This is a genomic window from Pseudomonas frederiksbergensis, assembly GCF_017114915.1.
Lineage (GTDB): Bacteria > Pseudomonadota > Gammaproteobacteria > Pseudomonadales > Pseudomonadaceae > Aquipseudomonas > Aquipseudomonas frederiksbergensis_I.
In genome coordinates this window covers 57,672-113,480 of record NZ_JAAUOE010000012.1, presented here as the reverse complement: position 1 = coordinate 113,480, position 55,809 = coordinate 57,672, and the positions used below count along the sequence as shown (strand labels likewise).

General features: G+C 60.4%; 53 protein-coding genes and 2 pseudogenes (1 of these 55 cut by a window edge). 22 read left to right on the top strand and 33 right to left on the bottom strand.

Going from position 1 to position 55,809, the window contains the following annotated elements; translation table 11 throughout:
• Positions 1–1,496, top strand: partial view of a KUP/HAK/KT family potassium transporter gene (locus HCU66_RS11810; protein WP_205888655.1) — the 3' portion only. The gene continues 406 nt to the left of window position 1, outside the view; the window shows 1,496 of its 1,902 coding nt (coding positions 407–1,902); its start codon lies beyond the left edge, outside the window; it ends in the stop codon at positions 1,494–1,496.
• Positions 1,497–1,576: 80 nt separating this feature from the next.
• Here HCU66_RS11810 and HCU66_RS11805 read toward each other — a convergent pair whose 3' ends face one another.
• From HCU66_RS11805 to HCU66_RS11790, 4 genes are read right to left on the bottom strand one after another with little or no spacing between them, the layout of a single operon-like run.
• A complete protein-coding gene (locus tag HCU66_RS11805; RefSeq protein WP_205888654.1) occupies positions 1,577–2,764 on the bottom strand; it encodes an MFS transporter in 1,188 nt (395 codons plus the stop codon).
• A 60-nt stretch (positions 2,765–2,824) separates the two neighbouring features.
• On the bottom strand, positions 2,825–3,523 hold the full coding sequence (locus tag HCU66_RS11800) for a dienelactone hydrolase family protein (RefSeq protein ID WP_205888653.1): 699 nt from the start codon (positions 3,521–3,523) through the stop codon (positions 2,825–2,827).
• A 49-nt stretch (positions 3,524–3,572) separates the two neighbouring features.
• Entirely contained in the window at positions 3,573–4,088 is a 516-nt protein-coding gene (locus HCU66_RS11795; RefSeq protein WP_205888652.1) for an HvfX family Cu-binding RiPP maturation protein, read from the bottom strand.
• 48 nt (positions 4,089–4,136) lie between these two features.
• Positions 4,137–4,760, bottom strand: coding sequence for a ferric reductase-like transmembrane domain-containing protein (locus HCU66_RS11790; RefSeq protein ID WP_205888651.1), 624 nt, complete (start codon positions 4,758–4,760; stop codon positions 4,137–4,139).
• Between the two features lie 227 nt (positions 4,761–4,987).
• Between HCU66_RS11790 and glsB the strand changes: the two genes are divergently transcribed.
• The 3 genes from glsB to HCU66_RS11775 all read left to right on the top strand — a co-directional run bounded on the left by glsB (position 4,988) and on the right by HCU66_RS11775 (position 8,032).
• On the top strand, positions 4,988–5,896 hold the full coding sequence (gene glsB / locus HCU66_RS11785; protein WP_105345665.1) for a glutaminase B: 909 nt from the start codon (positions 4,988–4,990) through the stop codon (positions 5,894–5,896).
• A gap of 85 nt (positions 5,897–5,981) precedes the next feature.
• Positions 5,982–7,484: an aldehyde dehydrogenase family protein gene (locus HCU66_RS11780; RefSeq protein WP_205888650.1), complete on the top strand. Its 1,503-nt coding sequence runs from the start codon at positions 5,982–5,984 to the stop codon at positions 7,482–7,484.
• A gap of 197 nt (positions 7,485–7,681) precedes the next feature.
• Positions 7,682–8,032: a BON domain-containing protein gene (locus HCU66_RS11775; protein ID WP_205888649.1), complete on the top strand. Its 351-nt coding sequence runs from the start codon at positions 7,682–7,684 to the stop codon at positions 8,030–8,032.
• 23 nt (positions 8,033–8,055) lie between these two features.
• Here HCU66_RS11775 and HCU66_RS11770 read toward each other — a convergent pair whose 3' ends face one another.
• From HCU66_RS11770 to HCU66_RS11755, 4 genes are all read right to left on the bottom strand, one after another.
• Entirely contained in the window at positions 8,056–8,358 is a 303-nt protein-coding gene (locus tag HCU66_RS11770; RefSeq protein WP_205888648.1) for a hypothetical protein, read from the bottom strand.
• A 164-nt stretch (positions 8,359–8,522) separates the two neighbouring features.
• The gene (locus HCU66_RS11765) at positions 8,523–8,852 is read right to left on the bottom strand and encodes a hypothetical protein (protein ID WP_205888647.1); all 330 of its coding nucleotides are present in this window, start codon (positions 8,850–8,852) and stop codon (positions 8,523–8,525) included.
• Positions 8,853–9,398: 546 nt separating this feature from the next.
• Entirely contained in the window at positions 9,399–9,908 is a 510-nt protein-coding gene (locus HCU66_RS11760) for a GNAT family N-acetyltransferase (protein ID WP_205888679.1), read from the bottom strand.
• Positions 9,909–10,033: 125 nt separating this feature from the next.
• Complete coding sequence (locus tag HCU66_RS11755; protein ID WP_205888646.1) at positions 10,034–11,980, bottom strand: DNA topoisomerase III; 1,947 nt, start codon at positions 11,978–11,980, stop codon at positions 10,034–10,036.
• 232 nt (positions 11,981–12,212) lie between these two features.
• Here HCU66_RS11755 and HCU66_RS11750 point away from each other — a divergent pair, with 232 nt between their 5' ends.
• The gene (locus HCU66_RS11750) at positions 12,213–12,575 is read left to right on the top strand and encodes a DUF427 domain-containing protein (protein WP_205888645.1); all 363 of its coding nucleotides are present in this window, start codon (positions 12,213–12,215) and stop codon (positions 12,573–12,575) included.
• Between the two features lie 66 nt (positions 12,576–12,641).
• Here the strand turns inward: HCU66_RS11750 and HCU66_RS11745 are convergent, their stop codons facing one another.
• Positions 12,642–14,264, bottom strand: a complete 1,623-nt coding sequence (locus tag HCU66_RS11745) for an MFS transporter (protein WP_205888644.1) — start codon at positions 14,262–14,264, stop codon at positions 12,642–12,644.
• Between the two features lie 200 nt (positions 14,265–14,464).
• On the bottom strand, positions 14,465–16,111 hold the full coding sequence (locus tag HCU66_RS11740) for a GMC family oxidoreductase (protein WP_205888643.1): 1,647 nt from the start codon (positions 16,109–16,111) through the stop codon (positions 14,465–14,467).
• A 133-nt stretch (positions 16,112–16,244) separates the two neighbouring features.
• Here HCU66_RS11740 and HCU66_RS11735 point away from each other — a divergent pair, with 133 nt between their 5' ends.
• The gene (locus HCU66_RS11735) at positions 16,245–17,138 is read left to right on the top strand and encodes a LysR family transcriptional regulator (protein ID WP_205888642.1); all 894 of its coding nucleotides are present in this window, start codon (positions 16,245–16,247) and stop codon (positions 17,136–17,138) included.
• A gap of 354 nt (positions 17,139–17,492) precedes the next feature.
• Positions 17,493–17,852, top strand: coding sequence for a DUF6124 family protein (locus HCU66_RS11730; RefSeq protein ID WP_205888641.1), 360 nt, complete (start codon positions 17,493–17,495; stop codon positions 17,850–17,852).
• Positions 17,853–17,959: 107 nt separating this feature from the next.
• On the opposite strand, the gene HCU66_RS11725 is transcribed toward HCU66_RS11730, so the two are convergent.
• Genes HCU66_RS11725 through HCU66_RS11695 form a run of 7 tightly spaced genes read right to left on the bottom strand, consistent with a single transcriptional unit; the run spans position 17,960 to position 24,263 of the window.
• Positions 17,960–19,336 (bottom strand): sensor histidine kinase, encoded by a 1,377-nt coding sequence (locus HCU66_RS11725; RefSeq protein WP_205888640.1) that lies wholly within the window; start codon positions 19,334–19,336, stop codon positions 17,960–17,962.
• Complete coding sequence (locus HCU66_RS11720) at positions 19,333–19,995, bottom strand: response regulator (protein WP_205888639.1); 663 nt, start codon at positions 19,993–19,995, stop codon at positions 19,333–19,335. The genes HCU66_RS11725 and HCU66_RS11720 overlap by 4 nt, the downstream gene beginning before the upstream one ends.
• A gap of 11 nt (positions 19,996–20,006) precedes the next feature.
• The gene (locus HCU66_RS11715; protein WP_205888638.1) at positions 20,007–20,651 is read right to left on the bottom strand and encodes a tetratricopeptide repeat protein; all 645 of its coding nucleotides are present in this window, start codon (positions 20,649–20,651) and stop codon (positions 20,007–20,009) included.
• Positions 20,648–21,457: an SDR family oxidoreductase gene (locus tag HCU66_RS11710; RefSeq protein WP_205888637.1), complete on the bottom strand. Its 810-nt coding sequence runs from the start codon at positions 21,455–21,457 to the stop codon at positions 20,648–20,650. Before HCU66_RS11710 ends, HCU66_RS11715 begins: the two co-directional genes overlap by 4 nt.
• Positions 21,444–22,118: an iron-containing redox enzyme family protein gene (locus HCU66_RS11705; protein WP_205888636.1), complete on the bottom strand. Its 675-nt coding sequence runs from the start codon at positions 22,116–22,118 to the stop codon at positions 21,444–21,446. Before HCU66_RS11705 ends, HCU66_RS11710 begins: the two co-directional genes overlap by 14 nt.
• The gene (locus HCU66_RS11700) at positions 22,115–23,596 is read right to left on the bottom strand and encodes an AMP-binding protein (RefSeq protein ID WP_205888635.1); all 1,482 of its coding nucleotides are present in this window, start codon (positions 23,594–23,596) and stop codon (positions 22,115–22,117) included. The genes HCU66_RS11705 and HCU66_RS11700 overlap by 4 nt, the downstream gene beginning before the upstream one ends.
• Complete coding sequence (locus HCU66_RS11695; RefSeq protein WP_205888634.1) at positions 23,586–24,263, bottom strand: thermostable hemolysin; 678 nt, start codon at positions 24,261–24,263, stop codon at positions 23,586–23,588. The genes HCU66_RS11700 and HCU66_RS11695 overlap by 11 nt, the downstream gene beginning before the upstream one ends.
• Positions 24,264–24,450: 187 nt before the next feature.
• Between HCU66_RS11695 and HCU66_RS11690 the strand changes: the two genes are divergently transcribed.
• On the top strand, positions 24,451–25,023 hold the full coding sequence (locus HCU66_RS11690) for a cytochrome b (RefSeq protein WP_205888633.1): 573 nt from the start codon (positions 24,451–24,453) through the stop codon (positions 25,021–25,023).
• Here HCU66_RS11690 and HCU66_RS11685 read toward each other — a convergent pair.
• From HCU66_RS11685 to HCU66_RS11675, 3 genes are all read right to left on the bottom strand, one after another.
• Positions 25,004–26,110, bottom strand: a complete 1,107-nt coding sequence (locus tag HCU66_RS11685) for a DNA alkylation repair protein (protein WP_205888632.1) — start codon at positions 26,108–26,110, stop codon at positions 25,004–25,006. The two genes, HCU66_RS11690 and HCU66_RS11685, sit on opposite strands and share 20 nt — an antisense overlap.
• 135 nt (positions 26,111–26,245) lie before the next feature.
• On the bottom strand, positions 26,246–28,054 hold the full coding sequence (locus HCU66_RS11680; protein WP_205888631.1) for a monovalent cation:proton antiporter-2 (CPA2) family protein: 1,809 nt from the start codon (positions 28,052–28,054) through the stop codon (positions 26,246–26,248).
• A 115-nt stretch (positions 28,055–28,169) separates the two neighbouring features.
• Positions 28,170–29,060, bottom strand: a complete 891-nt coding sequence (locus tag HCU66_RS11675; protein WP_007895093.1) for a LysR family transcriptional regulator — start codon at positions 29,058–29,060, stop codon at positions 28,170–28,172.
• 167 nt (positions 29,061–29,227) lie between these two features.
• Here HCU66_RS11675 and HCU66_RS11670 point away from each other — a divergent pair, with 167 nt between their 5' ends.
• The 6 genes and pseudogenes from HCU66_RS11670 to HCU66_RS27490 all read left to right on the top strand — a co-directional run bounded on the left by HCU66_RS11670 (position 29,228) and on the right by HCU66_RS27490 (position 36,221).
• Positions 29,228–30,310, top strand: coding sequence for a 4-oxalomesaconate tautomerase (locus HCU66_RS11670; protein WP_205888630.1), 1,083 nt, complete (start codon positions 29,228–29,230; stop codon positions 30,308–30,310).
• Positions 30,311–30,357: 47 nt separating this feature from the next.
• Entirely contained in the window at positions 30,358–31,677 is a 1,320-nt protein-coding gene (gene dctA / locus HCU66_RS11665) for a C4-dicarboxylate transporter DctA (RefSeq protein ID WP_205888629.1), read from the top strand.
• Positions 31,678–31,813: 136 nt separating this feature from the next.
• Positions 31,814–33,118, top strand: a complete 1,305-nt coding sequence (locus HCU66_RS11660; protein ID WP_205888628.1) for a CitMHS family transporter — start codon at positions 31,814–31,816, stop codon at positions 33,116–33,118.
• Positions 33,119–33,213: 95 nt separating this feature from the next.
• The gene (locus tag HCU66_RS11655; RefSeq protein ID WP_205888627.1) at positions 33,214–34,467 is read left to right on the top strand and encodes an OprD family porin; all 1,254 of its coding nucleotides are present in this window, start codon (positions 33,214–33,216) and stop codon (positions 34,465–34,467) included.
• A gap of 80 nt (positions 34,468–34,547) precedes the next feature.
• A pseudogene (locus tag HCU66_RS27495) lies at positions 34,548–35,363 on the top strand (cache domain-containing protein); the annotation flags it as partial.
• A gap of 36 nt (positions 35,364–35,399) precedes the next feature.
• Complete coding sequence (locus tag HCU66_RS27490) at positions 35,400–36,221, top strand: methyl-accepting chemotaxis protein (protein WP_420908056.1); 822 nt, start codon at positions 35,400–35,402, stop codon at positions 36,219–36,221.
• Positions 36,222–36,231: 10 nt separating this feature from the next.
• Here HCU66_RS27490 and HCU66_RS11645 read toward each other — a convergent pair whose 3' ends face one another.
• On the bottom strand, positions 36,232–37,296 hold the full coding sequence (locus HCU66_RS11645) for a sensor domain-containing diguanylate cyclase (protein ID WP_205888625.1): 1,065 nt from the start codon (positions 37,294–37,296) through the stop codon (positions 36,232–36,234).
• A 165-nt stretch (positions 37,297–37,461) separates the two neighbouring features.
• Between HCU66_RS11645 and HCU66_RS11640 the strand changes: the two genes are divergently transcribed.
• The gene (locus HCU66_RS11640; RefSeq protein ID WP_205888624.1) at positions 37,462–37,800 is read left to right on the top strand and encodes an FKBP-type peptidyl-prolyl cis-trans isomerase; all 339 of its coding nucleotides are present in this window, start codon (positions 37,462–37,464) and stop codon (positions 37,798–37,800) included.
• Positions 37,801–38,074: 274 nt separating this feature from the next.
• Here the strand turns inward: HCU66_RS11640 and HCU66_RS11635 are convergent, their stop codons facing one another.
• The 3 genes and pseudogenes from HCU66_RS11635 to HCU66_RS11625 all read right to left on the bottom strand — a co-directional run bounded on the left by HCU66_RS11635 (position 38,075) and on the right by HCU66_RS11625 (position 39,915).
• Positions 38,075–38,410 carry a hypothetical protein gene (locus tag HCU66_RS11635; protein WP_338136421.1) on the bottom strand — a complete coding sequence of 112 codons (336 nt, stop codon included), beginning with the start codon at positions 38,408–38,410 and terminating at the stop codon, positions 38,075–38,077.
• A 25-nt stretch (positions 38,411–38,435) separates the two neighbouring features.
• Positions 38,436–38,675 carry a pyocin S6 family toxin immunity protein gene (locus tag HCU66_RS11630; protein ID WP_205888623.1) on the bottom strand — a complete coding sequence of 80 codons (240 nt, stop codon included), beginning with the start codon at positions 38,673–38,675 and terminating at the stop codon, positions 38,436–38,438.
• Positions 38,676–38,690: 15 nt separating this feature from the next.
• Positions 38,691–39,915, bottom strand: a pseudogene (locus HCU66_RS11625) (S-type pyocin domain-containing protein).
• A gap of 266 nt (positions 39,916–40,181) precedes the next feature.
• Here HCU66_RS11625 and HCU66_RS11620 point away from each other — a divergent pair.
• Positions 40,182–40,457 (top strand): metal/formaldehyde-sensitive transcriptional repressor, encoded by a 276-nt coding sequence (locus tag HCU66_RS11620; RefSeq protein ID WP_019648873.1) that lies wholly within the window; start codon positions 40,182–40,184, stop codon positions 40,455–40,457.
• Positions 40,458–40,468: 11 nt separating this feature from the next.
• Positions 40,469–41,395 carry a CDF family Co(II)/Ni(II) efflux transporter DmeF gene (gene dmeF / locus HCU66_RS11615; protein ID WP_205888622.1) on the top strand — a complete coding sequence of 309 codons (927 nt, stop codon included), beginning with the start codon at positions 40,469–40,471 and terminating at the stop codon, positions 41,393–41,395.
• Here the strand turns inward: dmeF and HCU66_RS11610 are convergent.
• A complete protein-coding gene (locus HCU66_RS11610) occupies positions 41,365–42,510 on the bottom strand; it encodes a cytochrome P450 (RefSeq protein WP_205888621.1) in 1,146 nt (381 codons plus the stop codon). The two genes, dmeF and HCU66_RS11610, sit on opposite strands and share 31 nt — an antisense overlap.
• An 81-nt stretch (positions 42,511–42,591) precedes the next feature.
• Between HCU66_RS11610 and HCU66_RS11605 the strand changes: the two genes are divergently transcribed.
• On the top strand, positions 42,592–43,356 hold the full coding sequence (locus HCU66_RS11605) for an ArsR/SmtB family transcription factor (RefSeq protein WP_205888620.1): 765 nt from the start codon (positions 42,592–42,594) through the stop codon (positions 43,354–43,356).
• Here the strand turns inward: HCU66_RS11605 and HCU66_RS11600 are convergent.
• The gene (locus HCU66_RS11600; RefSeq protein ID WP_205888619.1) at positions 43,353–43,961 is read right to left on the bottom strand and encodes a LysE family translocator; all 609 of its coding nucleotides are present in this window, start codon (positions 43,959–43,961) and stop codon (positions 43,353–43,355) included. The genes HCU66_RS11605 and HCU66_RS11600 overlap by 4 nt on opposite strands.
• Positions 43,962–44,065: 104 nt before the next feature.
• On the opposite strand from HCU66_RS11600, the gene HCU66_RS11595 reads away from it, so the two are divergent.
• Positions 44,066–44,992, top strand: coding sequence for a LysR substrate-binding domain-containing protein (locus HCU66_RS11595; protein WP_205888618.1), 927 nt, complete (start codon positions 44,066–44,068; stop codon positions 44,990–44,992).
• Here HCU66_RS11595 and HCU66_RS11590 read toward each other — a convergent pair.
• The 6 genes from HCU66_RS11590 to HCU66_RS11565 form a co-directional block, all read right to left on the bottom strand.
• The gene (locus HCU66_RS11590) at positions 44,982–45,323 is read right to left on the bottom strand and encodes a hypothetical protein (RefSeq protein ID WP_205888617.1); all 342 of its coding nucleotides are present in this window, start codon (positions 45,321–45,323) and stop codon (positions 44,982–44,984) included. The genes HCU66_RS11595 and HCU66_RS11590 overlap by 11 nt on opposite strands.
• 135 nt (positions 45,324–45,458) lie before the next feature.
• On the bottom strand, positions 45,459–46,478 hold the full coding sequence (locus HCU66_RS11585) for a branched-chain amino acid aminotransferase (RefSeq protein WP_205888616.1): 1,020 nt from the start codon (positions 46,476–46,478) through the stop codon (positions 45,459–45,461).
• 212 nt (positions 46,479–46,690) lie between these two features.
• Positions 46,691–48,076 carry a dihydrolipoyl dehydrogenase gene (lpdA, locus tag HCU66_RS11580; RefSeq protein ID WP_205888615.1) on the bottom strand — a complete coding sequence of 462 codons (1,386 nt, stop codon included), beginning with the start codon at positions 48,074–48,076 and terminating at the stop codon, positions 46,691–46,693.
• 3 nt (positions 48,077–48,079) lie between these two features.
• On the bottom strand, positions 48,080–49,348 hold the full coding sequence (locus HCU66_RS11575; protein WP_205888614.1) for a dihydrolipoamide acetyltransferase family protein: 1,269 nt from the start codon (positions 49,346–49,348) through the stop codon (positions 48,080–48,082).
• Positions 49,349–50,407: an alpha-ketoacid dehydrogenase subunit beta gene (locus tag HCU66_RS11570; protein ID WP_205888613.1), complete on the bottom strand. Its 1,059-nt coding sequence runs from the start codon at positions 50,405–50,407 to the stop codon at positions 49,349–49,351.
• A 1-nt stretch (position 50,408) separates the two neighbouring features.
• Positions 50,409–51,644, bottom strand: coding sequence for a 3-methyl-2-oxobutanoate dehydrogenase (2-methylpropanoyl-transferring) subunit alpha (locus HCU66_RS11565; protein WP_205888612.1), 1,236 nt, complete (start codon positions 51,642–51,644; stop codon positions 50,409–50,411).
• A 185-nt stretch (positions 51,645–51,829) separates the two neighbouring features.
• Between HCU66_RS11565 and bkdR the strand changes: the two genes are divergently transcribed.
• Positions 51,830–52,318, top strand: a complete 489-nt coding sequence (gene bkdR, locus HCU66_RS11560; protein ID WP_017339472.1) for a Bkd operon transcriptional regulator BkdR — start codon at positions 51,830–51,832, stop codon at positions 52,316–52,318.
• Positions 52,319–52,458: 140 nt separating this feature from the next.
• Here bkdR and HCU66_RS11555 read toward each other — a convergent pair whose 3' ends face one another.
• Positions 52,459–53,322, bottom strand: coding sequence for an MBL fold metallo-hydrolase (locus HCU66_RS11555; protein WP_205888611.1), 864 nt, complete (start codon positions 53,320–53,322; stop codon positions 52,459–52,461).
• A gap of 163 nt (positions 53,323–53,485) precedes the next feature.
• Here HCU66_RS11555 and HCU66_RS11550 point away from each other — a divergent pair, with 163 nt between their 5' ends.
• Both HCU66_RS11550 and HCU66_RS11545 read left to right on the top strand, forming a co-directional pair.
• The gene (locus tag HCU66_RS11550) at positions 53,486–54,292 is read left to right on the top strand and encodes a sulfite exporter TauE/SafE family protein (RefSeq protein WP_205888610.1); all 807 of its coding nucleotides are present in this window, start codon (positions 53,486–53,488) and stop codon (positions 54,290–54,292) included.
• 210 nt (positions 54,293–54,502) lie between these two features.
• Positions 54,503–55,687 (top strand): porin, encoded by a 1,185-nt coding sequence (locus HCU66_RS11545; RefSeq protein WP_205888609.1) that lies wholly within the window; start codon positions 54,503–54,505, stop codon positions 55,685–55,687.
• Positions 55,688–55,809 lie beyond the last annotated feature (122 nt).

Below are 55,809 nucleotides of genomic sequence, written 5' to 3'. Positions count from 1 at the left end.
TGCTCTCAGCGGTTGAAGGGTTGCAGCTTGCTTTTGATGGCATCGGGCATTGGGTCGTTCCGCTGTCCGTTATCGTTCTGGTAGCCCTTTTCCTGATCCAGAAACATGGCACGGCGCGTATCGGCATCCTGTTCGGCCCGGTCATGGTGTTGTGGTTCGTGGTGTTGGGCATTCTCGGTATTTACGGCATTCTGCAACGCCCGGAAGTGCTGCAAGCACTCAATCCTGCATGGGCCGTGCAATTTTTCGTGGTGCATCCGGGCATTGGCGTCGCCATTTTGGGTGCCGTGGTGTTGGCATTGACCGGTGCTGAAGCACTGTATGCCGACATGGGCCATTTTGGTCGCAAACCGATTGCCCGTGCCTGGTTCATCCTCGTGCTACCGGGCCTGGTACTCAACTATTTTGGCCAGGGCGCGTTGATCCTCGGAAACCCGGAAGCAGTACGTAACCCGTTCTATCTGTTGGCGCCAGGTTGGGCGTTGCTGCCGATGGTCGCGCTGTCGACGCTGGCCACCATCATCGCCTCCCAAGCGGTGATTTCCGGGGCGTTCTCCCTGACTCGCCAGGCCATTCAGCTGGGTTACGTGCCACGTATGTTTATCCAGCACACCTCCAGTCAGGAGCAGGGGCAGATTTACATCGGCATCGTGAACTGGGCGCTGATGGTCGGCGTCGTGTTGCTGGTCATCGGCTTTGAGTCGTCCAGTGCGCTGGCGGCGGCTTATGGCGTGGCGGTGACGGGCACCATGTTGATTACGACCCTTCTGTCTTCGGCCGTGGCATTGCTGCTTTGGAAAACACCTCGTTGGTTGGCCATTCCGATGCTGCTGGGTTTTCTCCTGGTAGACAGTCTGTACTTCGCCGCCAACGCACCGAAGATCTTCCAGGGCGGTGCGTTCCCGGTGATTGCCGGTACTGCCCTGTTCATTTTGATGACCACCTGGAAACGCGGCCGAAAGATCATCGTCGAGCGACTGGACGAAACGGCTCTGCCGCTGCCGTTGTTCATCAGCAGCATCGGCGCGCAACCGCCCCATCGCGTGCAGGGTACCGCGGTATTTCTGACAGCCAGATCCGATGCTGTCCCCCATGCCCTGTTGCATAACCTGTTGCATAACCAGGTGCTGCACGAGCAGGTGGTTTTGCTCACCGTTGTAGCTGAAGACCGCCCGCGTGTGCCTGCGGATCAGCGATTCGAGGTCGAGGCTTACGGTGAAGGGTTCTTCCGGGTCAGTCTGCACTTTGGTTTTATAGAAGAGCCCGATGTGCCACTGGCGTTGAGTCTGTGCCATTTGAAAGAGCTGGATTTCAGCCCGATGCGCACCACGTATTTCCTCAGCCGCGAGACGGTCATCCCGACCAAGCGTATCGGCATGGCCCGTTGGCGCGAGACCCTGTTCGCGTTCTTGCTGAAGAACGCCAACAGCAACCTCAAATACTTCAAGTTGCCGCTCAATCGTGTGATCGAGTTGGGCACGCAGGTTGAGATGTAGCGACTCATCCCCTGTGGGGGATTCTATTTTGCAGGGCAACCCTGCGACTTCCCCTCGGCCGGGCTTGCGGCCGCCGGGGCCTAGGGCTTGCGTAACACAAGCAACAGCAACGCCGCGGCCGCCAGCACCGCCCCGGCGATGAAGGTGCTGGCCGGGCCAGAGGTTTCCCACAGGGCGCCGGCCAGCACGCTGGCGATCAACAGGCACACGCCGCTGATCAGATTGAACAGGCCGAACGCCGTGCCCCTGAGATGTTCGGGGGCGGTGTCGGCGATCAGCGTCGCGAGAATGCCCTGGCTGAAGCCCATGTGCAGACCCCACAGGGCCACGCCCGCCAGCATGCTCATGATCGAATCCGCTTGCGCCAGCAGCAGGTCCGCCAGAATCAGCAACCCCATGCCGACACACAACAGTCTGGTGCGGCTGATCCGGTCGGACAGCCAGCCGGCCGGGTAGGCAGACACCGCATACAGCAGGGACATGACCACCATCACCATCGGCACCCAAGTGGCCGACAAGCCTGTCTGTTGCGCTTTCAAGACCAGAAAGGCCTCGCTGAAACGGGCCAGTGTGAACAGCCCGCCGACGATCACCGCCCACCAGTAACCACGGGAAAAGTCCCGCAGAACCTTCCAGTGGATCGGCGAGCGAAAGGCGTGTTCGCCCGCGACAGCGGTTGGCTCTTTGACGCCACCGACAATCAGCGCCACCGAGATCACCGCCGGAATCACCGCAAACCACAACACCAGATGAATCTGCCCGAGCCAGAGCATCAGCACGATCGCCAGCACCGGGCCAAAAATGGCGCCCACGGTGTCCATCGACTGACGCAAGCCAAAGCAGGCGCCACGGATTTCGGCGGGTGCGACATCGGCGACCAGCGCATCGCGCGGCGCGCCACGAATGCCTTTGCCGATGCGGTCCAGAAAACGTGCGGTGAATACCAGATCTACCGATTGTGCGAGGGGAAACAGCGGTTTCGACAATGCCGCCAGTCCGTAGCCCATCAGCAGCAGGCCTTTGCGCCGGCCGATAAAGTCGCTGATGGCGCCGGAGAATATCTTGGCCAGCATCGCGGTCGCCTCGGCGATGCCCTCGATCACCCCGACGGTCAATGCGCTGGCGCCCAAGGTGGTGACCAGAAACACCGGCAGCAGGCTGTGCACCAGTTCGGATGACAGGTCCATGAACAGACTGACAAAACCCAGGGCCCAGACCGTGGAGGGGATACGCAGTGTGGCCGGCCTGGGTTTTGAAAGGTTGTCCATGCGGGGTTCCGGGGTTGAATGCTTACCGATTGTTCATATCGTCAACCCGGCGATCAGCCCTTAAAGGTTCTGACTCAAGAAGAGCAACGTATTGCCATGCGCCTCGACCGCCGCCCGCTGGTTGTAGCTGTCACGGTGCGAGCAGTTGAAGCCGTGTTCGGCCCCCGGATACACCTCGATATCGACATCGTCGTTGAACTCGAAACGTTCGGCGATTTGCTTCACGGCGTCGATGGGAATGTGGCTGTCCTGTTCGCCGAAGTGCATCAGCAGCGGCACCTTGATTTCCCCGGCTCGATCCAGTTGATTCTGAATGCCGCCACCGTAGTAGGCGATCGCCACGTCGACGAAACCGTTGGCCGCCGTGTTGTACGACAGCATGCCGCCGAAGCAGAAACCGATCGAAGCGATCCGCCCGTCCAGCTCCGGCTGCGCCTTCAGGGCGTCGATGGCCAGTTTGATGTCGGCCTGGGCCTTGGTGGTGTCGGTGGCATTCATCAATTCGACGGCACGTTTCCAGCCGGCTTCGTCGTAGCCCAGTTCGATACGGTGGCCGTGGCGCCAGAACAGATCCGGCGCGATAACCAGGTAGCCATCGGCGGCGTATTGTTCGGCGACCGAACGGATGTGTTCGTTGACGCCGAAGATTTCCTGGATCAGCACGATCCCCGGACCTTTACGGGTGTGGGGGATGGCCAGGTAAGCACCGAAGGTGCCTTCAGGGCTGCTGATCTCGATCCATTGGGTGGTTACGCTCATGATGGCTCCTTTACACAAGTTGGGTGGTTGTTATCCAGATGCTGGCGTCTCAGCGGTGACTGCGCCGCCAGAAGCATCGAGCCAACAACGCGTCCATGCTGAGTTTGCCGGCCCCCGAGAACAACAACGGCATGAGGGCTGCGAGGTAGATCAGCGGCAGTTTGAAGTTGCCGTGGCCTTGGTTGCTGATGGCATAACCCTGGGCAAGTTCACTCAATGTAGACCAATCGGCCGGCCAGTGAACGGCAGCGGTCGCGACGATCGTGATCACGATCAGAATAATTGCCGAGAGCCGCGTCCCAAGGCCTGCCAGCAAGGTGAGGGCACAGATCAGCTCGGCCCACATCGCCAGTTCCCAGTTCAGCGTGGCGGGAACGTGGTTGAAGGGAAACGGGAAGCGGTCCTGGATGTCGGCGAACCAGTTCTGACCATTCCATTTTTCCAGGCCTGATTCAAAAAATTCCCAGGCCAGAAACAGCCGCAGGGTAAGGGGCGCGATCCAGCTGCCGGCGCGGTCGAGGGTCAGGTGCAGGCCTTTGACGGCCGTCGAGAGAGAGGTGTTCATGGGCGTGAGCTCCGGGGATTCATCGTGGACGGTGTTTTCATCCGAGGGTTAAACGTAGGCGCGGGCCTGGCTTCGCTTGTACTTCAACGCAATCTTGCCCAGCAGCCGAATGACGATTGCCGAAAACATCAGGCCGAACGGCAGGACGTACCAGGCGCTCAGGGGGATGCGTTTGAAGTTGGAGTAGGTGAACACCGCCGCGATCACCCACATGCCGCTGACGTGCAGGGTTTTCCAGGCTTTGGGGCCGATCAGGCGTGCGGTGGTTTTGAACGAGGTCAGCGCCATCAACAAAATGAACAGGTAACCGACCGAACCCGGAATATTGCCGAGGGTGGTGCGACCGGGCCAGAACTCGGGGTTCAATTGGCCGTAGCTATAAATCAAAATGGCGTGGACCAGGTGGGAAAACGCGAAGGCCAGGCCGATGAAGCGTCGTTCGCGCACCAGCGATCGGCTGAAAGGCGAGGGCACCAGCACGGCCAGGGCAGAGGCGGTGAATGCGGCAAGAAACAGTGCAAACGATGTGCGTGCGGTGGCGCGAATGGCGCTGCGGGTGGCTTCCACCAGATCGGGGTTGAGCAGCAGAATCAGACTGGTCATCAACAGCACCAGCATGGACAGCAGGCCAAACAGCGACCAGCCGTGGTAACGGCGGACTTGGGTCATCATGACAACACTCCTGAGCAAGGCCGACCCGGTTTGCCGGTGGTCAGCGGACGGCAGGAGTTTTTCAATCGGGTGTGTTGGCGGTATGTCCGAAAGCTCGTCTGGTGCAAGTTGCTGTATCCCGGGCCGCGCCAGATACATTGCTGTACAAAACTGTGATTCGGCGCCGATCAGCGGCGTCTAGCGACAGTGTCCCCGCAATCCCATGGGGCGAGACTTCGGAACCCGGCATGCAAGCGCTGTTGAACGAGATCCTTGACGCAGTCCGACCGTTGATCGGTCAGGGCAAAGTGGCTGACTACATTCCCGCCCTCGGTACGGTGCCGGCCAATCAATTGGGCATTGCCGTGTATGGCAATGACGGCGAGCTGTTTTGCGCGGGGGACGCCGACACGCCGTTCTCGGTGCAGAGTATTTCCAAGGTATTTAGCCTGGTGCAGGCCATCGAACACTCCGGCGAAGCGATTTGGGAGCGCTTGGGTCACGAGCCGTCCGGCCAGCCGTTCAACTCGCTGGTGCAGCTGGAATTCGAGCGCGGACGCCCGCGCAATCCCTTCATCAACGCCGGTGCGCTGGTGATCTGCGATATCAACCAGTCACGTTTTGCCGCGCCGGCGTTGTCGATGCGCGATTTTGTCCGGCGCTTGTCCGGTAACCCGAACATCATGGTGGACGGCAAGGTCGCCGAGTCGGAATACCAGCATCGTGCGCGCAACGCGGCCATGGCGTATCTGATGCAGTCGTTCGGCAACTTTCATAACGATGTCGAAGCGGTGCTGCGCAGCTACTTCAGCCATTGCGCGCTGCGCATGAGTTGCGTGGACCTGGCCCGGGCGTTCTGTTTCCTGGCCAACGACGGTTTCTGCAAACACAGCGGCGCGCAGATCCTCAGCGCCCGCCAGACCCAGCAAGTCAACTCGATCATGGCCACCAGCGGGCTGTACGACGAAGCGGGCAACTTTGCCTATCGCGTCGGTCTGCCGGGCAAGAGCGGCGTGGGCGGGGGCATCGTCGCGGTGGTGCCGGGGCAATTCACGGTGTGCGTCTGGTCCCCGGAATTGAACGCCGCCGGCAACTCCCTCGCTGGCATGGCGGCGCTGGAGTTGTTGAGTCAGCGGATTGGCTGGTCGGTGTTCTAGAGCGGTGGGGCGGGCGTCGATAATGACGCTGCGGATAATTTGCTATACATTTTCCGACCGCCCCCCTGCATGGTGAAACCGCTTCATGTCTCTTGCGCTCGAACGTCTAGTCGCTGGCACGCCGATCCCTTTTGCCGGTAATCGTGTCACGGTCGTCAGCCCCGAACTGGCGGCGCGTTTTCAGCCCGGCGACCATCTGCTGGTGGAGCAGGTCAGCGGCGAGTTGTTGCTGATCCCGGTGGTGGATCAGCACGCGGCGGCGGTCGCCATCGAGCGCGCCGAAGCGGCGTTCGCTGCGATGTCCAGCGTCTCGGATCAAGCCATCAGCGAATTCTTCGATCGCTTCGCACAACGCCTGGAAACCCCGGAATGCTGGGCCTTGATTGCGGCCGCCAATTTGGCCGACATCGAGCGAGCCAAGGCGCGCGGGCGCTCTACCACGCGGTTGCTGGCCGACGAACGCATGCGCCGCGACATGATTGCTGGCCTGCGGGCCTGGCGTGATGCACCGGCCACCCGCGGTCAGGTCGTGAGTTGCGTCGAGCACGACGGTTGGAAAGTCGAGCAAGTGGTCTCGCCGCTGGGCATCGTCGCTTTCGTGTTCGAAGGCCGGCCGAATGTCTTTGCCGACGCCGCCGGGGTATTGCGCACCGGTAACACTGCGGTGCTGCGCATTGGCAGTGACGCGCTGGGCACCGCCCAAGCCATCGTCACCCATGCCTTGAATCCGGCGCTGGCCGACGCCGGGTTGCCGAGCGGTGCGGTGTCGTTGGTCGAAAGCGTCAATCACGCCGCCGGTTGGGCGATGTTTGCCGACCGGCGCCTGTCGCTGGCCGTGGCCCGTGGTTCGGGGCGTGCGGTCAGCCAGTTGGGCAGCATCGCGCAACAGGCCGGCACCGCCGTCAGCCTGCACGGCACCGGTGGCGCCTGGTTGATCGCGAACCAAGACGCCGAAGCCCAGCGCTTCGCCGCCGTGGTGCGCAATTCGCTGGACCGCAAAGTCTGCAACACCCTGAACGTCTGCCTGATCCACCGCGACCGCGCCGCCGAACTGGTGCCGCTGTTTCTCGACGCCCTGCAACAGGCCGGCACCGCACGGGGCCAGGGCTGCAAGTTGCATATCGTCGAGGGCAGCGAGCCGCATTTGCCGAGCGATTGGCGCACCGCGAGCGTCGAGGTGTACCGCGCCGAAGGCTATCAGACCGAAGCGTTGGCCGAACCGCTGCCCGAGGACCAATTGGGCCGCGAGTGGGAGTGGGAAGAAACCCCGGAAGTCAGCCTGAAGATTGTTGACGACCTGGACCAGGCCATCGCCTTGTTCAACCGCTACAGCCCGCAATTCACCGTGTCGCTGATCAGTGAAGATGCCCAGGCGCAGGAACGTTTCTACAACGCGGTCAACGCGCCTTTCGTCGGCAACGGGATCACCCGCTGGGTCGACGGGCAGTACGCGCTGAACAAGCCGGAACTGGGGCTTTCGAACTGGGAGAGCGGCCGCCTGTTTGCGCGCAGCGCGATTCTCTCGGGCGATGGCGTGTTCACGATCCGTAGTCGCATGACCCAGACGGATCTGTCGGTCAAACGCTGAGACGCGCAAAACCTGTAGGAGCGAGGCTTGCCCGCGAAGAACGATGACGCGTAATACCTGAAAAAACGCGGTGCATTCTTCGCGGGCAAGCCTCGCTCCTACAGGATCTTCGTCGGCTCTCCGGGCTATACTTAATGTGTGTCCGTGCCTGCGTGGGGACGGACAGCGCCTCTGATTACGTGTGAGAGGATTGCGCCATGAAACTTCATTCCTTCCAACATTACTCCCATGGTCTGGAAACGGTTGTTCACGACACGTGGATTACCACCCGGGTGAAGTCGGCCCTGGCATTGGCCGATACCACCCTTGGCCTGAATGTCCATGTCAAAACCCATGCGGGCACGGTGGCATTGAGCGGCCGCGTCAACACCCATAGACAGTGTGAGCAGGCTGTGGCTCTGGCCCGCACGGTTCCTGGTGTCGTGAACATCGATGCCAGCGAATTGCTCACTCACGTGTTCACGCCAGGGCATCTTCCAGAAGCGCCCAATGCTGAAGAGACCACTGAGCGTCGGTCACAATCGTCAGGAAAGACGGACGACAAATGACAGTGGCAGCGCCAGTCCGTAGATCAATCATCTACGGACTGGCAGATGCCATTGCCGCCTTTCTTGCTGGTATAGGTCACGGCTACCGAGTCGTCATCCGCGATGCTGATCGAGATCGTCACGTCAGGCCCCTTGGCCTCGAAAAGGCGATCGTTGATCATTTTTGTCTGGGCTTCTTTGCTGTTGATCATCACTGGGCCATCCTGGTCGGCATGGACCATGACTTTCCCGGGGCAGTCCACATCGAAGGCGGGAACGCCGGGGACGGTGTTCCCATGGGCTGCACTCGCCAATGCCAGTAGCATGTATGTCAGGGTTCTTTTCATCGCAGACCTCCAACGGATAAACCGATGTCCAGCGCTGTGTTAACCATAGCTCTGTTCTTTTGACCCGGTGTGAAGTTGGAGGTGCAGGCGCAACAAACAAAAAAGGCCCCGCTCGATTAAGACGAGCGGGGCCTTTTTGTTAATGGATATCCCTCTGGGAAATATCAGTACAACCGATCAATCACCCGAACTTCGTTCTGGTTCTGCAGCGAGGCCCACGCCTGTTTCAGCGTTTGCAGCACATTGCCGATGTAGTCCTTGTCGGCCGCGGCTTTCTTTCCGACATAACCCTGGCCGCGACGGTACATCTTCAGTCGGGCCAGCAGGTTTTGGTTGTTCCGGTCGAACTCTTCTTCGTGGGCATGGGGCGACAGGCAGTCGATATGAACCTGGCCCGATTTGCTGATCCACAGAATATGGCTGTCATGGCTGTCTTTTTGCGCAGCGAACAAGCGAGCCAGTTCATCGATAGTAGGTTGATTGTTCAGATTCATTGTAAGCCCCTTGACCATTTGGTGATCTTTCAAAGTTGATTCGCTAATACAGGTAGCCCATCGGTTAGTTGATCCCTGGCACCGAAACCAGGACGTCAGCGGTCGACCGTCAATACGACGGGGTTACGCGTCTGTTGCATGTAGTCGTGTTGAATAACTGCTACGCAATAGCGTCACAACGAAGAGAAGCCGCGAAAAACCTGGAGGCCACTGCCGACGTTTTCAGGGTCGGCCACAAGCTTCATGAGGATTGATCGCCAGCGTTTCTCGCCCTTGTACTGGACGTTCAGGCCAGGTCAGCTTCTTCAATCTGCCTTGTGGGCAGCGTGTATCCGGGAAAAACAGCTCGGCGGTCAGACGAACTTGCTCAAACGTGTTGCCTGTACTCCCGATCGGGGAGACGTCTGCATCATGCAAGGCCAAATCGGAGGCGTCAACGGTTTTGTAGTGATTATTTTTGTTCACTACATATTGTCGGACAAAGTGGTTTTGGAATTAGAAAATCAGCGGGGCTAGGGCTTGAAGGGGTGTGGCGTTGCCAAAAGGCTACGATCTTGCAAAGCGGTAAACGGTGCATGGATAACCGTCGATCGGCAGCTGATGCACGGTGAACGCTGTACCCATGAGATCGGGCATCACCCTGGCCCAGAACAGCCGCGCAGGCTGGTTGGCATCAATGTGGAAAATCTGCCATTGACCGGGGAACCGGCTCAAGAGGGCAGAGACGACAAACTTCGCGACGCCTTGGCCACGAAAGCGTCGACTGACAAAAAAGTAGCCGATGTTGTACTCGGCACCGACGATATGGGTTTCGTCATCCACGGTCACGAACCCCGCCAGCTCCCCATCGACCCTGATCAGGAACGGCCTGGTTGCCGGATTGCGCCAGTAGTCCAGTTTGGGCTGAATGTTGAAAAATCCCTGTTCACCGAGTTTCAGCGGCAGCCATTCGCTGAAATCGTACACGTAGAACTGCATCAGGTTTTCGATGGTTTCCAGTTCGTCGCGCTGGGCGGCGTGCAGTTCTATCGAGGGCTGGCTCCTGATTGTCGCCATGATCGTACCTTCTGAAAAAGCGGCGCTGTTGCCAGAATCTGTAGGAGCGAGGCTTGCCCGCGAAGGCGGTGTGCCAGCCGATATCAATGTTGACTGTGCTGCCGCCTTCGCGGGCAAGCCCGCTCCTACAGTTTCGCCGGTTTTGCCGCGCGTTTGGTGCCGGTCGAAGGCTTTCGTTTAGCGGGTTTGCGTTTGTTTTTCCACGGTGTGGCGCCACGCCCGGCCGGGCTTGCTGGCCCGCTGATGGTCAGGTTCAGGCCGGCGCAACGTGCCACTTGCTTGCTCATCCACGCGGCCTGTTTGGTGACGAATTCCTCCAGGCTCATTTCACCGCTCTGCACCATGTCCAGCGCCTGTTCCCAGATCGCTGTGGTCCCGGGGTCGGCAATCGCGCGCGGCACGGCATCGATCAGGCTGAAAGCCGCCGGGGTCGCGGCCAGCGCCTTGCCGTTCTTGATCAGATAACCGCGGTCGAGCAGGCCCTGGATGATCGAGGCGCGTGTGGCTTCGGTGCCGATGCCGGTGGTGTCCTTGAGCTTTTGTTTGAGCAGCGGATCTTCCACCAGTTTGGCAACGTTCTTCATCGCCTTGATCAGATCGCCTTCGGTGAACGGCTTGGGCGGCTGGGTCCAGAGATCCTTGAGTTTCACGTCGGCCACCGCACAGTCACGCCCTTCGGCCAATGCCGGCAGTGTTTGTGGTGCGGGTGCTTCGCGGCCCTTGGCAGGCGCGAGGGCTTCGGGCAGGGCGCGCTTCCAGCCGGGTTCGATAATCTGCTTGCCCACGGCGCGCAAGGCCTCACCGGCACAGTCGAAGTCGGCCTGGGTGCGGTCGTATTCATGGTTGGGCAGAAACTGCGCCAGGTAACGCGCACGAATCAGAGTGTAGACCGCCCGTTGCTTGCCCACCAGCCGGTCGAGATTCTTCGCCGCGGCCGTCGGAATGATGCCGTGGTGAGCGCTGACCTTGGCATCGTTCCAGGCCCGAGAGCGGCGTTGCGGCTCCAGATAATCGTGCAGGGCGTTCAGGGCCGGATCGGCTTGCCTGAGCGCGGCAAGGATACCCGGCGCTTCGCTGTGCTGACTCAGGGGCAGGTAGCCGCAGTCGCTGCGCGGGTAGGTGATGACTTTATGGGTTTCATACAGAGCCTGGGCGATATCGAGGGTTTCCTGAGCGCCGAGCCCGAGCTTTTTCGAGCAGACTTCCTGCAAGGTGCCCAGGTCGAACGGCAACGGCGCGACTTCGCGCATGCGTTCGGTGCGCAGCTTGATCACCCGAGCGCTCGCCGCGTTGCCAATGGCCGCAGCCGCCTGCCGGGCCAACGCCTGATTCAGGCAGCGATCCTGATCGTCGCAAGCATCGGAGGCCGCACGCCATTGAGCCATGAATGCCGTGCCATCGTGCAGCAGTTGCACATCAATGGCCCAGTAGGCCACCGGGACGAAATCGGCGATGCTGCGGTCGCGATCCACCACCAGTCGCAAAGTCGGCGTCTGCACCCGACCGACCGGCAACACACCCTGATAGCCGGACTGGCGCCCCAGCAGGGTGAACAGCCGACTCATGTTCATCCCGATCAACCAGTCTGCCCGGGAGCGCCCCAGCGCCGAATGATAGAGGCTGAACGTCTCGGCCCCCGGTTTGAGCGCCGCGAGGGCCTTGCGGATCGACGCATCGTCCAGCGCCGACAGCCACAGCCGCCGGATCGGCCCGCGATAACGGCAATGCTCCACCAGTTCCCGGGCGATCATCTCGCCCTCGCGGTCGGCATCGGTGGCAATCACCAGTTCACTCGCTTCGCCCAGCAGGCGCTTGACCGCCTTGTACTGGCTGGCCGTGCGCGGCTTGACGGTCATCTTCCATTTTTCCGGAATGATCGGCAGATCCGCCAGCACCCAGCGTTTGTAGCGCGCGTCATAGGCATCCGGTGGCGCGGTTTCAAGCAGGTGGCCGATGCACCAGGTCACCGTGACGTCCGTTCCCAACCAGCAGCCGTCGCCCCGGCGCCTGGCACCGAGCACGGCCGCGATGTCTTTGGCCTGGGAAGGTTTTTCACAGAGGTACAGCCGCATAACCACCATCGTCGATCAGTGTTCGAGAGGTGCACAGAATGGCGGGTGATGAGCGATGGAGCAATCTTTATCTGTATGGATGTACAGCCTGAGCTGTTGCGGTTGATGACAGCGGTCAATCTGAAGTCATTGAAGCCGGCTCCGTTCAGCTGCGAAGTGCTCGCGATGCTGAAACATGGGGTATACCTGATAGGTCACGGATACAGCGCAACAGCAGCAGAGGATCCTATCCATGAAAGCCCCTGGTCCCGGTAAACCCATCACCATCGAGCCCCAACCCGGCTGCGTGGTAGTGAAGTTCCATGGCATTCAAGTGGCGTCGTCCACTCGCGCGCTGGTCATGCATGAGACCAATTATCCTCCGGTGTACTACATCCCGCGGGAGGACATCGCTGAACAGTATTTCGCCCGCACCGACCACACCAGCTACTGCCCGTACAAGGGCGATGCCAGCTATTACAGCCTGCAAATCCCCGGACATGAAAGTGCCAATGCGGTATGGAGCTATGAGCACCCCAAGGTGTCGGTTGCGCAGATTGGCGGGTATGTGGCGTTCTATCCTGAGGAAGTGACGTTTGAGGTGCTCAAAACCTGATGTGCAGAAAGCATTTTGTAGCGAGGGAACTTAATCCCTCGCCACAAACCAACCTCCCGTTAGCTTTCAGTTTTTATCCAGATCCACGTTCTTCGTCTCCCGCAAACACATCATCCCCACCACCAGGCTCACCCCGGTGATCACCACCGGGTACCACAGCCCATAGAAGATATCCCCGGTGTACACCACCAGGGCAAACGACACTGTCGGCAGGAAACCACCGAACCAGCCGTTGCCGATGTGGTAGGGCAGGGACATGGACGTGTAGCGAATACGGGTTGGGAACAGTTCGACCATCAGCGCCGCCAGCGGGCCGTAGCACATGGCGGAGATGATGATCAGCGCAACGATCAACGCCACGATCATCGGTTTATTGATCAGCTGGGTGTCGGCTTTTGACGGATACCCGGCCAGGGTCACTGCGCCGCGCAGGGCCGCTTCGTCATAGCCTTCGATTTGCACTTCGCCGATGCTCACCTGTACGCCGCTGCCGGCCGGGGCCGCTTCGCTGTTGTAGGGCAGGCCCTGTTTGACCAGGAAGGTTTTGACCTTGTCGCACGGGCTATCAAATTTCGCCTTGCCCACCGGGTCGAACTGGAAAGTGCAGGTGGCCGGGTCGGCCAGCACGGTGATCGGTGCCTGGCGGCTGGCCTGGTCGATGGCCGGGTTGGCGTAGTGGGCCAGGGTCTTGAAGATTGGAAAGTACAGCGCAGTGGCCAGCAGCAGGCCGATCATCAGCACCGGTTTGCGCCCGACCTTGTCCGACAGCCAGCCGAAAAAGATGAAGAACGGCGCGCCGATGATCACGCTGACGATCAGCAGACTGTTGGCCAGGGCCGGGTCCATTTTCAGGAACTGGGTGAGGAAGAACAGCACATAGAACTGCGCCGCGTAGAAGGTCACCGCTTGCCCGGCGTTGATGCTGAACAGGGCGATCAGCACCACTTTGAGGTTTTCCCATTTGCCGAAGGACTCGCGGATCGGCGCCTTGCTGCATTTGCCTTCTTCTTTCATTTTCAGATACGCCGGCGACTCGTGCAGGCTCAGGCGAATCCAGGTGGAAATGCCCAGCAGCACGATCGACAGCAGGAACGGAATGCGCCAGCCCCAGACTTCGAACTGATCGCCGGTGAAGTAACGGCAGCCGAGCACCACCAGCAGCGACAGCAGCAGGCCGAGGGTGGCGGTGGACTGAATCCAGCTGGTGTGGAAACCGCGTTTGCCGATCGGCGCGTGTTCGGCGACGTAAGTGGCGGCGCCGCCATACTCACCACCCAGCGCCAGGCCTTGAAGCATGCGCAGCACCACGAGGATGATCGGCGCGGCGATGCCGATACTCGCGTAGGTCGGCAACAAACCCACGCAGAAGGTTGCCAGGCCCATGAGGACGATGGTCGCGAGGAACGTGTATTTACGCCCGATCATGTCCCCCAAGCGTCCGAACACCAGTGCACCGAACGGCCGCACGATGAAGCCGGCGGCGAAGGCCATGAGGGCGAAGATGAACGCCGTGGTGTCGTTGACTCCGGCGAAGAACTGTTTGCTGATGACCGCCGCGAGGGCGCCGTAGAGGAAAAAGTCGTACCACTCGAACACCGTCCCCAGGGACGAGGCGAAAATGACTTTCTGGGTTTCCTGACTGGTGCCGACGCTGCGCACGGCTTCCAGGGGCTGAACATGTTCTGACATATCGGTATCCCTCACAGTGATTGTTTTTGTTGTTCCACTGTCGGCGCCAGCCTTGTGGGCGGGTGCCGCTACTGTCGATGTATCGGGTATAGACATCCTGTAGGAGCTGGCTTGCCAGCGAAGGCGGTATCAGGTGACATCAATGTTGAACGATCCGCTGCTTTCGCTGGCAAGCCAGCTCCTACAAGGGGTGTTCGTGTTCAGGCATTCGTGACCAGTTCCATTGGTGAGGTCAGGCTCCTTGTAGATGGGTTGAGGATCAATTGCGCGGCTTTCTCGGCGATCATCAGCGTCGGCGAGCAAGTGTTGCCCGAGGTGATGCGCGGCATGATCGAGGCGTCGGCGATGCGCAGGCCGGGGATGCCGTGCACGCGCAGCTCAGCGTCGACTACCGACTCTGCATCGTTGCCCATCCGGCAGGTGCCCACCGGGTGGAAAATCGTCGTACCGATCCGGGCGGCGGCTTCGTGCAATTGCTCTTCGCTCTGCAAGCTGTCGCCGGGCAGGTATTCCACCGGGTTGAACGCTTGCAAGGCGGGCGCGGCGACGATGCGGCGGGTCAGGCGGATGGCGTCGGCTGCCACTCGCAGGTCTTCGGGATGGCTCAGGTAGTTGGGCTGAATCAGCGGCGCTTCCCGCGGGTCGGCGGAGCGAATGTCTATGCGGCCACGGCTTTGCGGGCGCAGATCGCAGACCGACGCGGTGAAGGCGGGGAAGGCGTGCAGCGGCTCGCCGAAACGCTCCAGCGACAACGGTTGCACATGGTATTCGAGGTTCGCCGAGGTCTGCTCCGGTCCCGAACGGGCGAAGGCGCCGAGTTGGCTTGGCGCCATGGACAGCGGGCCGCTGCGGTCATACAGATAACGCAGGCCCATGCCCATCTTGCCCCACAGCGTGCCGGCGATCTGGTTCAGGGTGCGGGCGTTTTCCAGTTTGTAGATCAACCGCAGTTGCAGGTGATCCTGCAGGTTGCCGCCCACGCCGGGCAGTTCATGGGCAACACCGATGCCGAGTTTTTGCAGCAACGGGCGAGGGCCAATGCCGGAACGCTGCAGGATCCCCGGTGAGCCGACGGAGCCGGCACACAGGATAATTTCCTTGCGCGCCTTGAAGGTTTTCGCCTGACCTTGCCAACGGGCGCTGACCGCCGAGGCACGGCCGTTTTCCAGCAGCACGCGGTCCACTTCAACATCGGTCAGCACCGTGAGATTGGCGCGGTGGCGGACCGGTTTGAGAAACGCCTTGGCCGCGTTCCAGCGTACCCCGGCTTTCTGGTTGACCTGGAAGTAGCCGCAGCCTTCGTTGTCGCCCTGGTTGAAGTCATCGATGCTGGCGATGCCGCTTTGTTCGGCAGCGGTGCGGAAAGCATCGAGAATCGGCCACGACAGCCGCTGACGCTCGATCCGCCATTCGCCGGCGGCACCGTGAAATTCCGAGTCGCCGGCAAAATGGTTTTCGCTCTGTTTGAACAGCGGCAGCACGTCATTCCAGCCCCAGCCGGGGTTGCCCTCGGCCGCCCAGCCATCGTAGTCGCCAGCCTGGCCGCGCATGTAGATCATGCCGTTGATCGAGGAACAGCCGCCAAGCACCTTGCCCCGCGGGTAGCTCAGGGCGCGGCCTTGCAGGCCCGGTTGCGTTTCGGTCTTGAAGCACCAGTCGGTGCGCGGGTTGCCGATGCAGAACAGGTAACCCACGGGGATGTGAATCCACGGGTAGTTGTCGCGACCGCCAGCTTCGAGCAGCAACACGCGGTGTTGCGGGTTGGCTGACAGTCGATTGGCCAGCAAACACCCGGCAGGGCCGGCGCCGACCACGATGTAGTCGTACTCATCAAGGGAAGTCTGCATCCCTGACCTCGTATTGTTGTTCTTGTTGTCGGTCATCCTAGTTGTTAGCTTTCGTTAAAAGAATGTTAGTTTTTGCGCAGCTGCTGTGCGTTTTTAGACAGTTTGGTTAACGACATCGCCTCAAGGATGGTTCATGTTCGACTGGAATGACCTGCGGTTTTTTCTCGAATTGCAGCGCAGCGGCCGCTTGCTGACCGCCGCCCGCCGCTTGAACACCACCCACGCCACTGTGGCCCGGCACATCGAAGCCATTGAAAAAAGCCTCGGCACTGCGCTGTTCGTTCAGCATGCCCAAGGCTACGAACTGACCCCGGCGGGCGAAGCGCTGCTCAAGCATGCCGAGGCCATGGAAAACGTCGCGTTGCTGGCCCAGGAGGAAATCACCCAATCCACCGCGCCACTGGGCAAGATCCGCGTCGGGGTGACGGAAGGGCTGGGCATCATGTTCCTCGCCAGCCGCATGAACGGCTTGTTCGAACGCTATCCGGGGCTGGAAGTGGAACTGGTGGCGGTGCCGCGTTTCGTCAGCATCCTCAACCGTGAAGCAGAGATCAGCATTCACCTGGAACGCCCGGCCGCCGACATGCTGGTCACCCGCAAACTCACCGACTATCGACTGGCGCTCTACGCCAGCCAGGCCTATCTGGACCGCTCGCCACCGCTGCGCAGCCGCGAAGACCTCGGCCGCCATGCGTGGATCGGCTACGTCGACGATTTGCTGTTCAGCCAGGAACTGATGTTCCTCAACAGCTTCTGCCGCAACCCCCAGGTGGTGTTTCACAGCACCAGCGTCATCGCCCAACAACAGGCCGCGCGCTCGGGCCTGGGAATCGCCGTGCTGCCGTGCTACATGGCCAGCGCCGATCCCGAACTGGTGTCGTTGCTGCCGGATGAAAGCATCCAGCGCAGTTATTGGATCAGCACGCGGCGCGAGCTGCACAAGTCGGTGCGGCTGCGGGTGTTGTGGGATTACGTGGTGGAGTTGTGTGAGCGCGAGCAGGGGTTGTTGCTGGGAAGGCCTATTTAAACAAGAAAAATCGCGATCGTTTAAATGAAGCTTGCCGTTACCATCCAAAGGCTACGACGCCTTGCGCCACCCCCTACACGTAAGACAGAATCCGCCGGCTTGTGCGCCTTGGGCCCGCTCGGTAACTTGATTCCCGTCACTGCCCATCAGTGATCGGGTTTAGTCGCCCGCGTTAACTCAGTTGTGCGTGCATCTGTCATGCAGGTCTTTCATTCCTGTACTTGATGGTAGCTGTACGTAGGGCGCCTTCGGGCGCGCCGGATTTCTGAGTTTCCCGGTCGACTAACCTGCGTGCAGCTGCCTCCCCTCTCGTTTAGTCGCAAGAGGGGTGGCACCCAATAGGAAACTCAGAATATGTTCAAGGTCACACCCAATCCACCGGACACCGATCCGGTCTCCCCGTACGAACCCGATTCAAAGAAGCTCAACGAGGCCGCCGAGCGGGCTCTGAACTTCCACTTTCCGTCGAATGCCGACATCAAAGCCACCGCGCGTAAACCCAGCAGGCTGTTTGCCGTGGCCCCGGAGGCCACGGCCGAAACCCTGGCGGTTTTTCTAGTCGAGACACTGGCCTCGGTCGATGTGATGGTCCATCAGTTGGTGGATCATCTGGAGGGTGAGTCGCGCTACGCCCTGCTGGGCATTTCAAACAGCATCATGGTGGCGGAGATCACCGCAAACCGAGTGTTGGATAAAATTGATCTACCCAAGTAGGCGCGGTCTGCTGGGGTGAGTGAGTGACCGACGTTGGGCTGTGCAGCAGTCCCTTTTTGGGGCCGCTGTGCGGTCCAGCGGGAGCAAGCTCCCTCGCCACAGAGTGTTCAATGGTGCTGATCAACAGGAATCGACAGGGTCGCCCGCAACCCGCCTTCCGGCGGATTGACCAGGGTAATCCGCCCGCCCAGCCGCGTTGCGATGGTGTTGACGATGGCCAGTCCCAAGCCCGCGCCGCCGGTGTTTCCACGGCTGTAAAAGCGTTCGAACAACCGTGCGCGATCCGCTTCGTTGATGCCCGGTCCCTGGTCCTGGACGCTCAAGTTGTAGAACCCGTCGTCCCGGCTCAACTGCACGGTGATGACGCCATGCTCCGGCGAAAAATTCGCCGCGTTGGTGACCAGGTTGTTCAGGGCGATGTCGATGGCGCCAGCATCGGCGAGGACTTTGAAAGGCCGGTCCTCGGCGTCGAAAGCCAGCTCCAGGTTCCTGCTCAATAACCAGGGCGTGAGTTGGGCCAGGCTGGCGCGCACGGTTTCACTCAAGTCGATGCTGTGCAGCACCGGGGCCGCGGCCTTGGGTTCGAGACGGGCCATGGTCAGCAACTGATTGACCAGACGGCTGGTGCGGTCGACCCCGGCAATCAGAAACGCCAGGGACTCACGACGTTCCTGTTCCGTGCCGGCCTCCTGCAGATTTTGCGCATGCACCCGCAACACGGCCAGTGGCGTGCGTAATTCGTGGGCAGCGTCGGCGATGAAGCGCCGCTCACGGCCGAGCACCTCTTGAATTTGCGCGAGCATGCGATTGAGCGCTGCTTGCATCGGTTCCAGTTCGCTGGGCAACGGGGTCAGTTGCAACGGCTCCAGAGAACCGCTGTGCCGTGCCCGCAACGTCGCCGCCATATCGGCCAGGGGTTTGAGCCCCCAGCCAATGGCCAGCCAGACCATGGCCGCCAGAATCAGGCTGCCCAACACATTGGGCCACAGGGTGTGACGCACGATCCGGTCTACCAGGTCCGTACGCACGTCGTTCCGTTCACCGACCCAGATGCGCAGGTCATTCTGCTTGTCTTCGAGCATGAACGCCCGCCAATGGCGGTTGTGCAGATCCACCACATCGCTGAAACCGTGTGTCGTCGGTGGCACGGTGAAGGAGGGGGCGCTGGCGGTGTGCACCAGCACTTCGCCCTTGCGATTCCACACCTGAAAGGCAATTTTGCTTTCATAGGGGTGACCATCGACTCCCGGCACCGCTTCACTCAAGGCCTTGTTGAACGCTTGGTACAGTTCGGCGTGTTCATGGCTGGCCAGCGGCATGCGCATCACACCCTGCAGCAGCCGGGCATTCTGCGCCAGCTGGGCGTCATAGACTTCGGCAATTTCGTGATTGCTGTCGTGCAGGTTGAACACGCTGATGATCGCCAACCCCGTCAGCATCAGGCCGATGATCAGCGTCAGGGTGCGACGCCGGATCGAGGTCATCGACGCTCCTCCACCAGATAACCCACCCCACGAATGGTGCGGATCAGGTCGCTGGAGAACTTCTTGCGCAGGTGATGGATGTGCACTTCCAGGGTGTTGCTTTCGGCTTCTTCATTCCAGCCATAAAGCAGTTGCATCAGATGATCGCGGGTCATGACCCGACCTGGAGGCGAGAGCAATTCATGGAGCAGTTGATATTCCTTGGGCGTCAGGGCTACTGGCTCGCCCTGATAACTGACTTGCTGGGTACCGGGGTTCAGACTGATGCCTGCGTGTTCGATCAGCACTTGGGAGCGACCGGCACTGCGGCGTAACAAGGCCCGCAGGCGAGCCTTGAGTTCGGCCAGGTCGAAGGGTTTGATCAGGTAATCGTCGGCGCCGGCGTCCAGCCCGGCGATGCGATCTTCGGTGGCATCCCGGGCGGTGAGGATCAGTACCGGCAGGTTCGAACCGCTGGCACGCAAACGGCGCAACACTTCCAGACCATCCATGCGCGGCAGGCCCAGGTCGAGCACGGCCACATCAAACGTTTCGCTGAGCAGTGAATGCAAGGCGTTGCTGCCGTCCTGCAGCCAATCGACGGTGTAACCCTCACGGCCCAGGGCCTGATGAATGCCCTCGCCGAGGGCCACGTCATCCTCGATCAGTAATAAGCGCACGCGGACTCCTGTCAGTTGAGTTTCTTGTTCACGTCCACCAGTAATGCTTCGATCTCTTTGCGGCGCCCGGCGTCGGCGCTTTCCCGGCCAGGACGGGGCGCGGCGTGCAGGGCTTTTTGCAGCGCGTCCCTGGCTTCACCATAGCGCTTTTGACGGTAAAGGTGATCGCCCCAGAAGTACAGACTGTCGATGCCGGTCGGGTTCAGTTGCAAGGCCTGCTTCAACAGTTGCTCGGCCTTGTCGGCATCGCCGAAACCGATAGGCCAGCCGGGCACTCGATCATACAGCGCCGCGAGGCTGGTGTAGGCCGAGCCTTGCAGGGCCTTGGGGTCAATGGCCAGGGCTTTTTCCAGATCAACTTTGGCCGCCTTGACCTTGCTCAGGGCACCGAGACCACCCTGGGCTCCGGCCCAACTGCTGGTGACGATACCGGACCAGATCCACGCTTCGGCCAGGGATTGGCGTTCCTGGGTGAACGCCGAGGCCTGAGTCGCGAGTTTTTCGAAGGCTGCAGTGCGCTGTTCGGCGGGCAATTCGTACTGGATGTGCGCCCAGCTTTGCTGAATGGCATTGAGGCGCTGCTGATCGGCGGCGTCCAGCGCCCAGACGCTTTGGCTCAGTACGGCGAGCAACAAGCTGGTGAGGATTTTTTTCATGGTTTGAGGCTCTCGTTATCGGTCTTCTGACTCAGGCGACGGATCAGCGGCAACTGCTTGCGCAAGCCACGGTCCACCAGATGCGGCAACAGACTGTTCAGGCGGACGAAAAAGCGTTCCGGCCAGCCCAGATACAAATCGCGACGGTCACCGGCAATGGCGTGGATCACCGCCGAAGCGACGGTTTGCGGGTCGTCGACATTGGCTTTGAGCGCATCGTTCAGCGCCTGGGCCGCCGGGCTGTTCATGCTGGTGTGGGTCGCCCGGGGGGCAACGTAAAGCACGTTGATCCGGGTGTCGGCCAGCTCCCGGCGCAGGGCTTCGGAGAAACCGCGCAGGGCAAACTTGGTGGCGCAATAGCTGGCGTAACCGGGGTAGCCGATGGAGCCGTAGGTCGAGCCGACGTTCACCACCATGGCGCTCTCAGCCTGCTTGAGCAGCGGCAGCAAAAGCTTGGTCAGGCAGATCGGCGCGCTGATGTTCACCGCCAGCATCGCATTGATCTCGCTGTCATCGAGCTGTTCGAGCATGGCGAAGTGATTGACCCCGGCAGCGTTGACCAGCAGGTTGATGCCGCCGATGGCTTTGGCCGCGGCCAGCACTTTGTGTCGGTCGCCGGGGACGGTCAGGTCAGCGCCGACCCAACACAGGTGCAGCGGGTAGCGTTCGAGCAAGGGTTCCAGCGCCTCCCGGTGCCGGGACACGGCCAACACCCGCGCGCCCCTGGCACACAGGGCGCTGGCGATGGCCAGGCCGATACCGCCGCTGGCCCCGGTCAAAACCACACGGGCTTCATGCAGCTGCATGCAGGTTCTCCCCATCGCGGGGCAGGCCGCGGAACATGTCTGTATAGAGCTTGTAAACGACCTTCGAGGCATGAATCACTGCGGCTTGATCGGCCGGGTCTTCGAGTGTATTCATCAGCCGGCGGTAGGTCTGCATGTGTTCGATATCCAGCGAACCATGGGAACTCAGGTAGCTGAAGGCGGTTTCCGGCAGCGCCAAACGCTCGCGGATGCTGCCGGCCGCGTGGGTGGCCAGGGCAATGCTGGTGCCTTCCAGCACGTTGACCATGCCGAACAGGCCCACCGGGTTGTCCCGGGCAATCAGGTCGTAGAGGAAACTGACCATCAACTCGATTGGCAACGATGGACGACCGTCACGCACGGCGTCTTTGTCGCCGCCACAGGCTGCGATGTCGTTGAGTATCCATTGTTCGTGGCCGTATTCGTCCTCGATGTACTCGCACACCGCCTTGCGCAGCCATTCCAGGCGCTGCGGCAAACGTGCGCCGCACGCCATCATCAACGGCACGGTATGGCGCACGTGGTAGTAGGCCTGGGCGAGAAAAGCGCGGTAGCTGTCCAGGCTGACCTTGCCCTCAAGGGCATCGCGGATGATCGGCAGGTTGAACAACTCGTGGCGTTCTTGCAGGGTGGCTTCTTGCAGGGTGTCGAAAAAACTCATGATGCGGATTCCTCGGAAAAAACGGATTCAGTGAGCTGCGCCCGGTAACGTTCGACGATGGCGTCGCGGCGCGGTCGGCCATTGGCGGTCAGCAAGCCGTTGGCGGCGGTGAACGGTTGATCGAGACGGGTCCAGTGATGAACCTGGGCGTAATCGGGCAAGGCCTCGTTGGCCTGGGCCACGGCGGCAGCGAGCTCTTCATCGGTGCAGTCCGGCCGATGGGGCCAGAGCAGGGCGTGATTGGTTGGCATCGCTTCGCCATAGACAAACGCCTGAGCGATGTGGCGACGCTGAGTGAGTTCGGCCTCGACCCATTCCGGATTGACGTTGCGGCCGAAACTGGTGACGAACTGATGCTTCTTGCGCCCGTTGAGGTAGAGAAAACCTTCCGGGTCGAACTCGCCGAGATCGCCGGTCGGCCACCAATCATCGCTGAAGGGCGCTTGCCCCAGATAGCCGAGCAGGGTCGAGCCCTTGACCAGCACTTCACCATCGTCGGCCAGGCGAATCTCGACATGGGGCAGGGGACGGCCGACGCTACCAGGGCGGCGCGCGCCTGGGCGATTGAGGCACACCACCGACGCGCACTCCGACAATCCGTATCCCTCGTACACCGGTATGCCGATGCGTTGGGCACGATGCAGTAACTCTTCGCTGACCCGCGCACCGCCCACGGCGGCGAAACGCAACGATTGGGGGTTGAATGCTTTTTGCTCGGCGGCGCTGACCAGCATCAGCAGCAACTGCGGCACCAGGATCAAGCTCTCGGGCGCACGGGCGGCCAGGCACCCCAGCAGCCGCGGCACATCAACACCGCTGGCACCTTGAATGCCCAGGGTTTTCTGGCTCGGTACGCTCAAGGTCGCGCCGGCATACAGCGCGGCATAGCAGCCTAGGTCTTCCAGCAGAATCGCCAGGGGCAGCAGCGCCAGGTGATGCCGCGGATCGGTGGGCTTGCTCGCCTGATCCAGTTCACGGGCCACCCGCAAAAGGCTTTCGGCGCTCAGGCACACGCCTTTGGGCGTGCCGGTGGTGCCTGAGGTGAAGGTCAGTTTGGCGGTGCCTTCGGGTATCAGGTTCGGGCCGCTGAAGGTGCGATGCCAGAATTCACCGTTTTTTTCGTAGCCCGCCGCTTGCAGTTCGGCCTCCAGTTCCGGTTCGGCAATCACCAGTTCGGCCTGGCTCTGTTGCAGGCAATGATTGCGTTGCGCCGGGCTGAAGAAGGGCGGCAACGTCAGGCAGGTCAGCCCTTCGAACAGGACGGCCAGGTCCCAGAGCATTGCCTCGGTGCCATTGTCCAGGGCCAACGCGACCACTTTGACGTGCTCATCGCGCAGACGCTGTTGGCGGTACATGACCTCGGCGTACAGCGTGGCGTAGTCCAGTTTCAACTGATCGCCCCACAAGGCGATGGCGTTGGTCTTGCGTTCAGCGTGATTGCGCAGGGTCTGCTTGAACCGCTCCATTTCAGGCGACATGGGTGGACTCCTCAAGGGACGTCGGCAACCCCATGCGATTGAACAGACCGATGTTGCGCAAATGGATGAAACCGGCGCGGATATTGCCGACATGCACCCATGGCTGACTCTCGTAATAACTGCCCCAGTGGTGACGGTCCTCGCCCAGCCGCTCGGGATCGGCGGCGCACAGCGTCACCGGCTTCAAACCCAGTCGATGAAAGCTGTTTACCAGCCCGATGTTGCCGGTGAACGCCACCCATTCCAGCCCGCCCATGGCCAACAGGTAGGTGATGGCGATGATGCTCAGCCGTGCGCTGCCGGTATCGCTGGCGGCGAGGTTACCGACCTCGACGATACCTGCCCGGTCCACGGGTTGGCCGGCCGCGTCGCTGATCAGCGGATCAATCGTCTCGTCCAGGTAACGCTCCAGAAACAAGGGTTCGGTACTGGCCAGTCGTATGCCCGCCACCGCACACAAAGTGTCTGAGGTATCGCTCATGCCGAACAGTTGCGGCATGAAGTGGCGGATATCGGCGCCATGGGCTTTTCGAAAACGCTGCTGGATAAAGGTTTCGAAAACCGGACGCTGGGGATCGTCCGGCAAGGCTCTGGCCAGACTCATCTGCGGAGTTTCGGCTTGGCCGAAGTGCAGGGGCAGAGGGATGTTCCAGTCGAAATCGGGCATGGGCAAGAGCGCCTCCCTGAGTAAGTTTGGGAGGAGTATCAAAGGCAATTCTTAACGGAGTCTGAAGGTGGATCTTCAGACTGTCTTAAGACTGGATGGGCAGGGTGGCGCCGGTCGGTTCGACGAAACCGGATCCAGGCTGTACGAAATGAATCGGCAGCCGCCACTGATCTTCACGAGGCCCTGTATGACCCGAGATTCAGCAGTACACCGGTATGGAAAACTCTCGATCACCTTGCACTGGCTGATGCTGGCGCTGTTCGTCGGCGTTTATGGCTGCATCGAGATCAAAGGCCTGCTGCCCCGTGGACATGCCTTGAAAGGCCTGTTTCTGGGGCTGCACGGCATATTCGGGTTGAGCATTTTTGCGCTGGTCTGGGTTCGCTTGCTCGGGCGTCTCACGCCCCGACCACCGATTACCCCGGCCCCGCCCACCTGGCAGACGGGCGTCTCGCACCTCATGCACCTGGCGCTGTATGGGCTGATGATCGCTACGCCGCTACTGGCCTGGTTGATGCTGGCCGCCGGGGGTAAGCCGATGCCGTATTTCGGTTTTTTTATGCCGGCGCCGGTGGCGGTGGATCCCGATCTGGCCAAGCAACTCAAGCATTGGCATGAATTGCTTGGCAGTGCTGGCTACTGGTTGATTGGTTTGCATGCAGCGGCGGGGTTGTTCCATCACTACTGGGTCCGCGACAACACGCTCACGCGCATGCTGCCGGGGGGCTCTGGTGTAGGTGTCAATGAGCGTCAGCGATAATTCGGAATTGGGTGCTGGCCAAGCGTTCGCCATTTACCAGAATGTGCACCGCGTGCTGGCCGGCATAGTGCCTGCGGGTGGTCAGTTCCTTGATGTGCTGACTGCGGCTGATGGCTTCGCTGGCCTTGTCGGACAGCGTGAGGGCTTTAAGTTTGAACACCTTTGCCGAGGTGCTGCCGTTGGCTTTGACATAATCGATCGCGTAATCGATCACCAATCGCTGACTGTCCGGGACCGTGGACTTCACTCTGAAAGACAGGGTGATTTTCTCACCCAGGCGAATCACCGCCGGTTCGACCTTCACGTCAATGATTTCAACCTCGGGCTTGCCGCCTGCGCCAATGATTGCCAGCGCCCGCTTGTTACCTTGTTTGATCAAACTGCGCAGCGCGTGTCTGGCGATCCACGCCGTATGCTTGTTGTCCAGCGACCAACCCTCGATCAGCGCCAGGACCCACTCGGGATGATCCTTGGTGATGTCGTTGAGGTGGTTGGCCACGGATTTGCGCACGTAGAGGCTGTCGTCGGCCTTGAGGCTGTCGAGGATCGCAGCCGCCAGTGTCGGGTCGGCCTGGACTTGTTCCAGGCGGAACGACCATGGCAGGCGCGGTCGGCTACCTTCGCTCGCCAGGCGCCGGACGTGTTCGTTGTCATCCAGCGACCAATCGTGCATCAGCGCCAACGAGCGTTCGATATCGCTGCGCAAAAAATGCCGGATGGCAAACTCCGAGGAGCCGAAGGAAGTGAAATATTTGAGCGCTTCCATCGACAGATCGAATGTGTGAGCGCCATAGGTCGCGACGTAGTGCGGCAAGAACATGCTGACGAAGGCGCTGTTCAGGCGCGGTGCGAGGGCGCGCAGGACGTCGAGGGATTCTTCATAGCCGAGCGGCAACACTGCGTGCAGGCATTCGCTGACGCGGGCCATGCGTTGCATGACAGAGAGGTCCGCCAGGCCGGTTTTGGCCAGTTTCAGGAAGGCCTTGGCATCGAACCCGGGATAGACGGCCGTCATCTCGGTGGCGATGTGCGCGAGGCGTTCGGCGTTGAAGATTTCCTTCAGGGCGGGGGCGGTCTGGTCAGCCATTGTGGACTCCTTGCCAAGTGATCGTTCCCACGCTCTGCGTGGGAATGCATCCGGTGACGCTCTGCGTCACATTTCAAGAGCGGACGCAGAGCGTCCATGGCGGCATTCCTTTGCTGCGCGTGGGAACGATCCGGTTCAAATCTTACCCGCTTCCTCTTCCAACTGATCCGACTCAAACAACTTCGCCAATTCCGCCCGCGCTTCCTGCGCGGTCTGCATCACCTTGGCCGCATCGTCATACACCGCATGCTGGGCTTCCAGCACCTGTTCGTCGTGATGGGTAAAGCGCTTGATCCGTGCATCCGCCTGGGCTTGTGTCAGCCCCAGTCCAACCAGGGTGCGCCGGGTCATTTCCAGGCTGGAGTAATAGGTTTCCCGCACCGCCTGCGCCCCGACATCCACCAACCGGTGCACATGCTGACGGTTACGGGCGCGAGCGATGATTTTGATGTGCGGATAGAGCCTGTGCACCACCTCGGCCGTCTTGATATTGGTGTCCGGATCATCGGTGGCGATCACGAAAAACTCCGCGTGCTCGACCTTGGCCGCACTGAGGATTTCCGGGCGCATCGGGTCGCCGTAGAACACCGGCACGCCGCCGAAGCTGCGGGACAGTTCGATGGTTTCCACTGAGGTGTCCAGCGCCACGAACTTGATGTTCTGCGCCCGCAGAATCCGCGCCACGATCTGCCCCATACGGCCCATGCCGGCGATGACCACGCGGGGTGTGTCGGTGTCGATTTCGCGAAACTTCTGCGGCACCTCCACCGGTTGCACCTTGGGTTTGACCAGCCGTGCGCAGGCCAGCAGCAACAGCGGTGTCAATGCCATGGACAGGGTGATGGTCAGTACCAGCAAGTCGTACAGACGCGGTTCGAACAAGCCCTGATCCCGACCGATCTTGAACACCACGAAGGCAAATTCACCACCGGCCGCCAGCACGATCCCCAAACGAATCGCATTGACCTTGCCCAAGCCTGCGGCCAGTCGACCGACCACAAACAGCAGCGGCAACTTGATCGCGATCAGCAGCAGGGTCAGCCCCAGCACCGCCAATGGCGTGCTTAGAAGCAGGCTCAAATTCGCACTCATGCCGACGCTGATGAAAAACAGCCCCAGCAGCAGGCCCTTGAACGGCTCGATCTGCGCTTCCAGTTCGTGGCGGTATTCGGAGTCCGCCAGCAGCAAACCGGCGAGGAACGCGCCGAGTGCCATGGACACACCGGCCAGGTCCATCAGCCACGCCGTGCCGATGACCACCAGCAAGGCCGTGGCAGTGGACACCTCCGGCAGACCGGTCTTGGCCACCACGCGAAACACCGGGCGCAACAGATAACGCCCGCCGATCACCACCACCGCAATACTGCCCAGCACCCGCAAACCAGGGTTCAGATCTTCGGCGGCAGCCGGGGTGTGATCGCCGCCAGCCAGCAGCGGCACTAACGCGATCAACGGGATCGCGGCGATGTCCTGGAACAGCAAAATCGCGAACGCCAACCGCCCATGGGGGCTGGTCAATTCCTTGCGCTCGGCCAGGCTTTGCAAGCCAAACGCAGTGGATGACAACGCCAGGCCCAGGCCCAACACGATGGCACTGTTCAGGGACTGGCCGAACACGAACAACGCCAGCACGCCAATCACCGAGCCGGTCAGCAACACCTGCGCCAGACCCACGCCGAACACCGATCTGCGCATCACCCACAAACGTCGCGGCGACAGCTCAAGGCCGATGATGAACAGCAGCAACACCACCCCGAGTTCGGAAATATGGAGGACGCTTTGCGGGTTGCCGATCAAACCCAGCACCGACGGCCCGATGATCACCCCGGCAAACAGATAGCCGAGCACCGCCCCCAGTTGCAGGCGCTTGGCTAAGGGAACGGTGAGCACCGCCGCGAATAAAAAGACGACAGCGGCTTGTAACAGGTTGCCTTCGTGGGGCATGACGAACTCCTGGGTGGTGCAGGCGAGAGCGGCGCTCGCCCGATTTCAGCGGGGCGTCAGGATAAAGGCTGACGTCCGTTCAGTCAGCAACGAGGTGGCTGAACGAGCTCCGGGCTCAGTGGGGCCATTGTTCAAGCAGGATTGAAACGAACTTCTCCGCCGCCGGCGATAACGATGCACCCCGACGGTACACCAGGCCAAGTGTCCGGTTCACCACGGGGTCAGTCAGGGGGATGCTCACCAGTGTCGGGTGATCCGCCGCCGGCATCGCAAGGCTGGGCATGGCGGAAACCCCTAGTCCGGCTTCGACCATGCCCAGCGAGGTGGACAAATGCTGCACTTCATAAAACCACTGCGGACGCCAGCTCAGGCCCGACAGGGCGTGGTCCAGCAACATGCGGTTGCCGCTCAGGCGACCGACGCCGATCAACCGGTAATCGCTCAGTTCTGACCAGGTCACGGACGTCCGCTGGGCCAGTTCATGGTCACGACGGCAGGCCAGGACGAAGGGTTCGTTGACCAGTGAAACGAATTCGATGTCCGGGTGCTGGCCGCTCATCATGTTGATACCGAAGTCAGCCTCCCCCCGCAACACCGCTTCGAGCCCTTCATTGGCACTGAGGTCGAGCAAGCGGATGCGGATTTTCGGGTAGCGCTCGTTATAAAGACGAATCACCGACGGCAGGAAGTAAAACGCAGCGGTTGGAATGCAGGCCAGGGTCACCTGGCCGATTTGCCGTTCGGCCAATTCACGGATGTTCAGGATCGAATCGTCGAAGTCATCCAGTAATCGACGAGCCTTGGGCAGGAAGTCGCGGCCGACGCTGGTCAGGCTGACCTTGCGCGTGGTTCGATCGAGCAACGTAGTCCCTAAACCCTCCTCAAGTTTTTTTATCCGCCGGCTCAAGGCAGGTTGCGACAGATGCAGTGCATCGGCAGCTTCGTGAAAACTCCCCAATTCGGCGATTTTCACGAAAGATCGGATGTCCTGAAGCTCATATTCCATGATTTATCTCGTTGAGGAGGGCGTTGGACCACGTTCTGAACGTTAAAACATTCTTTTGTGAAGCGCAATAATTGCTCCGATCTTTGCATTGGAAACACAATTACTTCCCTGTCACTCTTGTTTGCAAGACATCAATTACCCCGATTGATTAACAAGAGCTAGTGGCCATGCAACGAATTCCTTGTGTGCTGATGCGCGGTGGTACCTCAAAGGGACCGGTATTTCTCGCCTGGGATCTACCGGTTTCGATTGAAGAGCGCGATGAACTGTTGCTCTCGGTGATGGGCTCCGGTCACGAACTGGAGATCGACGGCATCGGCGGCGGCAGCCCGCAGACCAGCAAGGTCGCCATCGTCAGCCCTTCGTTGCATCCCGATGCCGATGTCGATTACCTGTTCGTCCAGGTCATGGTGTCCCAGCGTCGGGTGGATACCGCCCCGAACTGCGGCAACATGCTCTGCGCGGTCGGGCCGTTTGCCATCGAGGAGGGGTTGGTCAAGGCGGCCGGTGAGCTGACCCGCGTGCGGATTCGCAATCTCAACACCGGCACCTTCGTCACCTCTGATGTGCAGACACCAGACGGCAAAGTCAGCTATGAAGGCGACACCGCCATCGATGGCGTGCCTGGCAGCGCGGCACCGGTTCAACTGACATTCCTCGACGCCGCGGGCAGCAAGACCGGCAAGCTGTTTCCAACCGGCAGCACCCAGGACTGGTTCGACGACATTCCGGTGACCTGCATCGACATGGCCATGCCGATGCTGATCATCGAGGCGCGTCACCTGGGCAAACGCGGCGATGAAACGCCGGCCGAGCTGGACGCCGACAAAGACTTTATGCACCGTCTCGAAGCCCTGCGGCTGCGGGCCGGCATGGCCATGGGCCTGGGCGACGTCAGCGACAAGGTCATCCCCAAACCTGTGCTGGTTTCACCGGCCAAGGCCGGTGGCACGTTGCAGGTTCGCTACTTCATGCCGCACAACTGCCACCGAGCCCTGGCCATCACTGGTTCCATCGGTCTGGCCACGGCATGCGTCAGCAAAGGCAGTGTGGTTGCGCAGATGCTCGGCAATACCGATGGGCCGCGTCTGCAACAGGTGCGGATCGAGCACCCGAGCGGCGGCATCGATGTCGTATTGTCCTACACCGGTGAGAACGGTGAGACAATCCGCGCCTCCGTTGTTCGTACCGCCCGAAGGCTGTTTTCCGGCTTTGTGTATGCCCCGGTTTCCCAACGGCTCGCCGGGTAGTCTTCCCGCGCAGTCACTGTCGTTTTTGCATCAGAACAATTCTAAAAATGGGTGATGCCATGAAAATTGTTAAATCGCTCTACTTCCAGATCCTCTGCGCCGTGCTGCTGGGCGTCGTGGTCGGGCACTTCTGGGCTCAGCAGGCCATTGCCCTCAAGCCGTTGGGTGATGCCTTCATCAAGCTGATCAAAATGATGATTGCGCCGGTGGTGTTCTGCACCATCGTCACCGGCATCGCCGGGATGAGCGACAAACGCTCCCTTGGCCGCTTGCTGAGCAAGACCATGCTGCTGTTTCTTGGGCTGACGGTGATCAGTCTGATCATCGGCCTGGTCGCGGTCTATGTGTTCAAGCCGGGTGTGGGCATGAACATCGATCCGAGCCATTTGAGTACGGCGGGCCTGTCTCAATACACCGAGTCGGCGGCGAAGCTTGGGGTGGTCGAGTTTTTCATGCACATCATCCCTGACACCTTTATAGGTGCGTTCAGTAAAGGTGAAGTGCTGCCGGTGCTGTTTATCGCGGTGCTGTGCGGTTTCGCCCTGTCGTCCCTGGGCGAGCGTGGCAAGCCAGTGCTCGATGTACTGGAAGCGGCGTCGCAGATGGTCTTCAAGATTTTTTCCTACCTGATGCGCTTTGCGCCGATCGGTGCCTTCGGGGCACTGGCGTTCACCGTCGGACAGTACGGCATCACCTCGCTGGGTTCGCTGGCAAAGTTGATCATGACTTTGTACGTCGCCTGCGCCTTCTTCGTCTTTGTGGTACTGGGAAGCATTTGCCGCGCCCACGGCTTCAGCCTGTGGAAGCTGCTGCGTTACCTGCGCGAAGAGTTCCTGGTGGTGCTGGGGACTTCCTCCACTGAGCCGGTCATGCCACGCATGCTGGAGAAACTCCAGGCCCTGGGTTGCAGCAAGGGTGTCGTGGGGCTGGTGCTGCCGACGGGGTACTCGTTCAACCTCGATGGCACGGCGATCTACCTGTCTCTGGCGGCAATTTTCATTGCCCAGGCCTGCAACATCGACCTGACCATGACCCAAACCTTGACCATGCTGGCGATCATGCTGCTGTCGTCCAAGGGCGCGGCAGGGGTGACTGGCAGCGGTTTCGTGGCATTGGCTTCCACGCTCACGGTGATCCATGACATTCCGCTGGCAGGCCTGGCGCTGTTGATCGGGATCGACCGTTTCATGTCCGAGGCGCGGGCCTTGACCAGCCTGGCAAGTAACGCCGTGGCGACCGTGGTGATGTCGATCTCCGAGAGCGCCTGCGACCGTCAGGTCCTGCTCGATACCCTGGACGGTAAAACACCGGCTGTCCCGGCTGGCGATCAAACCTGGGACCCCGTCGGGACCCCCACGCACATTTAGTACCGCGTAAGCGCTGCAAAAACTAACCTTTTAACTACCTGCTGCCGGGCGTCGCTGATCGCGTCGCCTGGCGGGCTCGGGGTCGTTCGCCTGCGCATCGGCCACGCACTCCATAACAACAAGAGAGAGTTGCCCTATGCTCGCCTTACTCGGCTTGGCCATGGTGGTTGTGTTCACCGTTCTGATCATGACCAAACGTCTGTCACCGATCGTTGCGTTGACCGTTGTTCCGATCGTCTTTGCGGTTATTGGCGGTTTTGGTGGGACCACCGGCAAAATGATGCTCGACGGTCTGAAAATGGTCGCACCGTCGGCGGCGCTGCTGCTGTTCGCGATTCTGTTTTTCGGTTTGATGATCGACTCGGGGCTGTTCGATCCGCTGATCCGCAAGATTCTCAAACGGGTCAATGGCGACCCGATGAAAATCGCGGTCGGCACTGCGCTGCTGTCGCTGACAGTCGCCCTGGACGGTGACGGCACGACCACTTACATGATCACCTGCGCGGCGATGCTGCCTTTGTACAAGCGCATCGGCATGAACCCGATGATTCTGGCAACCATCGCCATGCTGTCACTGAGCATCATGAGCGGCATGACCCCTTGGGGCGGCCCGGCGACCCGGGCGATTGCCGCGTTGGGGCTGGATGCCGGGGCGTATTTTGTTCCTCTGTTGCCGACCATGATCGGCGGCGCCGCGTGGGTGGTGTTCACCGCGTTCCTGCTGGGCCGCGCCGAGCGTAAACGCATCGGCAATACCGAGCTGCAGAGCGGTGGCAGCGATTGCTACATCAAAGCGATTCTTGAGGATACGCCGCACAAGCGCCCGAAACTGGCCTACGTCAATCTGTTGCTGGTGACTGCGGTGATGGTCGCGCTGGTGATGGGGATCATGCACTCGGCGATCCTGTTTCTGATCGGCTTCGTGCTGGCACTGATGATCAACTACCCGCAGTTGGATATTCAGAAGGAGCGCATTCTCGCCCACTCCGGCAATGCCATGACCGTGGTACTGCTGGTGTTCGCCGCAGGCATCTTCGCCGGGATATTCTCGGGCACCAAAATGGTCGACTCCCTGGCACAAACCCTGGTGGACTGGATTCCACCGTCCTGGGGTCACCTGTTCCCATTGGTGGTGGCGATTACCAGCATGCCATTGACCTTCGTGCTGTCCAACGATGCCTATTACTTCGGCGTGGTGCCGATCCTCGCCAACGCGGCGGCGGCCTATGGGATCGATCCGGTGGAAATCGCCCGAGCGTCGATTCTTGGCCAACCGGTGCACCTGATGAGCCCGCTGGTGGCCTCGACCTTGTTGCTGGTGGGGATGGTCGATCGCGACATCGGTGATTTCCAGCGCGCCACCGTCAAATGGGCGGTACTCACCTCCCTGGTGGTCACCGCGCTGGCTCTGCTGACCGGTGCCTTGACGCTGTTCTCCTGATTCAACCCTGACTCGCCGCTGATAGAACTCCACGCTCCCGATGGCGGGGGCGCGGCCACGTGCATCCTTAAAAATAACAATATGAGTAGTTCGACATGACCCACTTTCTGACTCGCGGGGCTTTTCTTCCTCTTCTGGGCGTGTTGCCGATGGCCACTGCCGGTGCGAGTGATTTCATCGACGACAGCAAGTTGAAGTTGCAACTGCGTAACGTCTATATCAACGAAAACTTTCGCGATGAGCATGGCTTGAGCGCGCGTTCGGCCAGAACCGCCAAAAGTGAGCGCACCGAGTGGGCCCAGGGTTTCCTGCTGGATTTCCAGTCGGGTTTCACCCCCGGCACAGTCGGTTTCGGTGTCGATGCACTGGGCTTGCTGGGGGTCAAACTTGATTCCGGGCGTGGCCGCAGTGGCACCGGTCTGTTGCCGGTACACGATGACGGTCGCGCCGCCGATGAATTTGCCAGTGCCGGGGCTGCGGCCAAGGTCAAACTGGCCAAGACCACCCTCAAATACGGCACCCTGCTGCCCAAAACTCCGGTACTGATTTATAACGATGCGCGTTTGCTGCCGCAAACCTATGAGGGAGGACAAGTCACCAGCACCGATATCGAAAACCTGACCCTGACGGGCGGCCATCTGGACCGATTCAAACTGCGCGATTCCACCGACAGCGTGTCGATTGTTCCTGACGGTTACTCAGGCGACAAAGGTGGCGATTTCACCTACGCCGGTGGTGATTACAAACTCGGCAAGAACACCCGTCTGAGTTACTTCTACGGTGAGCTGGAAGACTTCTATCGGCAGAATTTTGCCGGCATCCAGCACGATCTGCCATTGGGCCCCGGGGTGTTGACCGGCGACTTGCGCTATTTCAACAGCCATGACGCGGGCCGTGCCTACGCCTCGAAAATCGATAACGACATGCTCAGCGGTCAGCTGTCCTACGCGGTGGCGGGGCACACTTTTGGTGGCGGTTATCAACAACTCAGCGGTGACGCCGGGTTGCCATACATCAGCGGTGCGACGGTGTACTCATTCAGCAACGTCGGCATCGGCAAGTTCATCGAAGAGGACGAGAAGACCTGGATGCTCAGTTACGGTTACGACTTTGCATCGATGGGCGTGCCCGGGCTGACGTTCATGACCCGTTATCTCAAAGGCAACGACGGCAAGTCCGACACCCACATCAAAGAGTCCGAACGCGACACAGAACTGGCCTATGTGGTCCAGAGCGGCACATTCAAGGGGCTTGGCGTGAAACTGCGCAACTATGTCTACCGTTCGGACTTTGCGCGCGGACGTGACAGCAACCGGATCTATTTCACTTACGACATTGCTCTCTGGTAACGGCGCCGGAAGGTGCTCGCAGCAGGCTGCGGGCGCCTTTTCAGTTAGCCGCCCAGGTCGCGCGACGAAGGAAACCGGATATGTCATTTAAACGAAAAATACTGCTGCTCACGTTACTGCCCGTGGTGTTGTTCGCAGTGGTACTGAGTATCACCACCAGCAAGATTCTGCTGTCGTTGGCGGAGCAGGAAGTCACGCAAACCCGCGATCGGTTGCTGGCCGAGAGTCGGGCCAGGCTCGAAGATTATGCAAGCATCGCCCGCAGTTCCATAGCAGGGTTGTATAACAACGCAAACAGTGGCGACCTGCAAAGTCGGGCCCTGGCTATCAGCCAACTGTCGAAAATGAAGTATGGCGATGACGGCTACTTCATCGGCTACGACAGTCAAGTCGTGCGCCTGTTTCGCGGTGAAAGCAGCGAAGGTGTGGGTACCAACATGAGCGATCGAAAGGACCGCGACGGGGTTTATCTGAATCGCGAGATGGTCGCGGCAGCAAAGAACGACTCGCACTACGTCAACTACGCCGGGGCCTTGGTCAATACCGATAAAGTTGTGCCGAAACTGGCCTACAGTTTTTTCCTGCCCAAATGGGACATGGTAGTGGTCACTGCCGTCAATCTGGACAGCATTGAAACCCAGGTGGCGCAGGTTCGTGCGGACATCGACCGACGGGTGAACAGTATTGTTTACGGGATCGTCATGGTGGCCGTGGTGTTGCTGGCAATTATTGGTGTATTGGCGCTGCTATTGGTCAATGCCGGCCTGCGACCGCTGACACTGATCCGCGACAGTCTTGACGAGATTGCTGCCGGTGAGGGGGATTTGACCCGACGCTTACCCGTCGGCAGCCAGGATGAGTTCGGCCAGTTGGCCGGTTCATTCAACGCTTTTATCGGCAAAATTCATGGGTTGGTCAGTCAAATCGTGGCAATGACCGGGCAATTGAGCAACGCTGTCGGGCAAGTGGCCAATCAGACCCGGCATATGGACCTGGCCATGGAGCAGCAGCGTCAGGAGACCGATCAAGTAGCGGCGGCGATCAATCAAATGTCGTCGGCGGCGCAGGAAGTCGCGGTCAGTGCTCAGAGTGCATCGGACGCGGCCATGGAAACCGATCAGCAGACTCGACGCGCCCGGCAAGTGGTCGACGGCAGCATTGCTCGTATTCAGGGACTGACGTTGGACCTGGGACGCAGCGGTGCGTCTCTGGACAGCCTGCAAAGCGACGTTTCGGCGATTGTCACGGTGCTCGATGTCATCCGTTCGATTGCCGAGCAGACCAATCTCCTGGCCCTGAATGCGGCCATCGAGGCCGCCCGTGCCGGTGATGCCGGGCGAGGTTTTGCGGTGGTTGCCGACGAGGTACGTGCTCTTGCCAGTCGTACCCAGCAAAGCACCCAGGAAATTCAGGCGATGATCGAGCGACTCAAGCGAGCCACCAACACCGTCGTGACCTCAATGCATCAATCCGGTGAAGCCGGGGAGGGGGCCAGCACTCAGGCTCATCAGGCCGGTGAGTCGCTGGGCAACATCGTCGAATTAATCGCCACTATCAACAGCATGAACGCGCACATCGCCAGTGCTGCGGAGGAGCAAACTTCGGTGGCGGAGGAGATTAACCGCAGCGTGCATCAAATCGCCCGGGCAATCGACAGCGTTGCCGATGAAACCCAGCGTGGCGTGCAGACGGTCAATGACCTCCACGGCATCGGGCACGGCCTCGAAGTCCTGGTCAAACAGTTCAAGATCTGAGGCGCCTGCGTCAGACCCGGCTCACTGCCTGACCGCCCAACCGATACTGATTATTCCCACTGCGCTTGGCCTCATACATCGCCAGGTCGGCAATGTGAATCAACCGGTCCATGCTCGGTGCATGGTCCGGGAACACCGCGACCCCAAGGCTGCTGTCGATGTGGCGCTGGTCGTTGCCGATGGTCACCGGCGGTGCGAGTTCGATGAAGATTTTCTGGCAGATGATGCGGGCTTCGTCTTGCAGGCTGTTGCCGTTGGAAAGGCCTTGGAGGATCACTACGAATTCGTCGCCACCGATGCGCGCGACGGTGTCGGTTGAGCGCAGAATTCTCTTCAGGCGTGTCGCGATGGTGACCAGCACACGGTCGCCGGCCGCATGGCCATAGTGGTCGTTGATCTCTTTGAAACCATTGAGGTCGACAAACACCAGCGCCACCCGCGTGGCGCTGAGGCGGGCTTGTTCCAGGGCATCGGACAGGCGCTCTTCGAGCACCAGGCGATTGGGCAGGCCGGTCAGCGGGTCGTAATGGGCCAGGTGTTGCAGGTAACTGGAGGAGGCTTTTTCTTCGGTGATGTCGCGGACCACGCCCATCATCTTGATCGTTGCGTTATGGTCGTTCTTGACCACATTGCCGGTTTCCCGCAGCCAGCGGATGCTGCCATCCGGCCAGACGACGCGGTATTCCTCGTCATGGTTCTCGCCGGTTTCCAGGCAACGCAATTCGCCGGCACGGACCTTGACCCGGTCGTCCGGGTGCACGCAGGAACAGAACAGTGCGTAGGAGGGTGTCACCTCGCCGATCTTGAACCCGAACATGCCATAGATCGCGTCTGACCAATAGAGCTTGTCGGTATCGACTTCCCAGTCCCAGGTGCCGATGCGGGCGAAGTACTGGCTGCGTTTGAAGCGTTCGGCGTCGCCTTCCTGGTGGATGCTGTGTCCCGCTGCGAGATTGTCGATCAGGGCACGGCATTCGCTCAGCTGTTTTTGCAGCGCGCGTTCACGCCAGATCAGCGCGATGATCAGGGCAAGGGTCAGAGAGCCAATGGCAGCGTTGGTCCAGACGCAATTCATTCAGGCATCGCGATCATGGTGAATCGAACCGTGGGGGAGGTGGCGGGTATATTAGTTCACGGCCACTGCCGGATACAGAGCGAAACGGTTGCCAATTGCCGGTATTTCTGGGAAAACGGCGCCCATGAAGCCTGTTCGGGCAAGCGCATAAATAGAGTGAATGTCATGAATGATGAATTGCAGGTAATCGACCTTGAAGTGGGCAATGGCAAAGCCGCCGTCAAGGGCGCGCTGATCACTACCCAGTATCGCGGTTGGCTGGAAGACGGTACCGAATTCGATTCTTCCTACAGCCGGGGTAAACCTTTCCAGTGCGTGATTGGCACGGGGCGGGTGATCAAGGGCTGGGATCAGGGAATCATGGGCATGCAGGTCGGCGGCAAACGCAAGTTGCTGGTACCGGCGCACCTGGCCTATGGCGAGCGATCGATGGGGGCGATTACGCCGAATTCGAATCTGATTTTCGAGATTGAATTGCTGGAAGTGCTGACGCGGGATGATTGATGGGCGTGTAAGTTGAAACGATAAACCCCGCTGTCGCTGAGAGGAGAGAGTGGGTTTTTTGCTATCTGTGGCGAGGGAGCTTGCTCCCGTTGGGCTGCGCAGCGGCCCTGAAACCCGTGCATGCGGCGTGTCAGGTAATCTCCGTCCGCCAGTTTTGCGGCTGCTGCGCACCCGAGCGGGAGCAAGCTCCCTCGCCACAGTTCATCGTCTATTGCTGCGGGTCGATGTTATCCAGCGCCCGGTTCACGGCCCGTTTCCTTTGCTGATGGGCCAGTCAGGTGAATGTCTCAATATCATCAAGGGTGTCCGTCACGGTTCCTTCCAGGGAGGGGAATTTTTTCTTCACCTTCTCAAGGGCCGGGATTACAGCACCCACGTCCAGATCAGCATATCTACGGGCTATGTGGCCGAGCGCGGTGATGGCAGATGCTGCAACCGATTCGGACTCACTCTCGAGGTATTTCAGGCAGGTGTTCTGAGCCCAAGTCTTGTCTTGCTCATTCAGGCCAATAGAAATCAATGCGGCGACAACGTTAGTTTCTACGTCGCTAGCTAGAAGTCTCGTCGCTTCCTCATGGCTCATTGATGGATCTTGGTAGAGAAGGCTCACTGTTTAGTTCCCGGCTCAGCTGTACCTACTCCCGCACCCCTATGAAGAGGTCCAGTTCAGTCGGTAACTGCTCATTGAGAACTTTAGCGATTTGTTGGACTTGCTCGCTGGTTAGTAACCATTCCCCATCCGCGCTTGCATCAAGACTTTTCCAGCCAAGAACACCCATTACCGCGACTTCCCGCTCAGGTCGAACTGTAAGGTCGTATTTTAAGGAGTCATCCTCGCCGTCACCTTTTAAAAAACCACTGATCCATAAAAACATAAATAACCTCCTAATTTATTTCGTGGTGGTTCTTCCGGGTTTTGCGGGGTCTATCTGTTCACCTGTTTCGTGGTTGAACTCGCCAAGATGCTTACCTTGCTTGTCATACATCTCTATTGCGCCTGTCTTGCTATCCCATTCATATATTCGCCCCTTTCGGTCTTTCCACCGACTGCGCTTACTCCCCCCCGCCCTGAACACTGCTTTTTGATTTAACAGGAAGGGCATTTGGAAATGCAGGCAATGCCAACGGCGGCCGGTGGTACTTTATATCACCGCCGCCAGCAGATCTTGAAACCACAACATACAGCGGCTGCACACCGGAATCAGCCGGGAAAACAAGAATGAAGTCCTTGTACTCAGGCGGGTAGATCGGGTTGACGATGATGTTGTCTGCCTGTTCGGTAGGCGGATAAATCCAGATCTGAGGCGCTTGTGGCGCCGCCTCTAGCGGGGGAATCCCTGAGGTGCTGGATGGGTCAACAGTTGGCGTCCAGATCAGGGTTATCCCATCGCCAAAGTCAGCCACTTGTTGAGAGCCCTGACTCTTGAAGCGGACTACAGGAATCATTTCCCAGTCGCGGCGCTTCTGGGTGTTGTACCCATAACCCTTCAAGGTGCCATCAGCTTGTTGCTCGACATGCAGTCGAACCCGTGTGCGGCCTTCCTTGAGCGATTTGAGCTGTTCTTCTGTGTACAGGGAGCTGTCGCCCAAGTTCGACGGCCACAGCAATGCGACCATTCCGGCCAATGCGCCAGCCGCAACACCAGCCGTCACGACACCTGCACCACCAGCCGCACCCGTACCGGTGCCAGCAGTGCCAACTCCGCCCAGAAGTAGCGTTCCCAGTGCAGCAGGTAACGCGCTGCCACTGATTTTTTTGAGCGGGATGTTTCCCGCTGCATCCCTTTCGCGGCCACCCAGCAGGGAGAGTTTTCCGTAGTCGGTCAGTTTCTCGACAGGGACGAACCCGGCTGGGCTGTCGTGGTTGATTACGCCGTCGGGGAGGTTGCAGCTTTTGGCGAACACGCAACCCATGGAGCTGGATTGATCCTGCTGCAGAGGTTGCCTGACAAAACGGTCTTCATATGCCTGCTGTCGGACCAACATGTCGTCATAGGATTTTTGTCTGGCGTCGCGCTCTTCCAGTTCGGTGGCGGTCATGTAGCGGCTGGTGATGTGGTGCCCGTCGCCTGACGGTGGGTTTTGAACCCGAGGTATGTCTGTTTTTCGAGCCATGAGCGTCCTTGTTTCATCTTTTGAAAGCGATGTGGACGCTATATCAACGGGCATTGGATAGATGTAGGACGGGTCTGAAACTCTGGCCGTAGTTTTTGATCGTTCCCACGCGTAGCAAAGGAATGCCTCACCGGACGCTCTTTGGGACGCAGAGCGTCCCTGGCTGCATTCCCACGCAGAGCGTGGGAACGATCGGTCACCCTGACTTGCCAGCCCCGGCCATATCGGTAACCATGCCTGCCTGAATAGGGGTAGGGGGTATAGGTATGTCACACATCCACGAACACAAAGACGACCTGCTCAACCGCGTCCGGCGGATTGCCGGTCAGGTTCAGGCGGTGGAACGGGCGCTGGAGTCCGACGCCGAATGCGCCAAAACCCTGCATCTGGTCGCGGCGATTCGCGGTGCGGTCAACGGCCTGATGGACCAGTTCATCGACGCCCACGCCCGTGAACACGTGGCGCGTCCCGGCCTCAGCGACGAAGCGCGGGCCGAAGGCGTTGAAGACTTGTTGCAAGCCATCCGCCGTTACTCGAAATAGAGGCCCGGACCATGACACTGACACCTCAGGCTTCGCGCTTTACCCACGACCACCTGTTTCTGGGGGCTGCCCACGATGACAATGCTCGCCGCACGTTGTGGGTGGTGGCACTGACGTTCGTGATGATGATGGGCGAGATTGCCGCCGGTTACATCACCGGTTCCATGGCGTTGCTGGCGGACGGCTTTCATATGGCGACTCACGCCGGGGCCTTGGGCATTGCTGCCGCCGCCTACAGTTTTGCCAGGCGACATGCCAACAACTCGCGCTTCAGTTTCGGTACCGGCAAGGTCGGGGATCTGGCGGCTTTTGCCTCTGCCGTGGTGTTGGGGCTGGTGTCGTTGGGCATTGCCGGCGAATCCATCCTGCGGCTGTTTCAACCGACCACCGTGGCTTTCACCGAGGCGACGGTGATAGCGGTGGTGGGGCTGGCGGTGAATATCGTCAGTGCGCTTCTGCTGGCGGGCAACCATGGGCATCACGGCCATGATCATCACGATCACAGCCACCATCACCATCATCACGATAACAACCTGCGTTCGGCGTATTTCCATGTGCTGGCCGACGCATTGACCTCGGTATTGGCCATCGCGGCGTTGTTGGCCGGGCGCTATCTGGGCTGGGTCTGGCTGGACCCGGTGATGGGCATCGTTGGCGCCATTGTGATTGCGAGATGGGCTTACAGCTTAATGCGTGACAGCGCCGCAGTATTGCTCGACACCACCGACGAACACGTCGCGGCCGAAATTCGCGTGTTGCTCGAATCGACGGACGAGGTGCGCATCAGCGACCTTCACGTCTGGCAAGTCGGCCCCGAGGCGCGGGCGGCGATTGTCAGTGTCGTGGCTGCGGCGAGTGTCAGCGCCGACGCCATTCGTGAACGTCTGGCGCCGGTTCATGAGTTGTCTCACCTGACGGTTGAGTATCGCAGCGCTTGAGCTGTGCCCTGGGCAAAGAGCGGAATACGGCCGTTCAGGGAAGAGCGGTAGTGCCACGTCAACCGATCCAGCGAGGGTTTCGTGGCCAGGATTTTTCTCAGGGTGGCGCTGGCGATGTGCAGGGCCAACACCTGCCCCGGGCATTGATGACGGCTGGCGCCGAAGGTGAAGCTGCGGCGATTTGGGCGCTCGAGCAGGAACGTATCGGGGTCGTCATTAAGCAGCGGATCACGATTGGCCGAGGCCAGCAGCACCAGAATGACGTCGCCGGGGTTCAGGCTCGCACCGTCGATTTCGCACGGTGCGGCGACGAAGCGTCGGGTGTTTTGCACCGAAGGGTCGAAGCGCTGAACTTCAGCGATCAGGTCGTCAACGTGGGGCGAATCGAACGACGGGTTTCGAATCAACGCCAATAGCCCATTGCCGATCAACCCGGCGCTGGCTTCGTAGGTCTGGGAGAACAGGCCGATCAGATTGGCAATCAAGGTTTCAGGGGCGGTCGAGGTGGCCGTGAAACGTTGCCGGATACCGGCAAGCAGGGCGCTGCGATTGCTCGGGTCGTCCAGAAGCTCGATGACATAACCCTTCAGTTGTTCCGCCGCAACATGGGCGGCGTCCAGTTGGGTTTGATCGCTGAGGGGCGACAGGCAGGCGACGAAGTCGGCGGTCAGCTCGCTGATGGCCCGGCCCTGAGCCGGAGAAAAGCCCAGCAACGCCGCCACGACGCAGACCGGCCCGCGAAACATCGCCGTGTACAACCCATCGGCCCCAGGGGTAATCAATCGAGCGCTGACCAGTGAGTCGATTTCATTCACATCAATCAGCGCCAGCCCCGGCTCAATCGCCGCCCTCGGACAACGCTGCCGTTCGCCCTCGTTCATCCGCATCAACTGACCGAACACCTTGCCCGCCATGCCTTGAGCAATCGCCTTGGGCACCGGCTCATGGGCCGGCCGTACATGACAGTCCGGATGCGCCAGCACGGCGGCAACCGCTCGGGCGCTGCTGGCCACCCACAATTTCAGTCCCTGATGGAAAACCAATCCGCCCTCGGCGCGCAGTTGCGCGTAGTAGGGGTAAGGATCGGCGTGAGTCGCAGCGATGATCGGGTCCATGGGTCGCAGCCTTATCGATGGTTGGAAAGTGTTGCTACTATCTCCGGTCACAAAGGGCCTTGATTCGTCCGGGAGCGAAATATGAACGCAGAACAACACGACGTCGGCGTCTCTCAAGTGGCCGCGGCGATTGCAGAGCCTGCCCGGACGAAAATCCTCTGTTCGCTGATGGACGGCCACGCCCGCACCAGCACCGAGTTGGCGACGATTGCCGAAGTCAGCGCCTCAACCGCCAGCGCCCACTTGGCCAAGCTCAAGGAACTGGCGCTGGTGCGTTTGCACGTTCAGGGCCGCCATCGCTATTACAGCCTCGCGGACAAACGCGTGGCCCAGGCGCTGGAAGCGCTGATGGTGATCGGCCAGAACGCCGCGCCAACGTTCAACCCGCGCACCCCGGATCGCCTGCAATTCGCCCGCACCTGCTACGACCACATGGCTGGCACGTTGGCGGTATTGCTGCATGACCGGATGATCGAGGCGGGGTGGTTGCTGGACACCGATGAGCAGGCTTATCGACTGAGCGACAGCGGTGAAGCGTTGTTCGAAGGACTGGGTATCGACATCAAAGACCTCGGCACCGTGCGCCGCCGTTTCGCCTGCCCGTGCCTGGACTGGAGCATGCGCCGGCCGCACCTGGGCGGTGCCTTGGGCGCGGCGTTGCTGCAAACGGCGATCAAACGCCAATGGGTGATGCAGGACCTGGACAGTCGGGCGTTGGCGTTGACGGTGGTGGGGCGCAAGGAACTCAGTCACCGGTTCGCCATTGAACTGCCGGTTCAGGGAGCGACAGCGCCACTCACGTCCACCGAGAACAAGCGCCGCGCGATTGCCAGTCCTGCGGCTTAGCGACTGGCCGAGGCCATGAGCACGCCAAAGCCTGCGAAGGTCACGCCCGAAACTTTCGCGGTCAGCCAGGAACCTTTCGGGCTCGACAACCAGCCTTTGGCGGCATTGGCGAGCAAGGCATAGCCGCCATGCACCAGGATCACCAATACGGCGTAGGAGGCGACCAGTTTGAAGAACTGGGTGTAGAAGTGCGCCGAGGTGTCGATGAATTGCGGGAACACCGCCAGAAAGAAAAACACCGCCTTGGGGTTCAGAAGCTGCATCGAAGCCGCTTCAAGGAAGCGATAACCCGGGCTTGAGGGCCGCGTTTCAAGCAGCGTGCTGGAACGATCCGAGTGCCAGCTTTTGTAGCCCAGGTACAACAAATAGGCGGCCCCTGCATATTTCAACGCGGTAAAGGCGTTCGCGGAGGTGCTGAGTATCAGGCCAACACTGGTGGCGCTGATGGCGGCGACCACAAACGCCCCCGACGCGATCCCCAGAATTCCCGGCACCGCCCCTGTCCAGCCGTGGCGCACCGCGTTGGACAGGGTCAGGACCACGCCCGGCCCCGGGCTCAAAATGGTCAGGGTGGCGAAAAGTACAAAGAGGCCGTAGCTGTTCATGTCGTGCTCCGTCAGGTGGCGCTGCTGCGTGCTGGCAGATTGGCGTGGCGACGAAGGCGTGACAAACGCTTTAATTACAGCGCATAGGTGACTAAATTAGACGCATGATAAATCCACTACCGCCTCTTAATGCTGTTCGCGCCTTCGCCGTTGCTGCTCGTCATCAGAGCTTCAGCCTGGCGGCCGCAGAGCTGCATGTCAGCCACAGTGCCGTCAGCCGGCACATCAAATTGCTCGAGGAGTACCTGGGTGTGCTGCTGTTCGAGCGGCGTATCCGGCAATCGGTGCTGACGCCGGCCGGCCAGCGCTTTTATGAGCAGGTCAGCGCCGGGTTGTCGCAGATCGCCAACGCCGCCGCTGCGCTCAAGCAGCATGCCTCGCTGCCTACCGTGAAGATCAATGTGCGTCCGTCCTTTGCCGTGCTTTGGCTGACGCCCAGGCTGGCGGATTTCATTGCGCAGCACCCAGGCATCGAGCCGCGGGTGATCACTCAAACCCAGGCACCCGATCAGGCACGCGACGGGTTCGATATCGTCATTCGCCGTGGTCGTGACGATTGGGCACCGGCGATTGAGGCGCGAGCGCTGTTCGAAGACGAACTGTTGCTGGTCGCGGCGCCTGCGCTGATCGAGCGCCTGCCACTTGAGGACCTCACGTCCCTGAGTCGGCATACGTTACTGACCGCCAAGGCACGCCGCGAAGATTGGCATAATTGGGCCATGCACTTTGGTCAAAGCCAGTCAGCCACTCAGGTCACCCGGCAGTTTGATCACATGCACCTGGTGCTTCAGGCCGCCGTGGATGGACAGGGCATTGCCTTGTGCCCGACCTCTTTGCTGGGCACCCACATCTCGAGCGGACGCCTGATCTGCCCGTTACCCGAGTTGCGCATGCCGTTGCCGCGTTATTACTACGGTGTTGCGCCGGACGCGACGGCGCACACGCGGATCTTTGTGGAGTGGTTGTTTGCCCGGATCGCTCAGGATGAGCTGCGTTGGCAAACACCTCGTGCGGTGACCGCTACGCCCTGAAATCCCAGACGATCTCCACCACCCGCACCGCCATCACCAGGTAGACCAGAAACAGAATGATCTGAAACGCCGTGTGATACGGCAACCTGGACAGCCGGCGTATGCCGTCGCTGACACTGAGCAGCATCAGCAGTGCTGAGGTTGCAATCAACCCCCAGCCGGCGAGGTTCGAGGCGAGCAACCCCATAAACAGTTGATGACCGCCATGCAACGCGTTGGTGCCCGCCGCGAACAACAGGGCGCACACCAGCAGGTTCTTGATGTTGTCGAACACTTGCGTGGTGAAGTCTGTTTCCAGCAAGGCCAGATACTTTCGCCAGAATTTACCCATGGGTTTGGTGGCACCTGTTGATGGCGGTTGCACGTGGCAAGTCTAGTGGCGTTTTGCACGAAACGCGGGCGAAAAAAAGCCCGGCCTTCAACGTGAAGGCCGGGCTTTTGTGTTCAAACGGACAGTCGCGTCAGATCAAACCTTGACGATCCAGCCCGCTGGCGCCTCGATGTCGCCGGTCTGTACACCGGTCAGTTCTTTGTAGAGCTTCTGGGTGACCGGGCCGACTTCGGTTTCGCTGTGGAACACGTGCAGCTTGTCTTTGTAGCTGATGCCGCCGATCGGGGTGATCACGGCAGCAGTACCGCAAGCACCGGCTTCCTTGAAGTCGGACAGCTTGTCGATGAACACGTCACCTTCGACCACTTCCAGGCCCAGACGGGTCTTGGCCAGTTCGATCAACGACAGACGGGTGATGCCCGGCAACACCGAAGGGGAATTCGGGGTGACGAACTTATTGTCGTGGGTGATCCCGAAGAAGTTGGCCGAGCCGACTTCTTCGATTTTGGTGTGGGTCATCGGGTCCAGATAGATGGCGTCGGCGAAGTGCGCCTTCTTGGCCTGGGAGCCCGGCATCAGGCTGGCGGCGTAGTTGCCACCGACCTTGGCCGCGCCGGTGCCTTGTGGGGCGGCACGGTCGTAGCTGGAGATCAGGAAATTGTGCGGGGTCAGGCCGCCCTTGAAGTAGGCGCCGACCGGGATGCAGAAGATCGAGAAAATGAACTCCGGCGCGGTACGCACGCCGATGTTGTCACCCACGCCGATCACGAACGGGCGCAGGTACAACGCGCCGCCGGTGCCGTAAGGCGGGATGAAACGCTCGTTGGCGCGGACCACGTCCTTGCACGCTTCGATGAACTGTTCGGTGGACACCTGCGGCATCAGCAGGCGCGCGCAGCTGCGTTGCATGCGTGCGGCGTTCTGGTCCGGGCGGAACAGGTTGATCGAACCGTCCTTGCAACGGTAGGCCTTCAGGCCTTCGAAGCACTGCTGGCCATAGTGAAGGGCAGTGGAACCTTCGCTGATGTGCAGCACGTTGTCAGAGGTTAAGGTGCCTTTGTCCCACTCGCCATTACGCCAGTGCGACAGATAGCGCTTGTCTGTCTTGATGTAGTCAAAACCCAGCTTGTCCCAATTGATGCTTTCGTTACCCATGACACCCTCTATCACTTAACAACCGCCGAAACGGTTCAAGGCTTCTGACATTTTTCTGGATGGGGACAACAATACTTCATTCCGGGTCCATTTCGCAGCCCGGATTACGGTTACTGATCGTTCCCACGCGCAGCAAAGGAGTGCAGCCCGGGACGCAGAGCGTCCATTGAGGCATTCCCACGCAGAGCGTGGGAACGATCAGCGTGAGGCGGTTATAGGTGCAACGCGTGGCCCAACGCACGCAACGCCGCTTCCTGCACCGCCTCACCCAGCGTTGGATGCGCGTGGATGGTGCCGGCGATGTCTTCCAGCCGAGCGCCCATTTCCAGGCTTTGACCGAACGCCGTCGACAACTCCGAAACACCCACACCCACCGCCTGCCAGCCGACAATCAGATGATTGTCACGTCGCGCCACGACCCGCACGAAGCCGCTTTTGGACTCCAGCGTCATCGCCCGGCCATTGGCGGCGAACGGGAAGTTGGACACGATGCAGTCCAGCCCCGCAGCCTTGGCCTCGTCCGGGGTCTTGCCGACCACCACCAATTCCGGGTCGGTGAAGCACACGGCGGCGATGGCGGTCGGGTTGAATTCGCGGTGTTTACCGCTGATCAGCTCGGCAACCATCTCGCCTTGGGCCATGGCCCGGTGGGCGAGCATCGGTTCGCCGCTCAGGTCGCCGATGGCGTAGACGTTGCGCATGCTGGTCTGGCAACGGTTGTCGATCTTGATCGCCGAACCGTTCATGTCCAGGTTCAAGGCTTCAAGGTTCCAGCCCTGGGTGTTGGGTTTGCGACCGACGGCCACCAGCACCTGATCGGTTTCAAGATTCAGGGTGTCGCCGTTCGGGTCACGAACTTGCAAGGTATTTGCTTGTGAATCAAAGCCTTCAACGCTGTGCTTCAAGTAAAGCTTCACGCCGAGTTGCTTGAGCGCTTCGTGCACCGGATGGGTCAATTCAGCATCGTAGGCCGGCAGGATCCGATCCTGCGCCTCGACCACGCTGACGTCGGCGCCGAGTTTGCGATAGGCAATCCCCAGTTCCAGGCCGATGTAACCGCCACCGACCACGATCAGCCGTTTCGGCACGCTGGTCGGCGCCAGGGCTTCAGTGGAGGAGATGATCGGCCCGCCAATCGGCAGCATCGGCAGGTTGACGCTTTTCGAGCCGGTGGCCAGCACCAGGTGCTCGCACTGAATCCGCGTGTCGCCCACTTCAACGGTTTTGCCGTCGATCACCTTGGCCCAGCCTTGAATGACCTGGACCTTGTGCTTTTTCAGCAGTGCCGAGACGCCGGTGGTCAGGCGGTCCACGATGCCGTCCTTCCACTCGACGCTCTTGCCGATGTCCAGGGTCGGCGCCGACACGCTGATGCCCAATGCCGCGTGTTGGCTATGGTGTTGCGTCTGGTGGAACTGTTCGGCGACGTGGATCAGCGCCTTGGACGGAATGCAGCCGATGTTCAGGCAGGTGCCGCCCAACGATTGGCCTTCCACCAGAATGGTCGAAATGCCCAACTGACCGGCCCGAATCGCCGTCACATAACCGCCAGGGCCGCCGCCGATGATCAGCAGCGTGGTATTTAGAGTCTGTTGCATTCCTTACTCCACAAACAGCGTTGCGGGTTGTTCGAGCAAGCCACGGATGGCCTGGATGAAGAGCGCCGCGTCCATGCCATCGACCACGCGGTGATCGAAGGAGCTGGAGAGGTTCATCATCTTGCGGATCACGATCTGGCCTTTGATCACCATCGGGCGTTCGACGATTTTGTTCACGCCGACGATTGCCACTTCCGGCAGGTTCAGCACCGGCGTGCTGACGATGCCGCCCAACGCGCCGAGGCTGGTCAGGGTGATGGTCGAGCCGGACAGCTCATCGCGGCTGGCCTTGCCAGTGCGTGCAGCCGTGGCCAAACGGGAGATTTCCGCGGCGTTGTCCCACAGACTGCGGGCTTCGGCATGACGCACCACCGGCACCATCAAACCGATCTCGGCTTGGGTGGCGATGCCCACATGCACCGCGCCGAGGCGGGTGATGACCTGGGCTTCGTCGTCGTAACGGGCGTTGATCTGCGGGAAGTCGCGCAGGGCCACGACCAGCGCACGGACCAGGAACGGCAGCAAGGTCAGCTTGCCACGGGTCGCGCCGTGTTTTTCGTTCAGGTGCGCACGCAGCTCTTCGACGGCCGTGACGTCGATCTCTTCGACGTAACTGAAGTGGGCGGCACGCTGGGTGGCGTCCTGCATGCGCTGGGCGATCTTGCGGCGCATGCCGATCACCGGGATTTGCTGTTCGTCGTTACGCTGGGCGTAAGCGGCGGTGGCGGTCGATGCATTCGACTGACCCTGAGCCAGATAGGCTTCGAGGTCTTCGTGCAGAATCCGCCCGGCAGGGCCAGTGCCACGCACCAGGCGCAATTGAATGCCGAGGTCCAGTGCATGTTTGCGCACGGCCGGGGAGGCCAGCGGACGCTCGTCGGCTTCACGGGCAACCATCGGACCTTGGCACGCGGTGGCCGGGCGAGGCGCCGCGACCGGTTTGCTTTCAACAACGGCTTCAACTTTCGGCGCTGCAACCGGTGCTTCTTTAACCGCTACTGGCTGAGCCGACTCTTTAACGTTGCCCGCGCCTTCGACTTCAATGCTGATCAGCACGCTGCCGACCGCCATGACTTCGCCGGGTTGGCCGCCGAGGGCAATCACCTTGCCATGCACCGGGGATGGAATATCGACCATCGCCTTGTCGGTCATCACATCAGCCAGCACCTGATCTTCGACGACCATGTCACCGACCTTGACGTGCCACTGAGACAATTCAACTTCTGCAATGCCTTCGCCAATGTCCGGCATTTTAATAACGTGCGTGCCCATTCAGACCTCCATGACCCGTTTCAACGCCGCGCCCACTCGGGACGGGCCTGGGAAATACGCCCACTCTTGCGCGTGCGGGTAGGGGGTGTCCCAGCCGGTGACGCGCTCGATCGGCGCTTCCAGGTGGTGGAAGCAATGCTCTTGCACCAGCGCGACCAGCTCTGCACCGAAACCGCAGGTGCGGGTGGCTTCGTGCACCACCACACAACGTCCGGTTTTCTTCACCGACTTGACGATGGTTTCCAGGTCCAGCGGCCACAGGCTGCGCAGGTCGATGACTTCGGCGTCGACACCGGTTTCTTCAGCGGCGACTTGCGAGACGTAGACGGTGGTGCCGTAAGTGAGCACGGTCACGTCCTTGCCCGGACGCGCGATGGCGGCAACGTCCAGCGGCACGGTGTAGTAGCCGTCCGGCACTTGCGCGGCGGGGTGTTTCGACCACGGGGTTACCGGGCGGTCGTGATGGCCGTCGAACGGGCCGTTGTACAGGCGTTTTGGCTCGAGGAAGATCACCGGGTCATCGTTTTCGATGGAGGCGATCAGCAGGCCTTTGGCGTCGTAAGGGTTGGATGGCATGACGGTACGCAAGCCGCAGACCTGGGTGAACATCGCCTCGATGCTCTGGCTGTGGGTCTGGCCGCCGTAGATGCCGCCGCCGCAGGGCATGCGCAAGGTCATCGGCGCGGTGAACTCGCCAGCCGAGCGGTAGCGCAAGCGGGCGGCTTCGGAAATGATCTGGTCCGACGCCGGGTAAACGTAATCGGCGAACTGAATCTCCGCCACTGGCCGCAAACCGTAGGCGCCCATGCCCACGGCGACGCCGACGATGCCGCTTTCGGAGATCGGCGCATCGAACACCCGGGAGGTGCCGTACTTGGTCTGCAGGCCTTCGGTGCAACGGAACACGCCACCGAAATAGCCGACGTCCTGGCCGAACACCACGACATTGTCGTCACGCTCAAGCATCACATCCATGGCCGAGCGCAGGGCCTGGATCATGGTCATGGTGGTCGTGGTCATGGCGGTTTCCAACTGAATATTATTGTTGTGATCGTTCATGTCAGATCCCCAACTCCTGACGCTGGCGCTTCAAGTGCTCCGGCATCTCTTTGTAGACGTCTTCGAACAGGGTCGCGGCGCTCGGAATCTGGCCGCCGGCGAGGGTGCCGTACTGCTCGGCTTCTTTCTGCGCGGCGATCACTTCGGCTTCCAGTTCGGCACTGACGGCGGTGTGTTCCTCTTCGGACCACTGACCGATTTTGATCAGGTGCTGCTTGAGGCGCGCAATCGGGTCACCCAACGGGAAGTGACTCCAGTCGTCGGCGGGACGGTATTTGGACGGATCATCGGAGGTCGAGTGCGGGCCGGCGCGGTAGGTGACCCATTCGATCATGGTCGGGCCGAGGTTGCGCCGCGCGCGTTCGGCGGCCCAGGTGGAAGCGGCGTAGACCGCGACAAAGTCGTTGCCATCGACCCGCAGGGAGGCGATGCCGCAACCGACGCCGCGTCCGGCAAAAGTAGTGGCTTCACCACCGGCAATCGCCTGGAACGTCGAGATCGCCCACTGGTTGTTGACCACGTTGAGGATCACCGGCGCACGGTAGACGTGGGCGAAGGTGAGGGCGGTGTGGAAGTCCGCTTCGGCGGTGGCGCCGTCGCCGATCCAGGCCGAGGCGATTTTGGTGTCGCCCTTGATCGCCGAGGCCATGCCCCAGCCCACGCCCTGGACGAATTGGGTGGCGAGGTTGCCGGAAATGGTGAAGAAACCGGCGTCTTTCACCGAGTACATGATCGGCAACTGACGACCCTTGAGCGGATCGCGCTCGTTGGACAGCAGTTGGCAGATCAGATCCACCAGTGGCACTTCGCGGGCCATCAGGATGCTTTGCTGACGGTAGGTGGGGAAGCACATGTCGTCGATGTTCAAGGCCAGGGCCTGGGCGCTGCCGATGGCTTCTTCGCCAAGGCTTTGCATGTAGAACGACATTTTTTTCTGACGCTGGGCGACCACCATGCGGTTGTCGAAAATCCGCGTCTTGAGCATGGCGCGCATGCCTTTGCGCAGGACCTCGACGGGTACCCCTTCAGCCCATGGGCCGAGGGCATTGCCCTGGTCGTCGAGCACGCGAATCAGGCCACGGGCCAGATCGGCGGTGTCGGCGGGTTCTACGTCGATTGGGGGTTTGCGCACCGTACCGGCGTCGGTCAGACGCAGGTAGGAGAAGTCGGTTTTGCACCCTGGGCGGCCCGAAGGTTCGGGAACGTGCAGGCGCAGCGGTTCGTACGCTTGGTTCATGGCTTCTACGCTCGATCTTGTGAATTTCTTGTAGTGAGCTGGCAGTCATTCTTCGGTAAAAGAAATCTTGTCCTACAACAATCATAGGCCGGGCCAAGAAGAATATTTCTCTGTGTTTCGTTGCGCTGGAGGTTATTTAAGGATAGAAATTCTGCATAAACATAAAAAACAGGTGGTTTTGTCTCATGCGCAAACTGGACCGTACCGACATCGGCATTCTCAACAGCCTTCAGGAGAACGCGCGCATCACCAACGCCGACCTCGCGCGCTCGGTGAACCTGTCGCCGACGCCGTGCTTCAATCGGGTCAAGGCGATGGAAGAACTGGGGCTGATTCGCGAGCAAGTGACGCTGCTGGATGCCGACCTGCTGGGGCTGCACGTCAACGTGTTCATTCACGTCAGCCTGGAGAAGCAGGTAGAGGAAGCGTTGCAGCATTTCGAAGAGGCGATTTCGGATCGCCCGGAAGTGATGGAGTGCTATCTGATGGCCGGCGACCCGGACTACCTGATCCGCGTGCTGGTGCCGACCATTCAGTCGCTGGAGCGCTTCATGATGGACTTTCTGACCAAAGTGCCGGGGGTGGCGAACATCCGTTCGAGCTTTGCGCTCAAGCAAGTGCGCTATAAGACGGCGCTGCCGTTGCCGGCGAATGGGTTGACCCTGGCCAACTGATCGTTCCCACGCACTGCGTTGATGATCGTTCCCACGCTCCGCGTGGGAATGCCGCCAGGGACGCTCCGCGTTCCGCTTCCGCAGGTGACGCAGAGCGTCACGGGATGCATTCCCACGCGGAGCGTGGGAACGATCGAAGGTTAAAGTTGATTCAGGGGGATTTTCAGGTAGGTCACGCCGTTATCTTCGGCCGGCGGCAAATTCCCCGCCCGCACATTCACCTGAATCGCCGGCAGCAACAGCGTCGGCATGCACAAACCGGCGTCACGCTGGGTGCGCATGGCGACGAAGGTGGCTTCGTCGATGCCGTCGTGAATATGAATGTTGCTTTTGCGCTGCTCGCCGACCGTGGACTGGCATTGCGGGGCGCGGCCCACGGGTGGGTAATCGTGGCAGACGTAGAGCCGCACGCTGGCGGGGAAGGCCAGCAATTTGCGGATCGAGGCAAACATCTGGTTGGCGTTGCCACCGGGGAAGTCGCAGCGCGCGGTGCCGACGTCCGGCATGAACAAGGTATCGCCCACCAGAATCACATCGCCGTCGATCAAGTAAGCCATGTCTGCCGGGGTGTGCCCGGGCACATGCAGGGCCGTGGCCTTGAGGTTGCCGATGCGGAATGACTCGTTCGGCGCGAATAGGTGATCGAACTGTGAACCGTCGACGCTGAACCCCGGTTCAAGGTTGAACAGCGTCTTGAATACCCCCTGAACCTGGCTGATCGACTGCCCGATCGCAATCTTGCCCCCCAGTTCCCGACGCAGATACGGCGCTGCCGACAGGTGATCGGCATGGGCGTGGGTTTCCAGCAGCCATTGCACTTGCAACTGGTGTTCACGCACGAAGGCGATGATCCTGTCGGCCTGGGTGGTCGAGGTGCGCCCGGCGGCGGCGTCGTAATCCAGCACGGGATCGACAATCGCGCACTGGCCGCCATCGTGTTCGTGGATCACGTAGCTGTAGGTCTTTGATGCGGGATCGAGGAAGGCTTCAATCAAGGCGGGCATGGTGGCCGTTTCTTCTTGGACAGGTCTTGAGGGTAGTTTCATTTTCCCTGCATTGGCCAGCCCCGCATCCATTCAGTTGATGAAAAAAACTGCGCGGGCTCTATCCTGTCACTCAATCGATACCGGGCGTACCCGGCCTTTTTTCGCGGATCATGAGTGTTTTATGTTGCTGGCAAGTTTTTTTGGCCTGGTCATGGGCCTGGTGCTCGGCTTGACCGGAGCCGGTGGCGGTATTCTTGCGGTGCCGGCCCTAGTGCTCGGGTTGGGTCTGACCATGACCCAAGCGGCACCCGTCGCGTTGTTCGCGGTGGGCAGTGCGGCGGCAATCGGGGCGATCGACGGTTTGCGCCATGGCCTGGTGCGTTATCGCGCGGCGTTGTTGATTGCACTGCTGGGCGCGGTGTTTTCGCCGGTGGGCATCTACTTCGCGCATCAGTTGCCGGAAAAGAGCCTGATGGTCCTGTTCAGTCTGCTGATGGTCATGGTGGCCTGGCGGATGCTGCGCCCGGAAAAGCACGACGCCGGCCCCAGCGACCATGGCCACGCCAACTGGGGCCAGAAGAACTGCATGCTTGATCAGCAGACCGGGCGTTTTTCCTGGACCGCCAAATGCACTGCGACCCTTGCCGCGCTCGGCGCGGTGACCGGTGTGGTCTCGGGGCTGCTCGGGGTCGGTGGCGGCTTTCTGATAGTGCCCGCGTTCAAGCAACTGACCGATGTGCAAATGCGCGGGATCGTTGCCACGTCGTTGATGGTGATCAGCCTGATCTCGGTGATTGGGGTGATCGGCGCGTTTCATGCCGGGGTGCGGATCGATGGTCTGGGCGTGTCGTTCATTGTCGCCAGCATCGTCGGGATGATCCTCGGCCGGAAACTCTGCGCGCGGGTGCCGGCCCGAGGGCTGCAGATGGGCTTTGCCAGCGTCTGCGTGGTGATCGCCGTTTACATGCTGTTTAGAGCGCTCGCCTGACGGGCACCGGTTCCTGTGGACGCCACTCGGGTCCACAGGCTTACACCCTAAGTTCCGGGCCTGGCCGACAGGCGGTCTTACACCAAACTTGCTGTGCGCTACCGGCCAGCCCAAAGCACCTGACAACCGCCCCCAAGGCAGCGTATGACGCCGCCGGTCCGCTTTCGATAATCGCCTCCGACATCAAGTCCCCCCGTTGCGGAGCGCTCCATGCACAACAATAAGAATTTCAAGCACCGTTTCTTGCCGGCCTTCATCGCCAGTCTGTCATCCCTGGGCCTGAGCTCAATGGCCGAGGCCGAGATCATGCTGTACGACAAGGACCAGACCACGTTCTCCACGGATGGCTATGTCAACGCCTTCTACGTCAACAGCGATGTGGACCGGGCCGGCGAGCAGTACGACCGACGCCAGGCGCGGGTGAAGATGGGGTTTTTGCCCAACTACCTGGGCTTCAACATGGGCAAACAGGTCGATGACCTCAAGCTCGGCGCCCGGGCTTCGTTCTGGGTGACCATCAACGACAGCGAAACCAACGGCACCGACACCGCCATCGACGTGCGGCAGTTCTACGGCACGGTGGCCAACCCGGAGTGGGGCGAAGTGCTGATCGGCAAGGACTTCGGCCTGTTTGCCCGCTCCAACATCCTGCTCGATGAACTGCTCGCCGGTTACGGCCAGGTCAGCGATACCTTGGGCCTGGTGGACGGCGGTGGGGTGTCGTTCGGCAACATCGGCAGCGGTTATCCGTACCCGTTCCCGACCTCGCAGATTACCTATCGCACCCCGGTGATGGACGGTTTGCGGGTGGCGGTGGGGATCATGGACCCGGTCGACACCAACGACAGCAGCGCAACCGGCAAGGCCTATCAGGAAAATCCGCGCACCGAGAGCGAGATCACCTATCAGTTCGACGTTGGCGGGGCGAAGATTTACAGCTGGCTCAACGGCAGCTACCAGACGTCGGACAACACCGATTCCAGCGTCGAGTCCGTCACCTCCAAAGGCGTCGGCTACGGCGTGCAGGCGAAGATGGGCGGGCTGTCGCTGACCGGCTCCGGCTTCCAGGCCAAGGGCATCAACCCGTTCTTCACCAACAACGCGGGCGAGCCGACCCTGCGCAATGTCGACAGCAACGGTTACCTGCTGCAGGGCTCCTACAAACTGGGCAAGAACCGCCTGGCCCTGTCTTACGGCAAGACCGAGGACGATGGCAACGGCGTGGTCGGCAGCGGCGCCGATTACGAAACCCGCGGCATCGCGCTGTTCCATGACGTCAACGACAACCTCAAGCTGGTGGCCGAGTACAACCAATTCGAAATCAACGGCCACGACACCAGCGCCCAGAATGAAGACACCGATACGTTTGCGGTGGGGGCGGTGTTGACCTGGTAACCGCACAACGCAGATTCCCTGTAGGAGCGGGCTTGCCCGCGAAAGCGGTCTGTCAGTCGACATCAATGTTGAATGTGACGGCCTCTTCGCGGGCAAGCCCGCTCCTACAGGGGAATATGGTG

Excerpts from the sequence above, each read along its gene's own strand:
- HCU66_RS11790 (WP_205888651.1), bottom strand. The coding sequence starts at position 4,760 with ATGATGACCCAAGTCCGCCGTTACCACGGCTGGTCGCTGTTTGGCCTG.
- HCU66_RS11610 (WP_205888621.1), bottom strand. The coding sequence starts at position 42,510 with ATGGACCCGATCATCGCTGCGACTCACGCCGATCCTTACCCCTACTAC.
- HCU66_RS11770 (WP_205888648.1), bottom strand. The coding sequence starts at position 8,358 with ATGAAAAGAACCCTGACATACATGCTACTGGCATTGGCGAGTGCAGCC.
- HCU66_RS11585 (WP_205888616.1), bottom strand. The coding sequence starts at position 46,478 with ATGGGTAACGAAAGCATCAATTGGGACAAGCTGGGTTTTGACTACATC.
- HCU66_RS11725 (WP_205888640.1), bottom strand. The coding sequence starts at position 19,336 with ATGACCTCGATCCGGCGTCGCACCCTGACGCTGATCATCGGCCTGATG.
- lpdA (WP_205888615.1), bottom strand. The coding sequence starts at position 48,076 with ATGCAACAGACTCTAAATACCACGCTGCTGATCATCGGCGGCGGCCCT.
- HCU66_RS11775 (WP_205888649.1), top strand. The coding sequence starts at position 7,682 with ATGAAACTTCATTCCTTCCAACATTACTCCCATGGTCTGGAAACGGTT.
- HCU66_RS11710 (WP_205888637.1), bottom strand. The coding sequence starts at position 21,457 with ATGCAGCTGCATGAAGCCCGTGTGGTTTTGACCGGGGCCAGCGGCGGT.
- HCU66_RS11565 (WP_205888612.1), bottom strand. The coding sequence starts at position 51,644 with ATGAACCAAGCGTACGAACCGCTGCGCCTGCACGTTCCCGAACCTTCG.
- HCU66_RS11595 (WP_205888618.1), top strand. The coding sequence starts at position 44,066 with ATGATAAATCCACTACCGCCTCTTAATGCTGTTCGCGCCTTCGCCGTT.
- HCU66_RS11645 (WP_205888625.1), bottom strand. The coding sequence starts at position 37,296 with ATGAATTGCGTCTGGACCAACGCTGCCATTGGCTCTCTGACCCTTGCC.
- HCU66_RS11760 (WP_205888679.1), bottom strand. The coding sequence starts at position 9,908 with ATGGCGACAATCAGGAGCCAGCCCTCGATAGAACTGCACGCCGCCCAG.
- HCU66_RS11690 (WP_205888633.1), top strand. The coding sequence starts at position 24,451 with ATGACCCGAGATTCAGCAGTACACCGGTATGGAAAACTCTCGATCACC.
- HCU66_RS11555 (WP_205888611.1), bottom strand. The coding sequence starts at position 53,322 with ATGCCCGCCTTGATTGAAGCCTTCCTCGATCCCGCATCAAAGACCTAC.
- HCU66_RS11570 (WP_205888613.1), bottom strand. The coding sequence starts at position 50,407 with ATGAACGATCACAACAATAATATTCAGTTGGAAACCGCCATGACCACG.
- HCU66_RS11730 (WP_205888641.1), top strand. The coding sequence starts at position 17,493 with ATGTTCAAGGTCACACCCAATCCACCGGACACCGATCCGGTCTCCCCG.
- HCU66_RS11805 (WP_205888654.1), bottom strand. The coding sequence starts at position 2,764 with ATGGACAACCTTTCAAAACCCAGGCCGGCCACACTGCGTATCCCCTCC.
- HCU66_RS11670 (WP_205888630.1), top strand. The coding sequence starts at position 29,228 with ATGCAACGAATTCCTTGTGTGCTGATGCGCGGTGGTACCTCAAAGGGA.
- HCU66_RS11765 (WP_205888647.1), bottom strand. The coding sequence starts at position 8,852 with ATGAATCTGAACAATCAACCTACTATCGATGAACTGGCTCGCTTGTTC.
- HCU66_RS11715 (WP_205888638.1), bottom strand. The coding sequence starts at position 20,651 with ATGAAAAAAATCCTCACCAGCTTGTTGCTCGCCGTACTGAGCCAAAGC.
- HCU66_RS11755 (WP_205888646.1), bottom strand. The coding sequence starts at position 11,980 with ATGCGGCTGTACCTCTGTGAAAAACCTTCCCAGGCCAAAGACATCGCG.
- HCU66_RS11740 (WP_205888643.1), bottom strand. The coding sequence starts at position 16,111 with ATGCAGACTTCCCTTGATGAGTACGACTACATCGTGGTCGGCGCCGGC.
- HCU66_RS11695 (WP_205888634.1), bottom strand. The coding sequence starts at position 24,263 with ATGCCCGATTTCGACTGGAACATCCCTCTGCCCCTGCACTTCGGCCAA.
- HCU66_RS11800 (WP_205888653.1), bottom strand. The coding sequence starts at position 3,523 with ATGAGCGTAACCACCCAATGGATCGAGATCAGCAGCCCTGAAGGCACC.
- HCU66_RS11795 (WP_205888652.1), bottom strand. The coding sequence starts at position 4,088 with ATGAACACCTCTCTCTCGACGGCCGTCAAAGGCCTGCACCTGACCCTC.
- HCU66_RS11550 (WP_205888610.1), top strand. The coding sequence starts at position 53,486 with ATGTTGCTGGCAAGTTTTTTTGGCCTGGTCATGGGCCTGGTGCTCGGC.
- HCU66_RS11675 (WP_007895093.1), bottom strand. The coding sequence starts at position 29,060 with ATGGAATATGAGCTTCAGGACATCCGATCTTTCGTGAAAATCGCCGAA.
- HCU66_RS11640 (WP_205888624.1), top strand. The coding sequence starts at position 37,462 with ATGAATGATGAATTGCAGGTAATCGACCTTGAAGTGGGCAATGGCAAA.
- HCU66_RS11600 (WP_205888619.1), bottom strand. The coding sequence starts at position 43,961 with ATGAACAGCTACGGCCTCTTTGTACTTTTCGCCACCCTGACCATTTTG.
- HCU66_RS11685 (WP_205888632.1), bottom strand. The coding sequence starts at position 26,110 with ATGGCTGACCAGACCGCCCCCGCCCTGAAGGAAATCTTCAACGCCGAA.
- HCU66_RS11605 (WP_205888620.1), top strand. The coding sequence starts at position 42,592 with ATGAACGCAGAACAACACGACGTCGGCGTCTCTCAAGTGGCCGCGGCG.
- HCU66_RS11655 (WP_205888627.1), top strand. The coding sequence starts at position 33,214 with ATGACCCACTTTCTGACTCGCGGGGCTTTTCTTCCTCTTCTGGGCGTG.
- dmeF (WP_205888622.1), top strand. The coding sequence starts at position 40,469 with ATGACACTGACACCTCAGGCTTCGCGCTTTACCCACGACCACCTGTTT.
- HCU66_RS11735 (WP_205888642.1), top strand. The coding sequence starts at position 16,245 with ATGTTCGACTGGAATGACCTGCGGTTTTTTCTCGAATTGCAGCGCAGC.
- HCU66_RS11545 (WP_205888609.1), top strand. The coding sequence starts at position 54,503 with ATGCACAACAATAAGAATTTCAAGCACCGTTTCTTGCCGGCCTTCATC.
- HCU66_RS11705 (WP_205888636.1), bottom strand. The coding sequence starts at position 22,118 with ATGAGTTTTTTCGACACCCTGCAAGAAGCCACCCTGCAAGAACGCCAC.
- dctA (WP_205888629.1), top strand. The coding sequence starts at position 30,358 with ATGGGTGATGCCATGAAAATTGTTAAATCGCTCTACTTCCAGATCCTC.
- HCU66_RS11620 (WP_019648873.1), top strand. The coding sequence starts at position 40,182 with ATGTCACACATCCACGAACACAAAGACGACCTGCTCAACCGCGTCCGG.
- HCU66_RS11780 (WP_205888650.1), top strand. The coding sequence starts at position 5,982 with ATGTCTCTTGCGCTCGAACGTCTAGTCGCTGGCACGCCGATCCCTTTT.
- HCU66_RS11700 (WP_205888635.1), bottom strand. The coding sequence starts at position 23,596 with ATGTCGCCTGAAATGGAGCGGTTCAAGCAGACCCTGCGCAATCACGCT.
- HCU66_RS11630 (WP_205888623.1), bottom strand. The coding sequence starts at position 38,675 with ATGTTTTTATGGATCAGTGGTTTTTTAAAAGGTGACGGCGAGGATGAC.
- HCU66_RS11590 (WP_205888617.1), bottom strand. The coding sequence starts at position 45,323 with ATGGGTAAATTCTGGCGAAAGTATCTGGCCTTGCTGGAAACAGACTTC.
- bkdR (WP_017339472.1), top strand. The coding sequence starts at position 51,830 with ATGCGCAAACTGGACCGTACCGACATCGGCATTCTCAACAGCCTTCAG.
- glsB (WP_105345665.1), top strand. The coding sequence starts at position 4,988 with ATGCAAGCGCTGTTGAACGAGATCCTTGACGCAGTCCGACCGTTGATC.
- HCU66_RS11745 (WP_205888644.1), bottom strand. The coding sequence starts at position 14,264 with ATGTCAGAACATGTTCAGCCCCTGGAAGCCGTGCGCAGCGTCGGCACC.
- HCU66_RS27490 (WP_420908056.1), top strand. The coding sequence starts at position 35,400 with ATGACCGGGCAATTGAGCAACGCTGTCGGGCAAGTGGCCAATCAGACC.
- HCU66_RS11660 (WP_205888628.1), top strand. The coding sequence starts at position 31,814 with ATGCTCGCCTTACTCGGCTTGGCCATGGTGGTTGTGTTCACCGTTCTG.
- HCU66_RS11575 (WP_205888614.1), bottom strand. The coding sequence starts at position 49,348 with ATGGGCACGCACGTTATTAAAATGCCGGACATTGGCGAAGGCATTGCA.
- HCU66_RS11680 (WP_205888631.1), bottom strand. The coding sequence starts at position 28,054 with ATGCCCCACGAAGGCAACCTGTTACAAGCCGCTGTCGTCTTTTTATTC.
- HCU66_RS11750 (WP_205888645.1), top strand. The coding sequence starts at position 12,213 with ATGAAAGCCCCTGGTCCCGGTAAACCCATCACCATCGAGCCCCAACCC.